This window comes from Planktothrix pseudagardhii, assembly GCF_904830925.1.
Lineage (GTDB): Bacteria > Cyanobacteriota > Cyanobacteriia > Cyanobacteriales > Microcoleaceae > Planktothrix > Planktothrix tepida.
This window is the reverse complement of record NZ_LR882967.1, coordinates 1,787,817-1,845,487: the sequence shown is the minus strand read 5'-3', so window position 1 is coordinate 1,845,487 and position 57,671 is coordinate 1,787,817. Positions and strand designations below refer to the sequence as shown.

Sequence of the window (57,671 nt, the reverse complement as noted above, 5' to 3'; positions counted from 1 at the left end):
AAGTCGCTAAAAATCGCTGTCGCAGTCGAGATACCCTTTGCCCCTCCCTCACCACTTGGGGGCCAACGCAACAAAACCCAAACCCCGTTGAAGGGGGGGTTCTAATTCCCACCACCTTAGAAAGTTATACCGCAGGGATTTGGGAAGCCAGTGGCAGTTCTCCGGCGGTGATTACCACCCAAAAATCAACTTATTTAGGCTGGCGTTGGGGAAATCAATCCTCGGCGGATATGGATATTGCGTGGTTACAAGCCGCCGTCAGTCGTCATGGTTTAGGGACAACAGCCACAACTCCCGTCGCGAGTTCTCCAGTTGTCCCGCCACCTGTACCCGTGACCCCTCTGGTTCCTACTTCACAGCCGCCTGTGGCAACCCGTCCTAATCCCACACCTCCGCCCCCAGTGGCAACTCGTCCTAACCCCACACCTCCTCCTGCTGTCCCGACCCGTTCCAATACCAACCTACCCCAACCGATAACACCAACGGTCAAGCCAACGGCTATTGCCCCTTCACCCCGCTCCGTTACTGCTCCGGTCGTTCCCCAGATACCGCCTTCTCCTCCTCGTGCAACGACACCGCCACCACCGACTGTCACCGCCACTCGGACGTTACCCAATACTCCGGCCGTTCCTAGTAGCTTTATTGACCCTTCCGAACAAACGGCACCTGCGGGGTTAGAAGTACAGCCCGGAAATGAACCCATTGAGGAATTAACGGCGATCGCAATGCGTCAGGAATTAGTCGATTTATTAGGACGATTTGAAAATGCGTTAATTGCCTCAAATTCGGGTAATGTTCCGATTAATTTACAAGTCGCTTCTACTCAATTAATGGCTGCTCAGGGAGGTAGTTTAGCCAGTGCTAATTTCCAGCAATCAGATGCAATTATTACCAAAGCTCGACAGGTGATCAAGGATTTTCCTGAATTAGTTGCTCATCAAAATTGGGGGGAAGCTCGTCGTCAATGGTTAGAAATTCGTCAACAATTATGGCAACATTATCCCACTGAAGGAGAACGCTTAGGAGCAGAAATTCGGGCGGTTTGGTTAGACCGAGGAACCATTGTTAAAGCGGGGGGTGAAGCGGGACTGGCGCAAGTCTTTGATCGGTTAGCGTCGGCGGGAATTAATACAGTTTATTTTGAAACCATTAATGCGGGTTATCCAATTTATCCCAGTCATATTGCTCCTCAACAAAACCCCTTAATTCGAGGATGGAACCCGTTAGAAGCCGCCGTGAAATTAGCCCATGAACGGGGAATGGAATTACACGCTTGGATCTGGGTATTTGCGGTAGGAAATGATCGCCATAATCAAATTTTAGGACAACCCAGTAGTTTTTTAAGTCCGGTAATTCAAGCCCATCCTGATTGGGTAAATATTAATAATTATGGAGAGTTAAGAAATAGCCGCGATCATAAAGTTTATCTTGATCCAGCAAACCGAGAAGCTAGAGCCTATCTCCTGCGTTTAATTAATGAAATTACAGCCTATAATGTTGATGGTTTACAGTTAGATTATATTCGTTATCCCTTCCAAGATCCAGGGGGAAATTACACCTATGGTTATGGCAAAGCCGGACGGGAACAATTTCGACAATTAACGGGAGTTGATCCGGTTAATATTACACCCAAAAATCCTCAATTATGGAATCAATGGACGCAATTTAAAACCAATCAAGTCACTTCTTTTGTAGCCGAAGTTTCACAATTTTTAAAACAGCAAAAACCCAATGTAATTTTATCCGTTGCGGTATTTCCCCATCCTGAACAGGAACGAATTCTAAAAATTCAACAACATTGGGAAGTGTGGGCAAAACAAGGTTATGTCGATTTAATTGTACCCATGACTTATGCGATGGATACAAACCGTTTAAAACGAATTACTCAGCCTTTAACTCAGGAACAACGGTTGGGATCGGCGTTAATTAGCCCAGCGATTAAGTTATTGAATCTTCCTGAAATTGTAGCGATTGATCAATTACAATCCTTACGGGATTTATCCACCGGAGGCTATTCAATTTTTGCCGTTGAAACTATTGGTAATAATTTACAAAACTATTTTCGCCGGACTCAAAATTCTTCTCAAACAACTCAACCTGCAATTCCCTATCGACAACCTTTTGCAGCAGCCCATGATCGGTATTTAGCATTAAAACGAGAATGGAGTTTTCTGTTATCTAATGATCAACTTTGGATTCGAGATGGGGAACTAAAAGCCTTGAGTACCCAAGCGGAAGATTTAGCCCAAACCTTAAAACAATTAGAGGATAATCCCTCTCCTCAAACTCTAGGAATTGCTCAACAAAAGTTAGCAACGTTTCAAAAACAATTCCAAACTTCTATGCGTTTACAAGCCTTAGAACGTCCCTATCAAGTCTCTAGTTGGGGAAATCGTTTGGCGAGTATTGAGATGTTGTTACGGTACGGAGAACGAAAAATTAAAAATTAAAATTGTAGGGTGCGTAAGGCGAAGCCTTACGCACCCTTTCTCTGATACAATATCGCTTAACTGTCAACCGGAATAAGCTTTTCAGCTAGGGATCGATATATATAGCAATCCTAAATAGGTTGTGGCAAAATCCCATACATAAAAATTTTGGGGAAATCAAAAATTTGACCCTGAGCGAAAAACTCGAATAGCCACTTAATTACTTTAAAAGATGGGCATAAATGATAAAATTTTCTCACGAAATTTTTGGTTTGTAACCAAATATCTTCTACAGGATTTTGTTCAGGTGCATTGGGGGCAAAATTTAGACAAGTAATCCGCCATTCTTCTTCCGATAAATTTTGATTAACTTCAGTTAAATAATCTCTAAACTTTTGAGAACAATGATAAGTGGCATTATCCCAGACTATAGCTAACCTTTTCCCCGGATTTTGCTGCTGTAAATACTGGATAAAGTCTACGGTATTTTCTGTATTTCCCGCCGCATAACCTTTGATAATAAATTCTTTCGTTTGGTAATCTAAAGCTCCATAATAAGTTTGCCTTTCTTTTTGATTTTTGATCGGAATTTCTATTCTTCTATCTGTTCTTCCCCACACATACCCTAAAATATCTCCCCAGAGAAGATGACATTCATCAATCATAAACACCGTCAGCTTTCCCGCCTCTATTTCTTCTTTCCAACTCGCTAACTTTTTTTCAATTTCTTCCTTTTTCTCTTGGACTAACTGCTCATTCTTAGCCGGATTCTTCTTTTGGCTTTTTTTCCAACTGATGCCAGCCTCTTCCAGCAAGCTATAATAACTTTGATGGGATTGAAACACGACTCCATACTCCCTTTCTAACAAAACTTGTAAATCAGACAATCTTAACCAATCTCTTTCCCTTAATTCTTCAATAACTTTCTGTTTATCTTCGGGACTTAGATAGCCTTTTCTTCCTTTATATTGGAGTTTTAAACTCTCTACTCCTTCCACAAGAACCCGATTTTTCCACTGGCTAATAAATCCTTTATAACTTGTAATAAGTCTTGAATTTCCCGGTAGGCTTTCCCTTGTAATTTGAGTTTGACAGCGATCGCTCTTTTAATTTCTCTAGGATCTTTTGTCTGATTGATAAAATTGTCTATTTCGTTGATTAGATTCATTTTCCGTTGCCAGCTTTGGAGGATTATTGCTAACCTTACATTTATTATAACTCATTTGGAAGTGCTATATTGGTTACTGTATTAACGGGACTTGAACAAAGTTCAAGCCCAAACAAGCCCCAAATTACTTAGGTGTAAAGCAAATACGTCATGATTCTCTTGGAGCCAAGCGACAAATCGATAAGATATAGCTGTTCTAAAAGCGGATAAAGCATCAGTAAATGTTTTTAAGGGTTTGTTAGCCCAACGCCGTCTTAATCCTCCAGTTAACTTTCGTTTCTTTCTGCCTACCTACTTAATCATCTAAATTCATGTGACCTTGAAATCCCGTAATAATTCTTCGTCCATCTTTAAGAATATGAATTTCAACTTGATCTGAAGCCCAAGTGAGTTGATCTTGTAATTCCAAATTAAAAACGTGAACCCGTTGATTTCGAGAAGAAACTAAAGAATTCGGAGAATGAATCGCTAAGGATTCTGTATAAGGGCCATCAATTAAAATATCCAATTCTGCTAATAAATCTTGAGCGTGGGGAGGCGCGTCTATAGATTTTAATTCTGCTAAAGTAAACCCTGTAAAGGACATAACATTAAATCCTTTCGCTTTAACGAGTTTCGCTAATTGAGTTAAAGCTTCAGCCTGCCAAAAGGGTTCGCCCCCTGAAAATGTTACCCCTTGATTTCGAGGATTTTGTAAAATTTGTTCCGCTAGAGCTTCAACCGCAATTAACTGATTGGGTTTAAATGACCAAGACTCAGGATTAAAACACCCCGGACATTCCCGTAAACACCCCTGAACCCAAACTACAGCCCGACATCCAGGGCCATTGACCTCGGATTCATCCACATAACCCATAATATTGAGATATCCCGATGGAATAAATAGGTCAGAGGGGGGTACGGACTTCACGGTTTTCATCAGGTTCTCCTTCCAATGATGTTTTAGAGACGGGTTCTGGGACGTTTCTACCAGGGGTGAAAATCTTGATCTCTACCTCTACCTTGGCTTGCTTTTTGACAACTCAAGCTAATATTAATGATTTTTACAGATCTTTAGGAGAAATCCTAAACCATTGATGAAGCAGTCGGAGTAATAATTTCTTGAAATTGAATCACATCCAAACGGGGATCAACATGACTGACTTTCACTTCAAACTGTTCTCCAACTTCCACAGAACGACTAAATCGCATCGGTAATTCTAAGGCTAACTCTTCTAAAAACACTAACCCTAAATTGGCATCTTCCCGCAACCATCGCAACATCGTAGCTTGCCAAATTTCATCGCTATTACGCCGTAAAAATTCTAAACTCCAATAACGATTCGTTTCCCGTTCGACTTTAGAGGCTTCCTTCACCGCAGGCCCTAAACTCATCACCATTTCCTGCATCTGTTCTACAGAAAAAGGTGGGGTTTCTCCTCGCAGATGGGCTTTAATTTGAAAATGAGCCAACAAATCACTATAACGGCGAATGGGTGATGTCACCTGGGTATAAGTCTCTAACGCCAAGCTTGCATGACGCGAAGGAGTCAAACTGACCTCGCTACGAGGCATATAACGCCGCATGGCACAAGCTCTAACTGCCCCTGGTGGCAATTGCATTAATTCTTCTTCCGGGGGTAATTCTGGCTGCGGTTGACTGCGATACGGTAAAGCTAAATTATGGGTTTGGCCATAACGGGCGGCGACTTCCCCGGTTAAAATCATCATTTCCGCCACCATTTGCCGGGACGGGGAATCTTCTAAAACCGTAATACTAATTTCCTCCCCATTCACCTTAATCAGCGACTCTGGCATATAAATACTAATCGCCCCATTCGCATTTCGCCATTCCTTGCGACGTTTAGCCCAGATCGATAAAGCATCAATTTCAGGTTCCCCTTGAATCCCAATTTGCAACATCTCATCCACATCGTCGTAGGTGAGGCGATAGGTTGGTTTAATGGTACTGACATGAATACTATACTCTTCTACCCCACCCGTTGCGTCCAAAACCACACCAAAACTCAAGGCACAACAAATTTGGCCCTGAACTAAACTCATCGGCCCCGTTGCCAATTCTGAGGGGAACATGGGAACCATTCCCGTCGGCAAATAAACCGTTGTGGTTCGCCGACGAGCTTCTAAGTCCAGTTCATCTCCAGGGCAAATTAAACGAGTCGGATCAGCAATATGAATCCAAATTCGTTGTCGTCCATCGTCCAAAATCTCTAAGCTTAAACCATCATCAATCTCACGGGTACTCTCATCATCAATGGTATACACCTTCAGATGAGTCAGATCTAAACGGTTAGCATCGGGATCTGGAGGAGGAGAATTTAAGCAACATCGAGCTACTTCAAGCACTTGAGTTGAAAATTGGGTGGGAATTTGACTCCGACGTAGAGATAGGTTTTCATGCAGACCCCATATCCCTAAGTCTACTAACAGTTGAAACGCAGCTTGGGGCGTTTGAGGTCGTTCCAAAGTTGCCAACGTTTCTAAAGCTGGTGAAATATTGGAAGCTTCTTCTCCATAAAGTGCAAAACGCTCTAACGCATCCAAGCGGGTACGATCACTATTTTGCCATTCTACCACTTCACCCGCTAGTCTCTTTTGTACCCGCAGCCAATATTCTTGAACTTCCCGTTGCTTTTGCTGTTCAACTTCCTGCTGATGTTTAATCTCTGCAACTTGATTAGGAGAGCGAGGTTCGTAGCGAGCGCCCTTCTGTTTGAAGTAGAGTTTATCATTAGACAACAGGACATAACTGGCATAACATTGAGGCGGACTCTGCTCTGAGAACAAAAGCAGAGCCATTTCTTTGGGGTCTACGGTATCTCCTTGCTCTACTAAAATTTCCCAAGCCACCTCTAAACTTGACGGATCAAGATAAGGCTGCAATTCTTTAGTAAACGCCCGAATATCCCCAGGTTTGTATGTAGCCCCCGTTACCTCATAAGCAATTTGCCGAGGGTGAACCGTATGAGCTAGGAGGTTTTCATCAATAACAACCCAGTGTTTTTTACCTTCAGGTCGGTCAGCAACGGCGAGGCGACGCTCCCCGTGTAATCTAAGCTCAATCAGAGTACCCTTTTCCACAGATAAAATTAGCCTTCCTTGTTCACAAAAGGCAACATAGCTAGAATTCTAGCCCGTTTAATGGCTTGTGTCAGATCTCGTTGCTGTTTGCAGGTCAGCCCGGTAATCCGACGTGGTAAGATTTTACCGCGTTCTGTAACAAATTTCCGCAACAGTTCGATATCTTTATAATCGATAGGAGTTCCAGGTTTAATGGGGGAAACTTGACGACGGAAGTAAGTCATGCTGAAATTAATCCTCTATGAATTGCTGAAATTGGTTTAAGAGTGGAAGTTAGTGTTTCAGGGATGAACACCAACCGGGTCATTACTTAATTTCTTTGTGAGCCGTGTGTTTGTTACAGTGGCGACAAAACTTTTTCAGTTCTAAGCGTCCTGTTGTATTCCGACGGTTTTTGGTTGTGGTATATCGAGACACCCCTTGGGAACGCTTATCCGAGTTTGTACGGCACTCCGTACATTCTAAAGTAATAACGAGGCGGACACCTTTAGCCATAATTGTAAACAGTTTTGATTATTTAAGCACAAATATTTATTATTTCATCTCTCGCTTCACTTTGTCAATAAAATAGCGAATTTTCACATCCAGGGAGTAGCCCCGTCTGCTACCAATCACAATCGTATGCCCAATACGGTCATGAACCGTCTGAGGGTGACGACTGGTATCGAATAAAACGGCTCCACAATCTATGATAATAGGCAGCATCAATAACAAAATTGCGGCATTTCCAGAGGCTAGATTCCCTAAACCGAGCAGAAACAGAAAAGCACCCAACCCTATCACCACTTCTCTTTTTGCTAGTTCTAAAAGGCGAGGGGTTCGGTAAAATTGGCTGTCAACTACTCGAATATCAAAAGCCCAGTGTCCCAAACTCTGTCCTTGATTTTTAGATACGACAACAACACGACAGACTAACCAACTAATCATAAATACAAATAAGAGAGTTAGGCCATTAGCACTTAAAGCAAAACAAAGTAACCCAACCAACAAGAAATCAATCCCTAAAGCCGCATAACGACGCCACATGGGTACTTTAGGATCAGGTACAGGGATTAAATCAGAACTCATGATCACAGCCAAATAACCAATATTCTTAAAAATAACAAAACCTCTTTCTAATTAATCAGAAAGAGGCTTGATTTTTTGATTGAATTGATTGAATTGATTGAAAAAATATAAACAAAACATTGAAGACTGCATAGAGAAACAGAAGAAAAGAGATGAGGTCAAGCCCTCGGTCTGTTAGTGTGTCTCGGCTGCATCCATCGCTGGACTTCGACCTAACACCTATAAACGGGTGTTCTGCCCGTGACCTTACTTGGTTAAGCCAATGAGAGTAATCATCTTGAGGTGGGCTTCCCACTTAGATGCTTTCAGCGGTTATCCACTCCGCACATGGCTACCCTGCGTCTACCGTTGGCACGATAACAGGTACACCAGAGGTGCGTTCCTCCCGGTCCTCTCGTACTAGGGAGGACTCCTCTCAATACTCTTACGCCTGCACCGGATATGGACCGAACTGTCTCACGACGTTCTGAACCCAGCTCACGTACCGCTTTAATGGGCGAACAGCCCAACCCTTGGGACGTACTTCCGCCCCAGGTTGCGATGAGCCGACATCGAGGTGCCAAACCTCCCCGTCGATGTGAACTCTTGGGGGAGATCAGCCTGTTATCCCTAGAGTAACTTTTATCCGTTGAGCGACGGCCTTTCCACACAGTACCGTCGGATCACTAAGGCCGTGTTTCCACTCTGTTCGACTTGTAAGTCTCACAGTCAAGCTCCCTTATGCCTTTACACTCTGCGAATGATTTCCAACCATTCTGAGGGAACCTTTGCGCGCCTCCGTTACATTTTAGGAGGCGACCGCCCCAGTCAAACTGCCCCCCTGAAACTGTCTTGTTCCCGGATTCACGGGAACCAGTTAGAATTCTAGCCTCTCTAGAGTGGTATCTCACCGATGGCTCCATCATCCCCACAAGGATGACTTCAACGCCTCCCACCTATACTGCGCAAGAGAAGCCCGAACCCAATTCCAGGCTACAGTAAAGCTTCATAGGGTCTTTCTGTCCAGGTGCAGGTAGTCCGTATCTTCACAGACAATTCTATTTCGCCGAGTCTCTCTCCGAGACAGCGCCCAGATCGTTACGCCTTTCGTGCGGGTCGGAACTTACCCGACAAGGAATTTCGCTACCTTAGGACCGTTATAGTTACGGCCGCCGTTCACCGGGGCTTCGGTCATCAGCTTTAGGTTTCCCCTGACCGACTTCCTTAACCTTCCGGCACTGGGCAGGCGTCAGCCCCCATACTTCCTCTTTCGAGTTGGCGGAGACCTGTGTTTTTGGTAAACAGTCGCCTGGGCCTCTTCACTGCGACTTACTTTCATAAGCACTCCTTCTCCCGAAGTTACGGAGCCATTTTGCCGAGTTCCTTAGAGAGAGTTATCTCGCGCCCCTGGGTTTTCTCAACCTTCCTACCTGTGTCAGTTTCGGGTACAGGCATTGATAAATTAACGGTTTTAGGGCTTTTCTAGGAAGCTTGATGCTCTCTACTTCCCCTCCTTAGAGGGTCGGACTCCCGCCTTAGCTCAGTCTGTTTTCTCCAGACCTCAACACCTTGAACGGTTGCACCGGTAACCATCGTCCGGCTAGCACACACCTTCTCCGTCCCCCTGACCAATCTACCAATGGTACGGGAATCTTCACCCGTTGTCCATCGACTACGCTCTTCAGCCTCGCCTTAGGCCCTGACTTACCCTCCGTGGACGAGCCGTGCGGAGGAACCCTTAGGATTTCGGGGTGTAGGATTCTCACCTACATTTTCGCTACTCAAGCCGACATTCTCACTTCTGGTTCGTCCACATCTGCTTTCGCTAATGCTTCTCCCTACGCCAGAACGCTCCCCTACCAATACAATACAATCATATTCCACAGCTTCGGTACATCACTTAGCCCCTTTCATTTTCGGCGCAGCAACGCTTGACCAGTGAGCTATTACGCACTCTTTTAAGGTTGGCTGCTTCTAGGCAAACCTCCTGGTTGTCTGAGCATTCCCACCTCCTTTCTCACTTAGTGATGATTTCGGGACCTTAGCTGGTGGTCTGGGCTGTTTCCCTCTTGACGATGGAGCTTATCCCCCACCGTCTGACTGGTTGCTTTCCTCTGGGTATTCAGAGTTTGACTCGATTTGGTACCGCTCTCGCAGCCCGCACCGAATCAGTGCTTTACCCCCCAGATTTTTCTGCAACCGCTGTGCCTCAACACATTTCGGGGAGAACCAGCTAGCTCCGGGTTCGATTGGCATTTCACCCCTAACCACACCTCATCCGCCGATTTTTCAACATCGGTCGGTTCGGACCTTCACTTGGTTTTACCCAAGCTTCATCCTGGACATGGTTAGATCACCCGGGTTCGGGTCTAAAAACGATGACGACTTCGCCCTGTTCAGACTCGCTTTCGCTTGGGCTTCGACCTCTTCGGTCTTAACCTGCCATCGCCTTTAACTCGCCGGCTCATGCTTCAACAGGCACGCGGTCATCCGTTTAATCGGACTCCCACTGCTTGTAAGCTGACGGTTTCAGGTTCTATTTCACTCCCCTCCCGGGGTTCTTTTCACCTTTCCCTCACGGTACTGTTTCTCTATCGGTCACACAGGAGTATTTAGCCTTACCTCGTGGTCGAGGCGGATTCACACGGACTTTCACGGGCTCCGTGCTACTCGGGATTCAGCTTGGCTCTTCAAACTTTCGACTACAGGACTTTCACCTTCTCTGGTGCAGGTTTCATCTGCTTCGTCTAATTCTCTAAGTCCAGTCTTGCTGTCCCACTACCCCAACTGGATACCCAGTTGGTTTAGGCTGTTTCCCTTTCGCTCACCACTACTGGGGAAATCGCTTTTGCTTTCTTTTCCTCGGGCTACTAAGATGTTTCAGTTCGCCCGGTTCGCTCATCTACATCTATGGATTCAATGTAGTGTTTCTAGGTTGCCCTATTCGGATACCTCCGGCTCATTGCTTGCTTCCCGCTCCCCGGAGCTTTTCGTCGGTCGCCACGTCCTTCTTCGCCTCTGTGTGCCAAGGTTTCCACCGTCAGCCCTTTCTATCTTGACCAATTCTCTTTTTGAATCACTGTTCGTTTCCGAACTCCTGAACACCAAAATTTTCCGGGTTTTTTCTTCCCGGTTTGGGTTTCATTTTTGATCCCTTCTGATTTTTCTATGCAGTTTTCAAGGTTCTGGCTGGAACATTTCCAGCATTTACTCTTTCTGGTGATGAAAGCTGTAGTGCTAGTTTGTTCTCGGTTTTGATGGGTTTAGTGGAGGTAAGCGGACTCGAACCGCTGACATCTGCCTTGCAAAGGCAGCGCTCTACCAACTGAGCTATACCCCCACATTGTTTAGGTGGGCCATCCTGGACTTGAACCAGGGACCTCACCCTTATCAGGGGTGCGCTCTAACCACCTGAGCTAATAGCCCTTTTACCCAACCTAGTTGACGTTTGAAAGTCTCTTTTTCTTTTTCCTAGTTCCGACCTGGGATGACTTCTGTGAGTGCTTTTTTTGTTGGGATTTGGCACTTCTCCAGAAGTAGGTCTCCCTGAAAAGGAGGTGATCCAGCCACACCTTCCGGTACGGCTACCTTGTTACGACTTCACCCCAGTCATCAGCCCTGCCTTCGGCACCCTCCCCCCTTGCGGGTTAGAGTAATGACTTCGGGCGTGGCGAACTTCCATGGTGTGACGGGCGGTGTGTACAAGGCCCGGGAACGGATTCACCGCAGTATGCTGACCTGCGATTACTAGCGATTCCTCCTTCATGCAGGCGAGTTGCAGCCTGCAATCTGAACTGTGCCAAGGTTTCTGAGATTCGCTCTCCCTCGCGGGTTGGCTGCTCTCTGTCCTTAGCATTGTAGTACGTGTGTCGCCCAGGACGTAAGGGCCATGCTGACTTGACGTCATCCTCACCTTCCTCCGGTTTGTCACCGGCAGTCTCGCTAGAGTTCCCAACTTAATGATGGCAACTAACGACGAGGGTTGCGCTCGTTGCGGGACTTAACCCAACATCTCACGACACGAGCTGACGACAGCCATGCAGCACCTGTCTTCTGGTTCCCTAAGGCACTCCCCCCTTTCAGAGAGATTCCAGAGATGTCAAGTCCTGGTAAGGTTCTTCGCGTTGCATCGAATTAAACCACATACTCCACCGCTTGTGCGGGCCCCCGTCAATTCCTTTGAGTTTCACACTTGCGTGCGTACTCCCCAGGCGGGAAACTTAACGCGTTTGCTCCGGCACGGCCCGGGTCGATACAGGCCACACCTAGTTTCCATCGTTTACCGCTAGGACTACTGGGGTATCTAATCCCATTCGCTCCCCTAGCTTTCGTCCCTCAGTGTCAGTTGTAGCCCAGCAGAGCGCTTTCGCCACCGGTGTTCTTCCTGATCTCTACGCATTTCACCGCTACACCAGGAATTCCCTCTGCCCCTACTACACTCTAGCTCTCCAGTTTCCACTGCTTTTACGAAGTTAAGCCTCGCTCTTTAACAGCAGACTTGAAGGGCCACCTACGGACTCTTTACGCCCAATCATTCCGGATAACGCTTGCATCCTCCGTATTACCGCGGCTGCTGGCACGGAGTTAGCCGATGCTTCTTCCTCAGGTACCGTCACTTTCTTCTTCCCTGAGAAAAGGGGTTGACAATCCAAGAACCTTCCTCCCCCACGCGGTCTTGCTCCGTCAGGCTTTCGCCCATTGCGGAAAATTCCCCACTGCTGCCTCCCGTAGGAGTCTGGGCCGTGTCTCAGTCCCAGTGTGGCTGATCATCCTCTCAGACCAGCTACTGATCGTCGCCTTGGTGCGCTCTTACCACACCAACTAGCTAATCAGACGCAAGCCCCTCTGTTGGCGATTAATCTTTTACCTCTCGGCTCATCCGGGATTAGCAGTCGTTTCCAACTGTTGTCCCCGTCCAACAGGCAGGTTCTTACGTGTTACTCACCCGTCCGCCACTAGAATCCTAAGATTCCCGTTCGACTTGCATGTGTTAAGCAGACCGCCAGCGTTCATCCTGAGCCAGGATCAAACTCTCCATTTTGAAGAATTTGTAGCTCTTCTGTTGACTAGACTTGCTAGTCATGTTATCTTTTGGGAGTCCTCAGTCTTTATAACTGATTCCTCTCCTGATTTTTTGACTAGGAGTTCGTTAATTCGACTTTCAAACGTATTATTTTTTCTAGGTTCGGTGCGCTTTCGGTTCTTTCGTCTCTCAAGCGCATTTACCAATGTATCTAATCTCTTCAGGTTTGTCAACCCCTTTCCTTGACTTTTTTTTGCTATAGGGGAAATCGTTGTCTGGTAATGGTTTTGGCTTCTCCAAATCTTGGAGAGCTTGGAAATTTAACTGGCGACATAACGAAAATCCAGGGAAAATTCCTTGAACGTAGGCTTAGGGCTAGAATCTTTCATAACTTCAAGGCAGCTTGGTGTCCATTTGTAAAGGTTACTTAGGGCATCGTATAGACCCTAAGCACCGATAGCAGCAGGATAAGTATTGATGGGAGTGTGTTCTGCCTGCGAGAATTTAGAACAATAATATATAGTCATCAGCGACGGGATAACGAACCGAACCTGGCAATAAACTCCTTCTGAGCTTGACCAATTCCTGATATTCGTTATTATTGAGTCGGTTTATGATCATAGCCATAATATTAGATTCAAACTTTTGCCCACAGCGCAACACCACCACCTCTTCCCCTCGCAGCAATCAAGTTAGGGGTGATTACAAAAAAGGCAAAAAAAGCTTGTTTTTTGATAGAATCTTGATAAAATTGTTGAGCATTACTTGGAGTTCCAGGCATTTTTCCATTGTAGAGGTTTAATCCTAAGAATTTAGCCGTAAGACAGGTAAAGTCAAAAGCTAGAATATTGTTTTTCCCTACAAATTTAGCAGGGCCAGTTAGGATTAAATTCAACCCATCCAACTGAACAGAATTTTGAATAATTCCTGCATCTATTTCCGAGGGTGGATTGAAGGGTAACAGGGGATGGGGATATTGAGAATAGATAATTTGTAGACTCAAAAATCGAGGAATATAAAACCCGCTTCCGATAAAAACTCCGGCTTTTTTACGGAGTTTATGGGTTCCACTTACCCAACACAGTTGCCAAGTTCCAACTAAGGATTCAAAACTATAGTGTTCTTTGTTTTTTTTCGCCCAATGTTCACATCGAATTAAACTTTCAGCAACAATATGAGAGTCAATTTTTTGTTCTTGACCCGTTAACACAAATTTAGCTACTTTATCTAACAACAGAATATCATTTTGCATAAAATTTGGTACTATCGACTATTGGTTGTGAATTGCTATAGAAATTTATATTAAATTTATCCTATCATAAACGTCAAGAGTTAAGAAACTGTTTAGGAATTTTACTTGGTCATTTACTGAAGTGGCAGTTTCAACCCAGTAAACGCTCTAAAAGTTAGTTTGTGGCTCTTCGGGGACAACGCCGAGAGATTGGATATTTATTAACAGGAAATCCGAGTTTAAAACCCTATCTTCCTGAAGCTTTACACAAAGGTTATCAAAGTGGAATTGACTTAGCTGTACGCGAAACATCCCTAACTGATCAGGATTTTCCCACAGAATGTCCCTATACCCTAGAGGAAGTTTTAGACACTGAATTTTTCCCCGGAGAACCTTCTGATACCTTCCACAACAAGAAAAGGAACCAGAAGTGACTCAGGGGACTTGCACTACTTTTTGATAAACTATCTATCCCTCTTCTGTCAGTCTCCGAGGAGTAAAATTAGAAAATAAACCAGATGGGTAGCTAGAAGGGGGATAGGGTAATGGATGTAGAATTACAGATGATCAAACATTTAGCCCGAGATGCACAACCAACAGTTTCAGTGATTGATGAATATTGTCAAGGTTATAAAGACCTATTCCCAGAAGTGAGAAGTTACGAATGTTTTAAATACTTACATCTAGGAATTATCTCACCAATTCCGAGAAAATCTTTACCGGAAATTGCTAAAATAGTAGGAATTAGGTCGCCACAATCACTGCATCATTTCTTAGCCAATTCGCCTTGGTCAGCAAGGGAATTAAAGGAAAGAAGATTAGCCCGAACTCTAAAAGCATTGAAAGGAGAGAAGATTATAGTAATAATTGATGAGACAGGAGATAGGAGAAAGGGAAAAAAAACCGACTATATAGCTAGACAATACTTGGGAAGTGTGGGCAAAACAGATCGGGGAATAGTATCAGTTAATGCTTACGGTGTTTATAAAAATATAACCTTTCCTTTAGTGTTTAGAGTATTTAAACCCAAAGGAACATTAAAAGAAGGAGATGTCTACAAAACTAAGATTGAAATCGCATCAGAAATTCTAACAGAATTGGTTGATTGGGGATTTCAGATTGAATTGGTATTAGCAGATAGCCTTTATGGTGAAAGTAGTTCGTTTATCAGTACATTAGATCAATTTCAAATTCCTTGGGTACTAGCAATAAGAAGTAATCATGGAGTCTGGATGTCAAGCGAGCAGAAAGTTAGAGCCAACAAATGGTGTAAATTTGAGAGGATTTTTAGCAATCAAGAATCAGAAACCAGATATATTAGAGAAATCATATTTGGGAAAAGAAGTACAAGAACCTATTGGGAAATTACCACAGATCCAGAAACGATGCCAGAAACATCAACTTCGTTTGTCATGACAAATTTAACAGAGAAGAGAAGCCAGATGAAAAAGACATTAGGTAATTTATACGGGTTAAGAACATGGGTGGAATATGGATTTCGACAATGTAAGGAATGAAAAAGTAATAACTTGATGGGCTTCAGGTATAATGAAGTATAGGCACTGATGGCAGATTTTACAAAAATTGAGAGAACCGGGCAACGGATTTTTCGATTAAACTACACAACTTAACTTAAAACCTATGTTTTATTCTAGTTCAATTGAGGAAGAAATGAAAAAGTTTTATAACTCTTTATCAGAAAAGGATAAAAGAAGATATGCAGCGATAGAGGCTCAAAAACTGGGATGGGGAGGAATTAGTTATATCATCAAACTGTTGGGTTGTACTCGAAACACAATCGTCCGAGGAATAAAAGAGTTAAAAGAACTGGATGAACAGACTATTAATGATGTAAGAATTAGAAAAAAAGGAGGAGGAAGAAAAAGTATTTTTTCCACCCAAATTGGAATAGATGAAGCCTTTTTAGAAGTGTTAAAGTCCCGCACAGCCGGAGATCCTATGAACGAGTCAATTAAATGGACTAATTTAACCCACAAAGAAATTGCTTTGGGACTTAAGGAAGCCGGATTTAATATCAGTCCTCCCACCGTAAAGAAACTCTTAAAAAAGCATGGGTATGTCAAGCGAAAAGCACAAAAAAAGCAAACTACAGGAATTAATAAAGACCGAAATGCTCAATTTGAAAATATTGCTAGACTCGATACCCTGTATAGAGAAGCCGGTAATCCTATTATTAGTTTTGACACTAAAAAGAAAGAAGTTTTAGGGAATTTATATCGTCCAGGTACTCTGTATACAACTGAGCCTGTTACTACTTGGGATCATGATTTTTGGAGCTTAGGTCATGGAAAAGTCATTCCCCATGGCATTTACGATACTCAAAAAAACCGAGGATATGTAACATTAGGTAACAGTAAAGATACCAGTGAATTTGCTTGTAATGCTCTTAAACATTGGTGGAATCATTATGGAAAAGCTCTCTATCCTCATGCCAATTCGATTTTAGCTAAGTGTGATGGGGGTGGCAGTAATAATGCTAATCATTATATTTTTAAACAAGATTTACAAAAGTTAGTGGATGAAATTGGAATTGAGATCAGAATTGCTCATTACCCTCCCTATACATCTAAATATAATCCCATTGAACATCGACTTTTTCCTCATCTAACTCGAGCTTGTCAAGGAGTGATTTTTACCAGTCTTGGTTTGGTCAAAACTCTCATGGAAAAAACTCGTACTAATACAGGGCTATCTGTCGTTGTTAATGTCGTTGATCAGGTCTATCAAACGGGTCGGAAGGTAACTGATCATTTCAAAAAAACTCTGAAAATTGTTTTTGATGAATATTTACCCAAATGGAACTATCGAGCCGTACCTCAACTCACTCATTAATCCATTTATTGATTTTTCATTCCTTATTAGTGGGTTTTCATAAATTAATTGAGAATATTAATCAATTTCAATCTTATTTTCCCAATGGATAACTCTACTTTTTATTACTTGTTGATTTCGGAGAGTGACAGAAGAGGGATATGATAATTTACAACCTGGAGAAAGATAACGATTTCGTATATCTCGTCTCTTACGGTAAGGAAAACCATCTACCATTTCATAAATAATCGCTCCTGAACTAAGATTCATAATTCGTCGAAGTTCTTCAGCATCCTCAAGAGGAATACATAATTTACGAGCCATCCGATCATGTAATTTAACTTCTTCAGGAACAATAACTCCATCAGAGATCGCTAATTCCCAAGCCGTTTTTAGTAACAAACGATGCTTTAATTGTTCTTTAGGGCTTTGTTTACAATATTCCTGACGGTGAGGTTCGTCAAAAAGTAAAGTTGTTTCAAAAACCTCGTCAAAAGTTGCTCTCTTTTTCATAGATTCTAAAACTCGATTTTTATCTTTATCTTGCATTCCAGAACATACAATTAATCGCTGAAGTGTATCTTTTTCCTGTTCATCAAGATGTCCGTCTGCCCATGCCATAGGTAAGCTACAAATTAAGATATCACCTAGAAAAGCACTCATTTTAGCACTTTCTTCTTTATTCTTAAGGGTAGCTAATCCACTTAAAATACCAACAGTCGCTAATGCACCAATTCCTATCGGTGCTGCAACTGTCAAAAGTCCATAGGTTGTGGCACTAACAACAATTCCTCCTGTTGATAATCCAAAGAAACTTTGAATCCCTGTCCAAATACCAGCTTGAACAAATACCGATGATGCAGCAGAAGCAGCACCTACACCAGCCAAGCTACCAATTCCTAATCCAGCAGAAACGTTAGCAATATCCTTAATCCAAGAATCAAAACTATCTGTTACAATTTGTCTTAATTTGTCAGGATCAACTTGTTGCTTTTCAGGTAGAGATTGTTTATCTAAAAAGAGTGTTAATCCCTGAACCTGATAATTAACTGCCTCCTCAAAATTGCTAAAGTTTTGAGGATTATTTTTTCTTTCTTGTTGAAGTTTTTCTGAAAAATCTTTAATGCTATTTTGTACTTTATTCCATGAGTTACCTAAAATTTTATGCAAGTCATTAATATCATTGAATAGATCCTCAACTCCTGCATAATGTGCTTCGGCTTGCAATTTTTTTCGATAGTATTCTCCATTTAAGTTAAAAATGAAGTCTAATGATGTTAGTGCAATCACAATTGATAACATAGATGCTACAGGTACAGTAACCACGCTAATGATAGGTATTGCTGTTCCTGGCACAAGAGAATAAGCCATGAAAGATAGAATGCTTCCTAAAAGCAAGAAACAGGCATTTAAGTAGCGCCACCCTAGTGCATCAGGACTGCTATCTTTCCAAAGTATAGTTAACAATTTGATGTAACTTGGTATTTTAGGAATTCTTGAAATTGTGAAGGCTAAAATATTAGTTGCAAGTGGGATAATTATACTAAAAATACTACCTAATATGGGAACTGAAAGATTAAGGACTAATGGTAGAAAAAGTGGCATTTTTATTCTCCTGTTAACGCTTTTTTTGAATATAGGGTAAGATCGACTACCCAAGTACCAAACCCACTGACTATTATTGGTCACTAAACCTGTAGAAACATCAGTTATTGATTCTGATAGATGGTTGAGCTTTGTATTTTGACGATTAGTGATGTTTAATCATTGGGCTTGCTGATACTTTTGATAAGGTTTATTTTATTAGAAAGATCGGCTAGATCTCGTTGTTTCCAAAACTCATCTCGTGCTGCTTGTTCCGCTTCTAATTTCGCTTTTTTCGCAGTTTCTAAATTTTCATTGAGTTTATTTGCGATCGCATTTCCTAACTGTTCTTGTTCTAAATTTCCTAGATGATCATCGACTAACTTTTTAATCCCATACCCTGCTAACCCCACAACCGCACCTGCTGCCACAACAGGGGCCATTCCAATTCCAACGGCTGTTCCCGCCACCGCTAAACCCATACCACCCACAACCGCAGAAACCCCAGCACCTCCAGCCGCACCTACCGCTATTGCACCTAACGCCGTTGCATCTCCTTCTTCTAAGGCTTTTTTCGCACCATAAGCTGCTGTTCCCACCACTGCACCTGCGGCTACAACGGGTGCTGCACCGACCGCTACACCCCCAAAACCACCGACTAACCCCATCCCGCCAACGGTTGCAGCTACTCCGCTTCCAACGGCTGCCCCTGTCGCTGCGTAACCTGTCGCTTCTTTTAAATTGTCTTCAGATTGTTGCTGACTCATAACTTTAATCTTCCGTAAAAGAGGGGTTTTAATTAACCTGCTCTAATCTTAATAGAACTCAACAGTCAAAAACATCAGTAAAATTACGGTTTTTTTTAGAGTATTAACTTAAGGATACTGAGATTTGATTGCACTTAGTTTTGTGTTTAAATTAATACATTGCCAGAGTTCTGCTTAAGGATGATTGTAAAAATGGTAAAATCTCCACTTCAGCGATTTTAGCCATAAATGTAATACAATACAGTAAGGACTATTAGTAAAAATTCTTGCTCATGGCGAGTACAACCGTAACCAGTAAAGGACAAGTCACAATTCCTAAAGTCATTCGAGACTACTTGAAACTCGATACAGGTAGTAAAGTGGAATTTGTCATTGATGAAAATGGACAGGTAAAAATTCTTCCTGTGAATGTTTCGGTTGAAAGTTTATCGGGGATTTTGCATCGTCCTGGGATGAAAAAAGCAAGTTTAGAAGACATGGAAGCTGCTATTTATAAGAATGCAAATGATTGGACTGGATACTAATATTTTAGTTCGGTATTAAAAATATCAGACAGGAGGATTGAGTGGCATCGGGTGAGGGAGAAACTATCGAAATTATTGAAGCAGATATTATTGATTCAACAGTTGAGGTAGGAAGTGGTTGTATTTGGCGAGGGAAGGGTCAAGAGCCTCAATGGGATAATGCTAAATCAAGTAAAGCTTACGATCATATTATCCGCCATCATGGTTCCAAGCTCAAATCCAGTAACTTACAAGGAAGATCAACAAGTACAAATCAGGATCAAGGACAATGGTTAAATGTTCAAGATTGGGTAATAGCAGAAAAGTTAATCCCTAAATATTATGGGCAGTACATTATTAAGTTTAATCGTCCGATTGGTAGAGTTTATCATTCTGATAGCAGGATTACTGAAAACGTTTATTATGTTGAAATTGGGAGAAAGTATGACGGAACAATTAAATATGCTTATCCAGTTGTTCAGCCTAAATCAAAATAAGTCAAAGCTAGGTAAATTAGCATGAAAGAAATAACGAATTTTAGTTTTAAAATTGATGATCAAAATGTAGAAAATTACGCCTTACCTCCAGAAGATCCATTAGGAGAATTATCTGATTTTGAATTAGGGTTACGACGTTTTTGTTATGAGCATAATCAACGAGTTATCTGGGAAATTGGTGAGATCCAGTTTACTGTATTTTTTGACCCTGATATTTGTATGTTATTTGAAGATCGCTTTCCCGAACAAATTGGTCAATTAGAACAGGGTCAAAATATTCGGATAGATTTTGTTGAAAGTTGCCATATTACGGTTATTTTAACCCATGAGGGTGAGCAGCTTAATTGTCAATTAAGGGAGTTTAATGATCAGTACAATCAGTATAATTATAAGTTGGATAAACAGCAAGTTTTAGTAGAGTTAAGAGCAATTCTGGGGGGGTTAATGTTATTGGCTTCGCAACTAGGTTATGTCACGGTAGAAGATATGGCAGAGTTTATTAAACCAGCTTTTTCTTTCCCCATGAGAGTCTAACACGCGAAACTTTTGAGTAGGTTTTAAAGCATTTCAAATTGGTTCGCCCTGCGGTAAAATATGGGCTAGAACAATCTGGAAAATAACAAAACCTAACTATCAATGACTTCACTACAAGAACCAGCCAAACATCTCAAAGCTAAAGGTATGAAACCAGGGGGTCGTCGCCCTGCGAAAGAACTCTGTAGCGAGTGCGGTCTGTGCGACACCTATTATATTCATTATGTGAAAGAAGCCTGTGCGTTTTTGAATCAACAAATTGCCGAATTAGAAGCAGAAGCTCACGGACGTCGCCGTAATTTAGACAACTGGGATGATGTTTATTTTGGAGTGCATCAAGATATGATGCAAGCTAAGAAAAAACAACCCATTGAAGGCGCACAATGGACGGGAATTGTGAGTACCATTGCCATTGAAATGCTGAACCGAGGGTTAGTTGAAGGGGTGGTTTGTGTTCAAAATTCAAAAGAAGACCGTTTTCAACCTCAACCTGTAATTGCCAGAACCCCGGAAGAAATTTTAGCTGCTAAAGTTAATAAACCTACCTTATCCCCCAATTTATCAATTTTAGAACAAATCCAACAGTCAAATTTAAAAAAACTGTTAGTGATTGGGGTGGGCTGTCAAATTCAAGCTTTGCGGGCGGTTGAGAAAGAATTAGGGTTAGAAAAACTCTATGTTTTGGGAACGCCCTGCGTTGATAATGTCACCCGTGCGGGATTGCAAAAATTCTTAGAAACGACAAGTAAATCCCCAGATACTGTTGTTTATTATGAATTTATGCAGGATTTCCGAGTTCATTTTAAACATGAGGATGGTTCTGTAGAAACGGTTCCATTTTTCGGGTTAAATACAAAAGAATTAAAGAATATTTTTGCCCCCTCCTGTTTGAGTTGTTTTGATTATGTCAATTCTTTGGCGGATTTAGTTGTAGGATATATGGGGGCAACGTTTGGGTGGCAATGGATTGTAGTTCGCAATGAAACCGGACAATTCATGTTAGATTTAGTTCGAGATCAACTCGATACTCAACCTGTTATCGCTCAAGGCAATCGCAAACAAGCGGTGCAACAAAGTATTCCCGCCTATGATAAAGAAGTTACATTACCGATGTGGGCTGCTAAATTAATGGGGGTAGTGATTGATAAAATTGGCCCCAGAGGGTTAGAATATGCTCGGTTTTCGATTGATTCTCACTTTACTCGCAATTATCTGTATGTCAAACGGAATCATCCTGAAAAGTTAGACGCTCACGTTCCTGATTTTGCTAAAAAAATTGTAGAACAATATCATCTACCGAATTCCTAAACCCAAAAAACCACGCATAAGTTTGAAAATACTTGTGTGTGGTAGAATACAATTAATGAAATTGACGAAGATACCCATCAATTCTCTCAGGTAAACCTATAGCCTTGATTTGGAGTGTTTATTGGGGATTTTGAGCTAGTTTAAGGCCCATGAGGGGGACTGCTAAAATTAGCAACACCAACCAAGGTGCTAGAACTAAACTCGCTAACAAACCAACCAAAGCAATTCCCCTTGCAATAACCTGAACGATTTCTTCGTTGGTGCTTACACTCAGTAAAGCTGCAAAAATGGAAATTGCAAGGGATAACAAAGAAGGTACTAACATCACTACCAACCTTTCATTTGAGGTAAAACAGTGTTGTGCGTTCCTTCGGGAAAATTCCCTACTTCCGTCTTCTCCAAACAACTAAAATATCACCCTCCTGTTTAGTGCTTGGGGGAGATGAACGATTTACTATTGATTTTTATTATTAAAATTATACCACGTTTAAGAAAAAAATATATAGCGGAACAGGGAACAGGGAACAGGGAACAGGGAAAGACGGAAAAAAATATTAGGAAAAACAATAAACCCCTGTAGAGACGCGCCATGGCACGTCTCTACAGGGGTTTAAGGGAAGTTTAACGTTTTACTAACTTCTTGCTGAGTTTGCGTAGACGAATAGATTCGGGTGTAACCTCCACTAATTCATCAGAGCTAATGTATTCTAAGGCTCGTTCTAAACTCATATCCACAGGGGTTTGTAACTGAACAAGTTCATCTCCGGTGGCGGAACGATGGTTGGTCAATTGTTTGGTTTTGCAGACATTGAGTTCTAAATCTTGAGGACGGTTGTGTTCACCCACAATCATGCCTTTATACACCTTAGTACCGGGCTTAATAAAGAACACCCCTCGGTCTTCGGCATTTTTCATGGCGTAGAAGGTACTGACTCCTTCTTCAAAGGAAATCAATACGCCGTTACGACGGGCTTCAATATCTCCCGATAAAGCCCGATATTCGAGGAAACTGTGGTTCATAATGCCTTCCCCACGAGTCATCCGCATAAACTCCCCTCGGAAGCCAATTAAACCCCGTGCGGGAACAACAAACTCTAACTGAGTCCGTCCATTACCGCCAACGTGCATATCCTGCATTTCCGCCCGTCGTTGACCTAAGCGTTCAATACAGCTACCCACGCCTTCTTCGGGTACGTCTAAGACCAAATATTCAAAGGGTTCAAAGGGTTGACCGTTGACTTCCCGATAAATCACCTGGGGTTGGGAAACCTGGAACTCGTACCCTTCCCGACGCATAGTTTCAATTAAAATACCGAGGTGTAGTTCTCCCCGTCCTGAGACTAAGAATTTATCCGGGGAGTCGGTTTCGTCCACACGCAAAGCAACGTTTGTTTCTAATTCTCGCATTAAGCGATCGCGTACTTGCCGCGATGTCACGAAAGTTCCCTCTTGTCCCGCAAACGGTGAGTCATTCACCGAGAAGGTCATTTGTAAGGTCGGTTCATCGACTTTAATTAAGGGTAACGCTAGAGGTTCATTGGGACAGGTAATCGTTTCCCCAATATTAGCATCGGCAAATCCAGCCACCGCTACAATATTTCCAGCAGATGCCTCTTGCAGTTCAATTCGTTTTAAGCCTTCAAATCCCATTAATTTGGTAATTTTGCTCTTAACAATACTACCGTCTTCTTTCATTAAGGCAGCTTGTTGTCCGGCTTTAATCACGCCATTATGAATTTTACCAATCACAATGCGCCCGACATATTCAGAATAATCGAGGGTGGTGACTTGCATTTGTAGGGATTTTTCCACATCTCCCACTGGGGGTGGAACATATTCGAGGATATACTCAAACATCGGCTGCATATCTGAGCTTTCTTCCTCTAGGGTGCGTTTGGCAAACCCCCCTAAACCGGACGCAAATAGATAGGGGAACTCGCATTGGTCATCATCAGCACCGAGTTCGAGGAATAAATCTAAGACTTTATCAACGGCGGTGTGGGGGTTGGCGCGAGGACGGTCAATTTTGTTAATCACAACAATAGGCCGTAAACCCTTTTCTAAGGCTTTTTTGAGGACGAAGCGGGTTTGAGGCATGGGCCCTTCGTTGGCATCAACGATTAAAATACAACCGTCCACCATGCCTAACACCCGTTCTACTTCGCCCCCAAAGTCGGCGTGACCCGGAGTATCGATAATATTAATAATGGTGTCTTTATAGCGAACTGCGGTATTTTTGGAGAGAATGGTAATACCCCGTTCCCGTTCAATATCATTAGAGTCCATGACACAATCTGGAACCTCTTCCCCTTCACGGAAAATGCCAGATTGCTTGAGAAGTGCGTCCACTAAGGTCGTTTTGCCGTGATCGACGTGGGCAATAATTGCAACGTTGCGAATGGGAAGAGACATAAGATTGGGTCTTGTAACCGAGTTTTGCAAGAAATTGAAAAAATTTCAAATATCTTAATAATTATAGCAGGAAACCGGGAACACTAGACAGCTTAACGGGAAGAAAAACCTATTGAGGATCTCAGGAGTGATGTTTCTCGGCTACAAGCTCAGGACTTCCGCAAAAGCCGGGTTTCTGGAAGCGATCGCAAATATCCCTAGAAACCGGGTTTCTCATTGAGATTAATTACCACAAATCAAGATATCTACAGAAACCCGGTTTCTGATGGCGATCGCAAATATCCCTAGAAACCGGGTTTCTCACTAAGATTAATTACCACAAATCAAGATATCTACAGAAACCGGGTTTCTGGAGGCGATCGCAAATATCCCTAGAAACCGGGTTTCTCATTGAGATTAATTACCACAAATTCAAGATATCTACAGAAACCGGGTTTCTGGAGGCGATCGCAAATATCCCTAGAAACCGGGTTTCTCATTGAGATTAATTACCACAAATCAAGATATCTACAGAAACCGGGTTTCTGGAGGCGATCGCAAATATCCCTAGAAACCGGGTTTCTCATTGAGATTAATTACCACAAATCAAGATATCTATAGAAACCCGGTTTCTGATGGCGATCGCAAATATCCCTAGAAACCGGGTTTCTCACTAAGATTAATTGCCACAAATTAAGATTTCTACAGAAACCCGGTTTCTGGAAGCGATCGCAAATATCCCTAGAAACCGGGTTTCTAATTAAGATTAATTGCAACCAATCAAGATATCTTGAGAAACCCGGTTTCTGCTACCCGAACCCGCCCCTACCGTGCTCGCCACAATTTAATCGTGCTGTCCCAACTCCCACTAGCTAACATCCGACCATCTGGACTGAAGACTACAGAGTAGACATAATCTGAATGTCCGGTGAGAGTGAGAGTAGCAATTTGCTGTTGACCCTGCACATCCCATAATTTAATCGTCTTGTCACAACTCCCACTAGCCAACGTCCGACCATCGGGACTGAATGCTACAGACCAGACAGGATTTGAATGTCCGGTGAGAGTGGCAATTTGCCGTCGGTTCTGCACATCCCACAATTTTATCGTGTTGTCATCACTCCCACTGGCCAACATCCAACCATCGGGCCTAAAGGCTACAGAGTAGACATAATCTGAATGTTCGGTTAGCGTGGCAATTTCCTGTCGGTTCTGCACATCCCACAATTTTATCGTGTTGTCAAAACTCCCACTAGCTAACATCCAACCATCGGGCCTGAAGGCTACAGACCTGACCCAACCTGAATGTCTGGTGAGAGTGGCAATTTGTCGTTTCCTCGAAACATCCCACAATTTAATCGTCTTGTCCCAACTCCCACTAGCTAACGTCCGACCATCGGGACTGAACGCTACAGACCAGACATAATCTGAATGTCCGGTGAGAGTGGCAATTTCCCGTTGATTCTGCACATCCCACAATTTTATCGTCTTGTAACTCCCACTAGCTAACGTCCGACCATCGGGACTGAAGGCTACAGACAAGACAGGACTTGAATGTCCGGTGAGAGTGGCAATTTGCCGTCGGTTCTGCACATCCCACAATTTAATCGTGTTGTCATCACTCCCACTAGCTAAGGTGCGACCATCGGGACTGAACGCTACAGACTCGACATAATTTGAATGTCCGGTGAGAGTCGCAACCAAAGCAGCATTTTGCGAGGATACTTGGGGTGAGGGTGTCGGTTGTGGGGTTGACGGTGGCGGTGGTGGCGTTGATGACTTTTGCGCTGGTTGTGGTCGTATTATCTGTAAATTCTGTAACACCTGATCAGCAGAGGAATAACGATCGCCCATATCTTTTTTTAATAGCTGATCAAGAACTTTCTTGAATTCTGGACTAAGATTTTGCTTGACATATTTTTGCCAATTTTTCGTCCAACTGTAACCGTCATCTAACCATAATTCCAGAGGTGAAATTTTAGTTAATAGATAAAAACAAGTTGCTCCTAAACTATATAAATCACTAGCGGGGTAGGCTTCTCCCCCTTGCATTTGTTCCCGACTTGCATATCCATCAGACCCAACACGGGTTCCCACTTGGGTATATACCACCGTTGCGGATAAATCTTTCGCTACCCCAAAATCAATTAACACATATTCCCCATTCCGACGACGCATAATATTATCGGGTTTGAGGTCACGGTGAATCACCTTTTGCTGGTGAATAAATTCGAGAACAGGTAACAAACTGGTTAATAATTCCTTAACTTGCTGTTCTGTCCAAACCCCTTGTTTTTGTAAAATTTTATCTAAAGTTTCCCCTTCAATATATTGCTGAATTAAATAGAGTTGATTGTTTTCGGAAAAATAAGCCGATAACGCCGGAATTTGGGAATGGTGTCCCAGTTGTTGCAGTTGTTTTGCTTCTCGTTCAAATAATTCTAAAGCTTTTTGTAGTCCTGCTGTTCCTTGGATCATCGGAACAAACTGTTTAACTACACATTTCTCATTCAATTTGTCGATATCTTCGGCTAAATAAGTCCGACCAAACCCCCCTTGTCCTAACAATTTGATCATCCGAAACCGTCCCCGCAGCAAGTCGGGTATTTTGACACCGCAGCTTTGACAATAAACCGTATTATCGGGGTTGTCTGGGTTCGGACATTGGGGGTTAATGCAACATTTCATTATCGTAGAGGGTTGAGAATTTTATTAGGATTTTGTTTAATTTTATACAAGCCCTACAATTAATTTTACTGCATTTCTGACAAGCGGTTACAAGAGAGTTAGGAAAATTAATAATAGTTTAGGGATTTTGGGGAGAAATTTTGAGGTAAAATGCGATCGCTATAACTCTGATATCAATTATAGGTGTTAGGGCGAGGAGACCCATCAGTGTCAACAATCGCGCTAAAAGTAGGCTTATTAGCGAAAGTTATTTGATTTTTTTAAGCGTCAATGATCCCCCCTAACCCCCCTTAGAAAGGGGGGGACAGGAGATCAAAGTCTCCCTTTTTAAGGGGGATTTAGGGGGATCTAATCTGGGCTATAATCACCAGTTTTTGGCTGAAGTTGATACTAATGGAGGAGACCTAGCCCCTACAATTTGTTAATCTAATTTTTATATGCAATATTTCTGTCATTCTGAGCGTAGCGAAGAATCTATACTATTAAACAAACAGATTCCGGCCATTCTCGACACCAGGATTTCATTTCACTAACAATAGGAAGATGAATTTGATTCCAACTAAATAAACCGGGGTTAATTTCAGGATAGGAACCGAGATGAAATTGAACCTCCCCAGGGAAAAAACCGCTTTCTACAAATTTAAAGGTTAATGCAGAAGGATGAACTGGTTTTTTAAGTTGATTTCTTAACAAATTTCTATGGATAATTCCTGTGTAGGTACTGCTAAAACTCCCGGCAAATTTTTGACAATTCCACATGACTAAATTACAAATTAATCCAAGAGTTTGTTCATCGGTAAAGGGTAATTCTTTAAACTCTTGTAAAAAGTTTCCTATAATAAACTGATCAATAAAAATGCTATTCTGATAAGATTTAAGAATTGGATTAAAAAAATCCATATTTTCAGATTCATCCGTACAAATTAATAGCATTTCTTCAGAAGGGAAAATTTCTTTTAAGGTTTTTAAAACTAAATAGGGATGATCTTCTTCTCGATGGGGAATACAGTTCCGATAATCTGTTAGACGAATATGAATACCATTATATTGTCCCAGGGTTTGAGAAATTTTATCGGCTAAATTACGATAAATCGGTTTAAATTGAATCGCTTCCATCAACGAATAGAGGGAAGGTGAGGGAAGATAAAAAAATCGGGAATAATACGCTAAATTACAAGTGCTAAATTGTAAAATATCCTGTTCTACATCCTGTACAATTATTCGATTTTCAGCAAAATTCGATAAAACTTTAGGGTTAATAGTAATATTATTGGGAACAAAAACCGCATTAACTAATCTGACATCACTATGATAATGGCTGAGATTTTTCCCTTGAGTTTCTTGTAAAAATTCTGAATAAGTTAAAATGGGAATAGGGAGTTGATCAACTAAATCTAAAATTGTAGGTAATTTGTCAATATTAATAATATGTTTTCGACTTTCGGGAACCGATAAAAAATATCCTCCCCGCACAGGTAAGATATTCTTTTCTTCTCCCACTGAACCGTAAAAGACTAATTTCCGTTGGGTTAAATACGCTAATCCTAGGGCTATTTCTAATCCCATTAAGTTATTATTTAAACCGGATTCATAATCTTTATATAACAAATAACGTGAGGTCATATTTGAAAATCAAGAAACTTTATTTAATAAAATGCGATCGCAAAAAAACATGGTTCCCGCCGCCACACAAACCGGAATTGATAATAAATTTAAAAACGGAATCACCACTAATCCAAAACAGACTAAAGCAAAACTCACGCTAGAGGGAAACGTGCGAACAATCATGTTTAATTTATCTCTAAACCTAAACCGTCTTCTTTCCATCGGTGAGTCTAAAAAGTCTAAACAAACAATCGTTGAAGCTAAAGCAATACCGCCTATTGTAAACAATAATGTTCCAAAACCAGGGATAAAATTCAATAAAAGTAAAGGGACTCCGATGAGAATTTGTAACCCTAGTTTTTTTAATTCATATAAAATGGCTCGTCCAATATCCTGCACTGAACTGGTGAGGGTTTGGGGAGGTAATACTGCGGGTTTTCCCGTTTGCAGTTCTTCCACTTTTTCTGAAAGTTGACCATACCAAGGCGCGCCTAAAATTCCTCCAAACTGTAATAGCAGAAACCCAATAATTAATAAGAGTCCTGTAACTAAACCTACCCGTAATAACCATCCTAAAACACTGGCTAAAATATCTAAATAGTGTAACCATTGGGGTAAATTAGCGACCCAGTGATCAATTTGAGTTCCCAAGTTTAGGACGATTTTATCAATTTCATTTAATCCAGGTAATACTAATCCAAAATAGAGGAAAATCCCAACGATAATATTAACAATAACTGGAAAAATTACATATCCTCTTAAGGGCGGATTGTTATAAAATAACTTCAATGCTTTTAAGGGATAGGTTGCACCTGTAATTAAACTTAGGGGGGTTTCCAACAAAGGATTAGGAGGTTGTAAAGGATTAGAATTCATATAATATTAATTGAGATGCTGTCTATGCTATTCTTGCAAACTCAACTGAGGTGGGTAAAAACCCACCTTTTGCGGTTAAATTTTCCAAATCCAATGATAGGGATCGGGTTCTTTTCCAGTTTTAATCGCTTCTAATTGTTCTAAAATAGATTGAGCATATTTGCGTTCAGAAATCGGAGGTAAAATTAAATCTCGTCCTTGATATCCAATTTTAGAAATATGAGCAATAGTCGCAGCAGTTCCCATTCCAAAGGCTTCTTGTAAAATCCCTTTGTCATAAGCTTCTGCTACTTCTTCAATAGGAATTAATCGTTCTTCAACTTTAACACCTTGATCTCGGAATAACGTTAACACGCTATCCCGTGTAATTCCTTCTAAAATTGTTCCGGTTAATTGCGGTGTTACCACGACATTATCAATCACAAAAGCTAAATTCATCGTGCCGCATTCTTCGACATATTTCTTATGAATGCCATCCAGCCAAATGACGTTATCATACCCTAAAGCTTTAGCTTCTTTATCCGCTAATAAACTCGCTGCATAATTTCCTGCACATTTTGCCGCCCCTGTTCCCCCTTCACAAGCTCGAATATATTTGTCAGTAACGATTAATTTAACGGGTTCGGAATAATAAGCTCCCACCGGACAACTCATAATAATAAAAGTATAGTGAGTTGAAGGTTTTAACCCAATAAATTCATCGGTAGCAAAATACAACGGACGAATATATAAACTCCCTTCTGATTCAGGAATCCAAGCTGAATCTAACTGAATTAATTCCCTTAATCCTTCCATAAAAATTTCTTCAGGAATGGGGGGCATACACAGTCGATGAGCCGATTTATTAATCCGTCTAAAATTAGCATCGGGTCTAAAAATTAACGTTTCTCCCGTTACACTTTTATAGGCTTTCATCCCCTCAAAAACAGCCTGACCATAGTGTAAAACTGCCATTGCTGGAGTCATGGTCAAGTTACTATAGGGCATAATTTTTAGATCTTCCCAAGTTCCATTATCATAAGTAGCCACAAAAATATGATCACTAAAAATTCGACCAAAGGGAATATGATGTAAGGGTTCTGAAGGAAGTCGGGAATGTTCTGTTTTTTGAATGTTGAGTTGGTGATTCACTGTTTCCATTGTCGTTTGAGTTGTTAGAATTATTGTTTTTTAGAGGATAACGCTTTTCGAGTCTTAGGAAACCCCAACACCCCCTATTCTTATGCTTTAATAATCAGGATAGGAATAGAGGGGTGGAATCTCATCTGAATTAATCACGATCATTTTTAGCAATCACCCAAACAGCATGAATGATTCCGGGAATAAATCCAAGTAGAGTCAGCAGGATGTTCAGCCAAAATGCGCCCCCAAAACCAACGGTTAAAAACACGCCCAAGGGGGGTAAGAAAATAGCAGCAATCAAACGGATAAGGCTCATATCACTTGATTATGATTTTTATTGATATTTTAGCAATTTTTTCATTTAGAATAGGTAAACTTCTATAAACTCTTAAACCTTATCCCCATGCTACTTGATCTTTTTCCCTTTGAATTTCATTTTGACCCTACCCTGATTGCAGGCGCAACCCTATGGTCTTTAGCGTTGTATTGGGGCTTCTCTCCCGTGAGTGAATGGGTGATACACCAATTAAATCGTTGGTTTAATTATGCCGAACGAATGTTATATACTTCGGAAGCCGAATATGAGCGCACCCGTAAAGGTCGAGAGTCACAAAATGCGTTTTATGCGTCTTTGTTTAGCATTGTTCCCTTTTTAATGGTAGGAGCGTTATTGAATTGGGGGACTGAAATTGCTTTAGATAAAAGTTGGTCAATTAGTGTCGGAATTATTGCTTGTCTGAGTGGGGGAATTTATGAGTTAGGCAGACAAGATGGAAAAAAAGGAATTAATTCTTAATCCTTAACGTTTAATCATGAACTTCACCATTAGGCATAATAGCTCCATGTAAAATAGCCCCAGCCGTATTAGAACTGCTCAACTCTACGCGAGTTAAATAGGTATAACTTAGATTGGCATTTCTTAAGTTGGTTCGAGCAATAGAAGCATCAGTTAAATCCGCTTGGGTAAGATTAGCAGAATTTAGGTTAGTTCGAGTTAAATCGGCACGAACTAAATTAGCCCGGCTCAAATCGGCATTGCTTAAATTAGCATTACTGAGTTGAGCATCGGGAAGAATTGCATCACATAAAGAAACCCCTGGTAATTGGGCATCATTTAAGATCGCTCGTTCAAATTTGACTTTCCTTAAATTGGCTCCAATTAAGTTGGCTTCTGTGAGAACGGCTTCTGTTAAAAAGGCTGATTGTAAGTTCGATTGACTTAAGTTAGCTTGGGTTAAAATTGCACCGCGTAAGACCGTTTCGGTTAAATTAGCCCCACTTAAATTGGCTCTGGTTAAATCCGCCCCGGTTAAGTTGACCCCTTGTAAATCTGTACCTCTTAAATCTGCACCTCGTAAATTCACACTTTCATAAATTCTCGGTTCATAGCGCAAATTTGCCCCCCTTAAACAAGCGCCTCTTAAATCGGCTCCTTGTAAATTAGCACCTCTTAAATCGGCTTGAATCAGGTTAACATCCAGTAAGGTTGCTAACGCTAAATTGGCTTTTTTAAAATCTGCCCCTTGTAAAATGGTTCCATGAAATTCTGCATCGCTGAGGTTAGCTCCGCTTAAGTTGGCTTTATTTAAAATCGCACCATTAAATCGGACACCTCTAAGATTAGCGCGGGAAAAATTAACTCCATTCAAATAAGCTAAAACAAAGTTTGCTCCTTGCAAATCTGAACCACTTAAGTTAGCACCAATCAAGTCTGCACGACTAAGTTCAGCACCCCTTAAATTAATTCCTTTAAAGTTTTTGTGTCCCGCTCGATACTGTTCGAGTAGTGTTTCCTCATCCATAATTAATTATCAGAAAAATGGGTTTTAAACCCCTAACTTCTAGTTAGGCTTTATATGGGGTTGTCTATTAACATCTGATTGTGGTACGATTTCCAGTAACAGGAAAGGTAAATAACCTGTCTAAAAACCTAGTCGCCTAACTGCAAAACGCGCTCACCTTGACAACTGAATCTATCGGGTTCTACTGCACAGTTCTAGTTTCCCCCAGCAGTGGGTAAAAGATTCGTGGGTACTAGACAGCCAGTTTTTTGAAACAAATTAGTTTCAAGTTAAAAAAGAACTCGCAGCAATGCGAATAGGGTAGGGCATATCCGAATTTACGCCGGGGGAGAAATCCCACCTCTGATTAAAGCACTGCAAGGTACTTTGATTAAGTGGTTTACGTTGAACCCAGAATCCCCACGCCTTTAGGCACAGAGAGTGTCAATTATGAGTCCCCGTATAGGTAAATTCTTGCACCCAAGCCATTGACTTATTGCCAGGAGTTCGAGCATAAACTTTGATCTTCTGAATTGATATGATTTTCAAATCCAGAAGTTTTTGATGAACAAATTGACTCATAGTCGCTTGATTTGGCACTTGATCTGACTCTAGTATAATGTGCAAGCAAGCGTCTTTTGACTTAGCGAGAGTGTTAATCCCCTTCGGTTTCAGGAATTGACTGATTACTGTTGCGATCGCTTTTGCGTGGCCCTGTCTGGCGAGTTCCAGCAATTGGGGTTGAGTCAGTCGGTGTTGCAGGTTCTCTGGGTCTTCACCTCCATCCATCATCAGGGTCTTATTCAACAATAATCGTTGTTGATCTTCGACTTCCGATTGATTAACGACCATCCCTAAATCTGCAATTCTATCGTGAAGCAGATGAATAAACTTTCTTAAAGATTTATATTTGATTTCTAATTGAACTTCAGGGGTCTGATTTTTTAATTCTTGGTTAAGAGATAACTCCAAATGCTTTAAAATTGTTGTTAATGGTACTAAAGAATCAGCTACACTATGATCAATTTTTTCCTCAACGTTTAACTCCAATTTTAGCCTTTTTTGAATAATATCACTGTTGTCTTTTACATCAGGTTCTGAAATCTCAATATTACTAATGGATGTTGCTAAGGTGAAATCAGAAAGACTACTCTCATTGATGGACGAGGGAGCCTGAACAGTCTCTCCCTTGTCTAAGGCAAATTCAAAGTCTTGGGGATTAGGATTTAATAAATGCAGGGTTTCACTTTCGTTAATATCAATAGCCTGACTCGTTAAAAAATGTTGCTGTAAAATCGAAGGCGGGGAAGATTCGGCAATTTCTGCATAAGATTTTTGTTTAGGTTCATAATAAGGATTTAAAGCTTCTAAAATGACCGTGACAACTTGTATATTTTCATCCACATCTTCTAAATATTCCGCCATCTTATAAAGATGAGATTTAAGCCGTTCTAAATTAGGAAAAGTTTGTAAGAGTTGGCGCAGTAAATTATCTAAACTTTGATTTTTAAGTTGTGACCAATCTTCATCTCGATAATTAAACTCTCTTTCTAAACTCGAAAAAATCACCAATTTTGCCCGTAAGGGATTAGTATGCTGCATAATTTTAAATCGCACATCAAATAAATCCGATATATTGTTTCTGGCATCCGGCGAAGTTACTTGACTTAAATAGACAGAAGACAGAGAATTTAACTCTTCAGGACTAATTTTTACGGTTTCTGATGCTGTAATTGACGGTTGATTAACTTCGGAATTTTCTTCCGAAAGAGAGGGAAGGTAAAGTTGAGTTATCTGTTCTTCAATGCTGTGAATAACACGACCATATTCATTCTTTTTATTAAGACGAGATAAAATATTATTGAGACTAATTTTAAGGGGTTCAAATTGAGGATATTTTTGATAAATATTTTGGAGTATATGAGTTAAATTAATTGCATTTAAAATTTGAGCATCATTTTCCCATTTGCCATTATAAGCACATAACAGAACTTTCTTAATCCGCGTTGAATTCGGATCAGCTTCTAAACTTTGAGCAACTTCATTTAGACGGGACGGGGTTGGCATTTTAGTCTCCAATACAGAAAGTCAACAATTTATGAAGTGACTTAAGCGTATCCGGTACTAGGGTTTTGTTAATAATAGGTGGTACTGAGGAGAAAATAGAAACTTATCGCTCATAATCAGTTATTTAGAGGATCAGTTTTACCCAAATTGATTAGATTTTTTTGAGGGATTATGACTCCTCTTTTCTATTTTCAAAACCTTTAAGGGCTTGAATACACTCCGAATCTGCTTAAGTTTACATCCCGTTAAAGGACTATTCAGAAGAAATGCAGGCATCCCTGATGATCCGCTAAAACACATCTCAATTGTACAAACACAAATTTCTATTTTTCATTCCCCATTTTCCCTTCCTCATCCTAGAATATAATTTTAATGCGGAGTAGCCTAGTATATTTTACGCTATTTTTTATTAAAATAGCGGTAAAATCTTATTGCTTAACCTCCACAACCTGATCAATACGGATGCAAAATTTTGATGTAATTGTCATTGGCAGTGGTATCGGTGGCTTAGTAGCAGGTGCACTTTTGGCTCACTCTGGTAAACAGGTCATGATTTTAGAAAGTCATACCTTGCCGGGAGGAGCAGCACAGGGTTTTTCTCGTCAGGGCTTCCATTTTGATTCAGGGCCCTCGTTTTATTGTGGACTGAGTAATTCCCAGGGTCTAAATCCTTTACAGCAAGTTTTAACTCGTTTGGGGGAGTCCCTGACAACGGTAGTCTATGACCCTCTAGGACATTATCATTTTCCTGAAGGGTCTTTGGCTGTTTATGGGAATAGGGAACGTTATCGAAAGGCTATTGCTCAATTTACACCCGAAGGAGTGCTGGAATTTGCCCAATTTGAACATCGGTTACTGAAAGTTTATCAAGGTTTAAAAGAAATTCCCGCCATTGAGTTACGCGCTGATTGGAAAGTCATTCCTAAATTAATTACAAATTATGGCTTTTCTTTATTAAAATTACTGCCTGTCTTAGGTGATATTTCAAGTTCAGTGGGTGAAATCGTTGAGCAAACGGTTCATGATCCTTGGGTACGACGATTAATTGATTTAGAATGTTTTTTATTATCAGGATTAAAAGCAGAAGGAACGATGACTCCAGAAGTTGCTTTTATGATCGGCGAACGAAATTATTCTACAATTGAATATCCAATTGGAGGTAGTCAAGCTATTGTTCAAGCTCTGGTGCGAGGATTAACTCGATTTGGGGGAAAGATTCAGTTAGGAACTCACGTTGAAAAAATTTTAGTTAACGGGGGAAAAGTCTATGGGGTTAAAACTCGAAAGGGAGAAGAATTTCAGGCTCCAACTGTCATCTCTAACGCCACAATTTGGGATACCTATACCCATTTATTAAACTCTTCGGATTTACCTCCAGATTATCGCAAAACCGCCTTAAATACTCCGGCAGTGGATAGTTTTATGCACCTGCATTTAGGACTTAAATCTGAAGGATTAGAGGAACTGACGGGGCATCATGTTGTTGTTCATAATAGCAACCTTGATATTACTGTTCCTGGCAATACTTGTATGATTTCGATTCCTTCCGTTTGGGATAAAAATTTAGCTCCACCCGGTCATCATCTCATTCATGCCTATACTTTAGAACCCTTTTTTGGGTGGAAAAAAGATGGCTTTTATGCTCAAAATAAACAAGAAAAAGCCGAACATTTATATCGTGCTGTAGAAAAAATTATCCCCGATGTGCGCCAACGAACAACCTTAGAATTAATTGGAACTCCTTTAACCCATGCTCGCTATTTACGACGTTATCAAGGCACTTATGGCCCTGCTATTGTTGCAGGTCAAGGGAAATTTCCAGGGCCATTTACCCCCATTCAAGGCTTATATTTAGTGGGAGATAGTACCCAACCCGGTATTGGAGTTCCCGCCGTAGCAGCATCGGGGATTTTATGCGCGAATTGTTTGTAGATTAGGGAACAGGGAACAGGGAACAGGGAACAGATAGTTTATGTTCTAACAATTGCTTGGGTTGCTATAGATTAATTTAGATTAATCTTCTCCAAATAATTTCAATTGAATATAAACTAGAATTAAAGTGATCGCTAATAAAATGGTTGCCGCTGCGGCTGCATAACCAAAATCAAATTGAGCAAAGGCTTGATCATAAATATAATAGACTAAAACATTCGTCGAATTTAATGGGCCGCCTCCAGTAATAACATAAACTTGCTCAAAACTTCTTAAGGTAAAAATTGCCGTTGTTACCGTTGCAAAAACAATAGTGGGTTGTAAACCGGGTAAGGTTATATACCAAAATTGTTGCCAAGGATTTGCCCCATCTAATTCGGCTGCTTCATATCGAGTTTGAGGAATTGCTTGTAACCCCGCTAAAAATACTACTAAATTAAACCCTAATTGTTTCCAAATACTGAGTAAAATTAACACAGGCATTGCCCAGATTGTACTACTTAACCAAGGAATCGGATCAAGTCCAATGTGGGATAATAATCCATTGACGGGGCCATTAAATTGAAATAACCAACGCCATCCTAAACCAACGGCGACTAAGGAAGTAATGGAGGGGATAAAATAAGCTGTTCTGAGAATATCTCGTAAAGCAAAAGTTCGATTTAAAAGTACCGCTAATCCTACAGGAATTATCAAACTGGGAATTACTGTTGCGACGGTAAAATAAATTGTATTAAACAGCACTTGCCAAAAATCAGGACTCAGAAATAAACGCACATAATTGTTCAGTCCCACTCCATAAACCCCAGACCGTGTAAAACTCCCTTGGGTAAAACTCAGGTAAAATAAATACCCAATAGGCCATACAATAAAGATCCCCATGAGCAGCAAAGCTGGAGCCAGAAAAATCCAAGCCATGACCGCATCTTGATCCAGAAGCTGTTTCTGAGAAATAGGTGAAGAAGCCATAACCTGAATCAATTTTGATAAAGTTTTCTCAAAATATAGCAGGGAACAGGGAACAGGGAACAGGGAACAGGGGGAAAAAATTTTCACCATCCTTTGTTTCAATATCAGTCCATGTTCTAACTATGTTTCCATAACTGCTATATTTTACAAGAAGCTATTGAGCCTTTAAACTGTATTGAAGTTACTATATAAATGGGTGAAACTCTGAATGAATGCGACGCTAACGGGAATTGATTCAACCTCCTGTTTAATTTCTCCTCCTATTCCTTCTCCTTTATTTGTGGAAGGTAATCCTTTAAAAATTGGTGTTTTAGCCTCTGGAAGCGGAACCAACTTTGAGGCAATTGCTCAAGCTATTCAAGATCAACAACTCAATGCTCAAATTCAAGTTTTAATTTATAATAACCCCGATGCTAAAGTTATAGAACGGGCACAACGCTTTGGAGTCAAAACCATTCTTTTAAATCATCGTCACTATAAAAAACGGGAAGATTTAGATCGAGATATTGTTAAAACATTGAAAGAACATGATGTCGATTGGATTGTTTTTGCTGGATGGATGCGAATCGTAACTCAAGTTTTAGTCGATGCGTTCCCTCAAAAGATTATTAATTTACATCCCAGTTTATTGCCCAGTTTTCCCGGAATTCGAGGGGTAGAACAAGCCTTAGAAGCCCAAGTTAAAATTACAGGATGTAGCGTTCATTTAGTCGAATTAGAGGTCGATAGTGGCCCAATTTTAATGCAAGCGGCGGTTCCAATTTTACCCGATGATACCCCGGAAACCTTACACGCCCGAATTCAAGTTCAAGAGCATAAAATTTTGATTGGGGCTATTTCCCTAGTTACTCAGTGGCATAATCAAAAATAAGCTCAGGGATAAATTTCATTTCCGATTGGGGTACAACCTGGAATATCACACCTGGAAAACGGGTAACACCTTTTTTCTGTCTGTTCCCTGTTCCCTGTTCCCTGTTCCCTGTTCCCTGTTCCCTGTTCCCTTTTAAGCTACAATCTCACAACGTGTTGAATGAACTGAAACCATTATGGATCTAAATTCATTACCAACGGAGGTGATTTTGACCCATCCCCGTCAAACCCTGGGAAGTGTTTGTTTAGATTGGACACCACAACCCGGTCATTATCTCAACTGGAATGGGCAAACTTATACAGTTTTAGAGCGTCGCCATCGCTATCAACTCAAGTCCGGTCGCTACCGACTACATAAAATTTCCTTATATGTACAATCGGTAGAACGACCTGAAGATAAAACGTTAATTGATGGACATTGGGTGATTGGGGATGCCAGTTGTCAGTTTAACGCCCATTCAGAACTCATGCGTTGTGCGGTGAATCCCTCTGGCCCTTGTAATACCTGTCGGTTTTATGAACCTATTTAAAGCTATCCCCAAGCCTGTACCTGCCCCCTAAAAACCCTTTCATTGAGTCAATAAACTCATTTCAGCTTGATAATCCTTCGTTGAAACTAAGCGCCATTTTTGATCGCCCATGAGTTCTAAAACGTACTGATGGTAGCGTAATAAACTCATCCGATGCCCAACACTAATATAGGTTGTTTCGGTTTCATCCAATTTCTTGTAAAGGAGTTCTTCATTTTTTAAATCTAAGGCACTCGTCGCTTCATCTAAAATGGCGTAGCGAGGTTTACTGATTAATAATCGGGCAAAAGCTAACCGTTGTTGTTCCCCTAAAGACAGAATATTTGCCCAATCTAATTCAGCATCAAATCCATTGACTCGTTCTGGCAGATCTTCTAAATTGACTAATTTCAAGACTTGACGTAATTCGGTTTCATTGACTTCTCGATTAATATTGGGATAAAGTAATTGTTGCCGTAATGTTCCTAAAATCATATAGGGACGTTGGGGTAAAAATAACATCGACGATAATTCAGGACGAACTAATCGGCCTGTTCCTGATGTCCATAACCCAGCAATTGCCCGTAATAGAGAACTTTTTCCGACTCCACTTTGACCCATAATCACTAATCCTTCGCCCGAAGCGAGAGTCAGAGATAAGTCTTTAACTAATATTTTTTGATAATTAGGAGTATTCAGGGTAATGTGTTCTAAAGCCAGGGGAGAATCAATCGTTAAATCAATCTGTCTATCTCCTTGATGAACCGTTTTTGGATATTTTAAAAATTCAGAAAACGTTGCTAAACGATTAATTCCCGCCGCAAACGCACTCAGAATTTCAATCTCACTGACGACAATAGAAAAAGCACCTAGAACTTGAGCAAAAGCAAAATTAGCTTGAGTAATATCCCCGTATTTAATCGTTCCCGCGAAATAAATAGGAGCCAAAATTAACGACGGTAAAATAATGACTGCATATTCATAGCTCTTAGTAAAATAATTAACATTTCGTTGCCAACCCACTAATAAATTAAAGTTTTCAAAGGCTTTAAAAAACCGTTGTTTAACTTGGTTAAGTTCTTGGTCTTCCCCTTGATAAAAAGCAATAGATTCTGCATTATCGCGGACATGAACTAATCCATAACGAAAATCGGCTTCTCGTCTTAATTGATTAAAGTTTAGGGGAATTAAACGCCGTCCAATTACAACCGTAATTAAAGTCCCAATGAAAGCATAAATCAACAGAAAAACCGAAAGAGATTTGGAAATAGAAAAGAGAATTCCCGTAAAAGAAATCACATCAATAATTGAACCTAGGATAATCAGTAAAAATCTTAAACTGGTAATCGTAAAAGATTTAATATCTTCGGTTATCCGTTGATCCGGGTTATCAATCTTTCCGTCGGATTCGATTTGATAAAAGGCGCGTTGACTTAAATACCGATCTAAAAATTCATCCGTTAACCACTTTCGCCAATAGTTTCCTAAGCGATCGCGGGTATATCCATACAAGACAACGATGGGGGTTCCCACAACAAAAACACCCGCATAAACATAAAGAAATCGCCAAAATTCATCCTGACTTTTTTCAGCTAAAGCCGTTGTAAAAAAGTTACCCACATAGCTAATAATGACATTTAATCCACTCACAGATAGGGATAACAATAAGAGAACGCTTAAAAATGCCCAAGGTTGCCAACGAGTTTTTATTTGATTTCGATACAGGAAAAACGCCCCCATCGGAACTAAAAGCATTAAAAGGACAATAATAATAGAGGGAGAGTAAATAATACTAGCAACAGATTTATATAAACCGGGAGCAATACTATTAAAGAAATCAGGAAAAATATACTGACTTACAATCGAAACTCCACTCACTAAAACAAAAACAGCAGCAAACAAAAAGATTAATAATAAAAACAATAAACTCAAAAAAACTTTCCCACTTCCTGCTTCTAAAGGATAAAAGAAGGGTTGAGCAATCTTTAAAAATCGATGCCAAAGTAAAGGATCAAGTTGATTCATATTTTTCATTGTTTTGAACACAGACGTCCTATCCTATCAAAGTTCCGTATTCCCTGCTAGTTTCTACAAACTTAGCGTGTGAAATCGGCTAGATTTTTGATTAATTAGTTACAAAAATTGGCACAAGAGGGTGAGGCGATAAACCATCTTAACTCTAACATTTCCCCATAATCTATCCACATCCGATGATCAGAAAGGCTAAAATCACTACAAAATCCGCCAATAAGACTACAAAATACTCGATCAGGCAATTTACGAGACGCGCGGAAAATGAAGCAAATCCCCATAACTGTATTGTGAAAGTTGATCTCTAGTTATAGCAATAACACAAAGACCCTGTAGAATGCACTCTTTTGATCAAATTCGCTTTTTGCTCAAGGGTTCTCTTTTTACTCTTGATCGGAGTGAATTAACAATAGCACAATGCTTTCAACTCTTAGACACCCGATTAAAAAACTCAACTGTAAACTTGAATCTCCTCCAACTGCGTTCATCATTTTGCCAAATATTCATCTTAAGATAGATGACAAGAGTTTATGCAAACTGTCTCAGTAACTTGACGTAACCCTCAACTTTCAGGGAAGGTCATTACTGGAATCGGTGGCACTCAGCGATACAATGGTTCAGGGTTTAAAAAGAACACGATGTCTAAAACCTATACAGTTGAATTTCATTACCAAGGGAACGTCCAAACCGTCGAAGTTCCAGAGGATAAACAAATCCTCAAAGTCGCATTGGATGCCGGGATCACATTACCCAATTCTTGCAATGCAGGAGTTTGTACTACCTGTGCTGCCCAAATTATCGAAGGTGAAGTCGAGCAAAGTCAGGGTATGGGATTAAGTCCTGACCTACAAGCAGAAGGTTATGTCCTGCTTTGTATCGCCTATCCCCGTTCTAATCTAAAACTGGTTCCTGGAAAAGAAGAAGAAGTCTATGATCGCCAATTTGGTCAAGGTTCTTAATTAAAATGACGGTGGATGGTTAACTGTTGCTTGTTATATGAAATCCTCAAATTTATACTACAGATGATCCCTAAATTCCCTGTAGAGACGCGCCATGGCACGTCTCTACACGATACGGATGCGTAGCAAATATTTCAAGATTTCATATTAGCTGTAGCGAGGATATTGCGGTGTTCAGGTGTTGCTGTACCCGTTATCACTCATCAGTTGACCGTCTACTGCCTCTGATTTGTTGAGTTTTTGAAGAGACAATATTGAGGATTAAACAAAACCATGACAACTCATTTTATTACAGCTGAAATTGATTTACAGGAATCTCCAGTCGAGTTAAATCAAGCTATTGAAGCAGAATTACAAAAACGCGGTGAACCCATACGATGGGCAATTACCAGTATTGATTCTGAACAACAAAAAGCTAAAGTTGAAGCTGTTGTCACGGTTCAGAAAACAATTGACAGTTGACTATTAACGGTTGACTGATGACTGATGACTGTTAATTTTTCGTGGGTACTATCATAATCGCACCTGACCTTTACCCTCGCCCGTTTCCAGTCAACTGTCAACGGTTAAGACTCTACGGTATGACCAACGGATACGACCGCTTCTTTAACGGCGGTTTCCGAAGGTTTACCCTGAATATTCACCGTTTTCGTATCTAAATTAATCTGCACATCAGCCTCAGCATCCAAAGATTTAATGGCTTTGGTAATAGTATTGGCGCAGGCTTGACACACCATCGAAGGAACTTTGATTTCAACAGTCATAAGTTTTGGTATTGATTAACAATTCTGCTATTTATTATTACAGTAGAGACGTTCCCTGAAACGTCCCTACAATTGTAAAATTAAACCAATGCCAGTGCTGGAGATTGTACTTGAAGAATCTCTCGTCCAACAGCCACCGCAACAGGACGCAGATGATTAACCAACTCCGCCATATCTTCCAAAGATAACGCTTGTCTAGCATCAGAAACGGATTTTTCCGGTTCAGGATGACATTCAATAATCAGTCCATCCGCCCCACAAGCAATGGCGGCTTTTGCTAAAGGTTCAACTAATTCTCGTTTTCCAACCGCATGAGATGGATCAACAATAACAGGTAAATGGGTTAACTGTTTGAGCGCGACAACAGCCCCTAAATCTAACACATTGCGGGTGAAATTATCGAAACTGCGAATACCCCGTTCACATAAAATAACGTTAGGGTTGCCATGACTTAAAATATATTCAGCCGCCATTACAAATTCTTCTATTGTTGCTGCTAAACCCCGTTTTAATAAAATGGGTTTACCCGCTTTTCCTAACGCTTTTAATAATTCAAAATTCTGCATATTGCGACTACCAATTTGTAACATATCCGCATAAGTTACAACAGATTCAATTTGTTCAATAGACATTACCTCGGTCACAACAGGAATATGATGGCGTTGACTAATACCCTTTAAAATATGAAGTCCTTCCAAAGCGAGACCTTGGAAGGAGTAGGGAGAGGTTCTGGGTTTGAAGACTCCGCCTCGCAGCATTTGTACCGAAGTATGGGCGAGATGGCGGGCGACTTGTTCCATTTGTTCTAAACTTTCCACCGCACAGGGGCCACCAATGATTAATAAATCTTGACCCCCGACAGTTACGGTATCGGAAATATTAATAACGGTTTGATGTTCAGGATGGGTTTTAGAAACGAGTTTAGCATCTAACATGGGAATTCTCCTTTTGTGTTCATAGAAACGGTAAGCATTTAAAAAGCCCGAAACCTTTTTGAGGTTCCGGGCTTGGCGTTTGTGAAAACAGCAGCAAACTTTACCCAGAACCTATTCGGGGCCAAAAATAAAAGCCATAAAAGTAAGATTGGATAAAGTTTGTCATTGCTGTTTTGCTGTAAAGCCGAGAAGGTTGACCATTAAAAAACCGCAGCTTTTGTTCTGCGGTTCACTAGGGAGTTTCCATACACCAATGGATTCACTCTCTGTGAACCGTGCTACACCAAAAATAAAAGTAATAGCAATTCCGAATTGGCATGGGTGTTTTGATCAAACTTATATGTTCGTTTCTACGACCCTAGCACAGCGATCGCTCAATGTCAAGCTATCACTGTAGGGTGTGTAAGCGCAGCGCACGCACCAACCCTCTTTTAATTGTTAAAATCCATTAAGATAAAAGAAGAACAATATTGTTTCAGAAGTTAAGAGTAAGCCTTCCATGACATCACAAGTTTTAGTTGAAAAGAAAAAATTAGAAAAACCGCCCTTTGAAATCCATTATTTAGGCGATCGCGCCTTGAGAACGCCTGCAAAACGAGTGTCCCGCGTTGATGATGAGATTCGCAAACTCGTGCGGGAAATGTTACAAACCATGTACAGTGCGGATGGTATTGGTTTAGCCGCCCCTCAAGTCGCCGTTAATAAACAAGTGATTGTAATTGACTGCGAACCCGATAATGCTGCTAACCCGCCTTTAGTATTAATTAATCCCACGATTATTAAAAGTAGTGCTGAAATTTCACCTTTTCAAGAAGGATGTTTAAGTATTCCGGGGGTGTATATGGATGTGACTCGCCCGGAAGTGGTGGAAGTGTCCTTTAAAGATGAAAATGGCAGACCTCGAACCCTGCGGGCGACGGAATTATTATGTCGTGCTATTCAACATGAAATGGATCATTTGAATGGGGTTTTATTTGTTGATCGAGTTGAGAATCAATTGGCATTAAATGAAGAGTTAGCCAAACATAAATTCTCTCCCAAAGCTGTTAAACCCGTTAAATAATATAGGATAATTCGACATGGTTGGCACTCCAAAAAGCATGGTTTTGTTATTAGGGTCTTGTATCGCTGCGATCGCCGCAGTCGGTTCGGTTTTTGAACTTTCTTCGGGAGTTCCACAACTGGGAAGTTTAACCACCAGTATTATTTTAGCCTTGAGTATTCCGTTAGGTGTGTTTCTATTTTTTGCCGCCGTCAAAGATGCTCAAATGAATCAAGAATAAACCCCTCGTAGTAAGCCCTTCAGGGCTTAATCCCCTAAACCTAACACTAATAAATTTAATTTATTGTTATTGGTGTTAGGTTTTGCTACTAAGTCTAGGGAAGAAAGCCCTTCAGGGCTTACTACTTTTATATCCTATGAGAGCGATCGCTAATTTTAAGACAGCATCCAATCTAATAAAATAGGATTAACTAATTCGGGGGCTTCATCTTGGGGACAATGACCGACTCCTTCTAATCGAATAAACTGTTTAACTGTTGAATACTGTTTAAATTCTTCTCCCAATTCTATCGGTTCCCAAGGATCATCTGTTCCCCATAATATTATTGCTTTACAGGGTAATTCAGGTAATAAATCCTCCGGTAATGGCCCCTGAGAATAGCGAGTAAAGGCTGCAAAAACATCGACTGCGCCTTGATCTTGGGCAGGTTTTAATAACATTTCGACTAATTCATCCGTAACGGCTTCATCCCGTTGATAAGCTTGTAATAATACTTTTTTAACGGTTTGAGGCGTTGCTAATTGTTTAAAAAAGAATCGATTAAACCAGGAATATTTTAATAACTCTTGGGCGACACTCGCTCCATAATTGCGATACCAAGGAAGTTGTTCCCGTTTGCGTTCATGTAATAATCTTAAAGAACAGTTTAATAAAGCAACTTCTTGAACAATATTAGGGTGATCAATTGCAGCTTGCATCACCACAATACAACCAATAGAATTTCCCACTAAAAAAGCAGGTTCTTGAACAACTTCTCGACAAAAATCAGCGATTTGTTGTCCCCAAGTTTCAAAAGTATAACTGATTTCTTCCGTCGGTTTGGGTTTAGCTGACCCTCCAAAGCCAATTAAATCTAATGCAAAGACGCGACAATGTTTTGCTAAGTCAGGGATATTTTTTCGCCAATGTCCCCAAGATGCACCAAACCCATGCACTAGAATCACCGCAGGGCCATTATTACCCTCCCTCACATAACAAATGGGGAAGCCTTTCCAAATCCAAGTTTGCGAAACAGATGAAGCAATCAACATAACTCTTAAGGTAGAAGCAGTAAAAAGTAAATAGTCTGTAAAATTCTAGCCAAAACTCATGTATTCCGTAATTGCACGGTTAACGATCGTCCCCGTTTTGTGTCAAAATTAAGAGGTGTTAATCCCTTAGTGCAGCGTAGCAAAAATAATTGATTCCTGATCAGTTAATCGTTAAGAGTTCTCGATCAGGGATGACTGCTGATTGTAAAATCCTCTGCTTTCGTGCACTAGCCCACTGAAATTGCTTCGGACTAAATTGAAGATGAGATCAACTTTCCCTTCGACTGCTGTTGTAGACTTTCTAGGTTCTGAAATTGTCCCTGACTACGAAACGGCTAAAGTCGTAATTTTACCTATTCCCTATGAAGCCACAACCAGCTATCGCAAGGGATGTGAAAATGGCCCTGCTAGTTTATTAGAAGCTTCTCATCAATTAGAATGTTATGATGAAGAACTTGATCGAGAAGTCTGTTTTGATGCGGGAATTTTTACCCATACTCCGATTGCAGATACTCGCAATGGTAAGAGTGTTTCCGCCGAAGAAATGTTGAGTGTGACTCAACAAACTCTGAAGTCTTTAATTGAAGACCAAAAATTTGTGATTTCCATTGGTGGAGAACATAGTATTACCGCCGGGGTCGTACAGGGATATTGTCAAGGATATCAAGAACCGTTTACGGTGGTTCAAATTGATGCTCATGGCGATTTAAGACATGAATATGAAGACACAATTCATAGTCATGCTTGTGTGATGCGTCGCATTGTTAATATGGGATTACCCACTGTGCAAGTGGGAATTCGAGCCATTTGTCAAGAGGAAGCTGATTTAATTAAAGAGAAAAATTTAACGGTTTTTCGGGCTAGAGAAATGGCGTTTAATCTAGATTGGATTGAACAAGCGATCGCTAGTATTCCTACAGAAAAAGTGTTTTTAACCATTGATGTTGATGGGATTGATCCAAGTTTAATTCCTGGGGTAGGAACCCCGGAACCCGGTGGATTAAATTGGTATTCTACCCTCACATTTTTGAGGCGATTATTTGAGTCTAAAGATGTGATTGGCTGTGATGTTATGGAATTAGCTCCGGTGGTTGATTCCGTTGTTTCTGAATTTACCGTTGCTAAATTAACCTATAAATTAATCGGGTATCAAGCCCTATCAAAGGGATGGATTAAGCAATAACCAGGGACAAGGGAGGGATGGGATATTCCTTTTTCCTCCCAGTAAAAATCTAATCGACTCACATCCGATCAGGTTTAGAATAAGAAAGGGTGCAGCTAGATCATCGGTTAAACCTTTGAGCCAGAAAGATTACATCTACTCAATACAATTGCACTGTTTTAAGAAGGTGAGAAGACTAACTATGCAGGGTACTTTAATTCATAGCTACGCTCCAGATTTTGAATTACCAGGAGTTGATGATGAAGTGCATCATTTAGCTCGTTATTTAGAAGAATATCGAGCCGTTGTTGTTATATTTATGTGTAACCATTGCCCTTATGTTCGTTTTTATTTAAACCGTCTGAAACAGTTGCAACAAGAATATCAGGAACAAGGGGTAATTTTAGTGGGTATTAATGCGAATGATTCCAGTCAATATCCTGATGATAGTTTTGAAAATATGAAAATTTTTGCGGAAGAACAAAAGCTAAATTTTCCGTATATTCGAGATATCACTCAAGAGGTTGCTCACTGTTTTGGAGCCTCTCATACCCCAGAAATTTTTTTATTAGATCATCAAGGAATTATTCGCTATCGGGGATTAATTGATGATAATCCGACATCGGCTGAAGCCGTGACAACCCCTTATTTAAAAAATGCGATCGCCCAACTCCTGAATAACCAACCTATTACTCCAGAACATACAGATTCTATCGGATGTTCGATTAAGTGGAGACATTGAAGTTGTCGGCTGTGTAGAGACGTACCTGGACACGTCTTACTGGTTGTTGGCTGTTGAGTGTCAGCACTCCCAACAAGAGTTAACCTTCAACTTGAACTATAAATATCCTGATATGATAACGCCAATGTCTAGGCTAATAGTAACGATAAACCCACTTCGTTTACGAAAATTGGCGATGTTGATTACTACAGAGGCTATGGGAGTATAAATGGGAACAGCGTACAAACGCATTTTACTAAAATTAAGTGGCGAAGCCTTAATGGGAGATTTGGGCTATGGTATTGATCCAGCCGTCGTTCAAGACATTGCCCAAGAAGTCGCCGAAGTTGTCAATATGGGCGTACAAGTCGCCATTGTAGTCGGAGGCGGTAACATTTTTAGAGGGGTGAAAGCCGCCGCTGGGGGAATGGATCGCGCAACCGCCGATTATGTCGGGATGATTGCAACAGTAATGAATTCCATTACCTTGCAAGATGCTTTAGAACAAATTGGAGTTCCGACCCGGGTACAAACGGCGATCGCCATGCAGGAAATTGCAGAACCCTATATCAGACGCAAAGCCATACGCCACCTAGAACTCAATCGGGTGGTTATTTTTGGGGCGGGTTCAGGGAATCCTTTTTTCACAACGGATACAACCGCAGCATTACGAGCGGCGGAAATTGATGCCGAAGTGATTTTTAAAGCCACCAAGGTAGATGGTATTTATGATAGTGATCCCAAAAAGAACCCAGACGCAAAACGTTATCAAACCTTGACCTATGGCTACGTTCTCACCCATGATTTACGGGTAATGGACAGTACAGCCATTGCGCTGTGCAAAGAAAATAATATCCCTATTATTGTATTTGACCTGACTGTCCGGGGAAATATTAGCCGTGCGGTGAGTGGTGAACCTGTTGGAACCTTAGTAGGAGGTTTGTGTGAAGTTACCTGAAGTTGAAGATCACATGATCAAAGCGCTGGAAGCAACTCAGCGCTCCTTTAATACGATTCGGACTGGCCGAGCCAATACCAGTTTATTGGATCGAATTACAGTGGAATATTATGGCAGTCCCATGCCTTTAAAAGCCGTGGCAAATATTAGCACCCCCGATGCCACCACCATTGCGATTCAGCCTTTTGAACGCAATATGCTTAATATCGTTGAAAAAGCGATTTTAGTCTCTGATATTGGGTTAACACCCAATAACGATGGTTCTATTATTCGTCTGAATATCCCCTCCTTAACCACTGAACGACGGAAAGAATTAGTCAAACAAGTGGCTAAATTAGCTGAAGAAGGGAAAGTCGCGGTGAGAAATATTCGTCGGGATGCCATTGACTCTGTGCGGAAACAAGAAAAAAGTAGCGAACTCTCTAAAGACGAAGCGGCTGATTTACAAGATTCCGTCCAGAAACTCACAGACAAATACATTGCTAAAATCGACGAAGCCTTAGCAGCCAAAGAAAAGGACATCACGACTGTTTAATCGCCGTTGACAGTTGATAGTTGAGTGTTGACAGGTCTGACTTAACCGTTAACTGTCAACGTTCAACCGACAACATAATCCCTAAAATACCCATGACAACGATGTTTGACTGTATTATTGTTGGTGCTGGCCCAGCAGGGGGAGCAGCAGCCTATCATTTAGCAAAACGGGGACGTTCCGTGTTAATTTTGGAACGATCTGCCTTTCCTCGCTTAAAACCTTGTGGTGGGGGTGTTTCTCCCGCCATCGCCCAATGGTTTGATTTTGATTTTAGTCCGGCTATTTCCACAACCGTTGAGCGAATTCGCTATACCTGGCAATTAGATGATGCGGTGGAATCAGAAATTCCCACTCCGATGTGGATGGTGCGGCGAGACGTTTTCGATCAGTTTTTAGTGGATCAAGCTAAAGGTCAGGGGGCGCAACTACAGGATAATACGGAAGTCACAGGGATTCAATTTAAAAGCGATCATTGGCAAGTGAACACCGCCACTGAACCCTTAACGGCGCGATATTTAATTGGGGCTGATGGGGCGAAAGGTTCCATGGCAAAATGGTTAGGCTTGAAACAGTCTAAACTGCGTCAAAGCCAATTTATGGAAGTTTCAACGGATCAATCGTTGCTACCGAGTTTTGAGTTTGGCCTGGTGAAAAATGGCAGTATTTGGGGGTTCCCGAAAGCTGATGGTTATTCCCTAAGTATTGCCACCTTTATCGGGGGAGAACCTAAAGATCTCAGCAAGGACTTACTAAATTATTCAGCTAAAGCAGGTTTAGGGAATTCTACAATTTATCAGCATCCCCTGTGTCTCTGGGATGGAGATAAAACCCTTCATACCCAAAATGCCCTAATTGCAGGGGAAGCCGCCAGTTTAGTTGACCCATTATCGGCGGAGGGAATTCGTCCTTCTATTCTCAGTGGAGTTAAAGCCGCAGAAGCGATTGATCAAGCCTTAGGGGGTCTGGGTAATGCCTTAGAACGCTATACCCAAACGATGAAGGAAGAATGGGGTTCCGATATGGTTTGGGCTGGACGTTTAGCGGGTGCATTTTATCGGTTCCCAAAAGTAGCTTATAAAGCTGGGGTGAAAATGCCCGCCGCCACGAAAGTGATGAGTAAAATTTTCTGTGGTCAACTGCGGTATGGAGATATTGCTAATAAAGCCATTAAACAATTAATGCCATTCTAAAGCCATCAAAACAACTGCCAATTCCTGAGAAAACCGGGTTTCTGATCACCAGGAACCCGATTTTTATATCCAGCCGTATTGGTCAGTACGCCACGTTATAGTCCCTATTCATAATTCGTAATTCGTAATTCATAATTCCCTATTCCCTGTTTCCTAGCCAACAAAAAACCGTTGATTCGGTATAAAATAGAACTGTTTTCAAGGACGCATCATCCTACCCCAAGAAAGATAATTTGAGATCAAGGTTAGGGGAAAAATTTAAATAGTCTGTTTCGCTGTGAACACTCAAGATACTTGAGTGCTGTTTTTTTCATTATCTCAGTGAAGCTTAAAAAAGCTTGCTATAGGACAAGATTATGAATGGGCTGGAAAATACACAACAACTTCAATCTCAATTAGATCAACAGGTTTTACTGCATCGGATTACGAACCGGATTCGACAATCCCTAGACTTACCCGGTATTTTAACAGCCACCGTTGCCGAAATCCGTTCATTTCTAGGAACGGATCGGATTATGATTTATGAATTTAGTCCCGATGGCAGTGGGGAGGTGGTAGCAGAATCTCGGTTTGGAGATCGCCTCCCGTCCTTATTGGGATTACATTTTCCCGCCGATGATATTCCTGCTTATACTCGTGAAATGTATTGTTCCCTCCGTCAACGCACCATTGTGAATGTTGCAGGGGGAACTATTGGTATCAGTCACCATTTAGAAGAGACTGGAACCTCATCGGGGATTGATTATCGCACCCTTGATCCCTGTCATCAAGCTTATTTAACCGCTATGGGGGTAGAGGCTTCTCTGGTGGTTCCGATTTTACTCCATCCCCTCAATCCGGTTAGTTCTGAGAAACCTAAGCTTTGGGGATTATTAGTTTCCCATCACGCCGAACCTCAACCTATTTCTGAATCCGATATCCACCTTGTCCAATTATTAGTCGATCAACTGGCGATTGCTATTGCTCAGGCAAATTTACTCAGTGAGACGCAACAACAAGCCCAACAGGAAGCCACGATTAACACTGTTGTGTCTCTCCTCCATGAACGCCCCACCATTGAACTGTTAGCAGCCTTAGAAGCAACGGTGAAAGCGTTGCAAGGAGTGGGAGGACGGCTTTATATTCAACCCAATGCGCCCCATTCCCCGGAAGTCTTTACCTGGGGGAAACAGCCCCATCCTCCTGCTGGAATTCCTTCAGGGATTTTAGAAGAACATCCGTTGTGGCAACATTGGTTAATCAATGGTTATGGAGCCTCCTCTCAAGCTAACCCCACCCCGAATCCAGCCTTATCTCCTTGGGTAATTACGGATGTTTATAAAGAACCTCAATGGCGAGTCTTGCTCCGCAATTTTCAATCAACACCGATTCGAGGAATATTAGTTTTACCGATTCAATATCGTCAACAATTATTAGGGGTTTTGACAATTTTTCGGGACGAAATTGATACCGAAACCCTTTGGGCGGGAGAATTTGACCCTAGTGTCAAACAAATGATGCCTCGACAGTCCTTTGAAATTTGGCGAGAATCTAAACAAGGTCAAGCCCAACCTTGGACAGAAGCAGAATTAACCTTAGCCAAAGCATTAATTCATCAATTTGCAATGGCAATTCAACAATATCGATTATATCAAGAAGTTCAGTGTTTAAACCTGAATTTAGAGGAGCAAATTGATGAACGAACCAATCAACTTAAACGAGCTTTAGATTTTGCTAAAACTTTAGAACGAATTACGGATCAAATTCGTCGAACGTTAGATTTAAAAACTACATTGTCGTGTTTAGTCCGAGAAGTTAGAGCGTTATTAGATACGGATCGGGTCGTTATTTATCAGCTGATCAATCAACAAGCTGGAGAAGTCGTATTTGAAGATCGGCGAGACTCCATTCGTTCCATTGTCGGGATGCAAACACCGGAGGATTGTTTTCCTGAAGACATGGTGATGCTTTATCGACAAGGACGAATGAGAGCAATTTGTGATGTTTATAATGAAAATTTAGCACTGTGTCATCAGGAATTTTTAGAAAGTTTGGGGGTGCGGGCTAATTTAATTGTTCCCATTAACCAAGAATTGAAGATCTGGGGATTATTAATTGCCCATGAATGTACCCATCCTCGCAATTGGGAAACTGAGGAATTGGATATTTTAAAACAATTAGCGGATCAAGCTGCGATCGCCATTGCTCAAGCTGAATTGTATGAACAAAGTCGCAGAGCCGCCCAAAATGAACAAGCTAAAGCTGAACAACTGACTCATACCCTCAATGAACTCCAAAAAACTCAAAGTCAACTAATTCAAACGGAAAAAATGCTCAGTTTGGGGCGATTAGTTGCGGGGATGGCTCATGAAATCAATAATCCAATTAATTTTATCTTTGGTAATTTGCTATATGCCAGTGAATATACCCAGAATTTATTAAATCTAATTCAACTTTATCAACGCTATTATCCCTATCCGACCTCAGAAATTGTTAACTATATTAGTACCATCGAGTTAGATTTTATTGCTAAAGATCTGCCTAAAATTTTGGAATCTATGCAAAGTGGAGCCGACCGCATTCGTCAATTAGTGTTATCCCTTCGCAATTTTGCCCGACTCGATCAAGCGGATTTAAAATTTGTTGATCTCCATGAAGGAATTGAAAGTACATTATTGCTGTTACAACATCGTCTCAACATTAATTCCGACGCTCCCGAAATTCAAGTTAAGCGACACTATGGCAACCTTCCTCCGGTGGAATGTTATGCCAGTCTCTTAAATCAAGTGTTTATGAATATTCTCAGTAATGCCATTGATGCGTTAGCATTTAAAACACAAGGATCGAATCAGACTTTTTCCACCTCTGAACAGACACAACCCTGCTTAGAGATTCGTACCGCTTTGAGGGATGAAATTACAGCTTTACCGAAAATTGTGATCTCGATCATTGACAATGGTACAGGGATTCCTAACGCATTACTTCCCCATATCTTTGATCCGTTTTTTACCACAAAACCTGTGGGCCAAGGAACAGGGTTAGGATTATCAATTAGTTATCAAATTATTGTTGAAAAACATAAAGGATCGCTAAAATGTCTTTCTCACTGGGGGCTGGGAACCGAATTTAAAATTGAAATTCCCTTGCGGCAATCTCTTTCGGATGTTACCCTCAATTCCTAAATTACCCAATTGAGATCCGCTAGGATAAGCATTTTTTAACTCATATACGGAGGTCAAATCAATGATTTAAAACTAAATTTTTGTATTAGAAAAGCAGGGATCAACTTTCTTGAATATCATCAATGTGATCCCATCTCAGGTTGGTTAAATTTCGGAGAACTTCAATTTTTTAGGATAACTTAACATCATTTTAGGCGCGAGTGTATGATCGTAAATCAGCATCAATGGGAGCAGTTACGAGAATGCTGTCGAAATGACGTTGCATTTGCTCAATTACAGGAAATTTTAAATCTGAAACTGTTACCGTCTGAACTAGAAATAGCGGGTTTGACGGGTTGGGTAGACTTAGAAGATCTTGCCAATAACAGTGAAGATATTTTTATTGAATATGATCTGAATTTACGTTATGTTCAGATTAATCTAGCGGGAGCGATCGCGTTAGGGATTCATCCATCTGACATTGTAGGAAAAAGAAATCAAGACTTTTTTAATCAGCAAGCCAGAGAACTTGATCAATCTGTACAGTATGTCTTAAAAACGGGTGAAAACTTACGGGTGAATCACGAAATTTCTTTACCCACGGGCGGGAAAGTTTATAATAGTTTATATACCCCGATTAAAGATCCCGATGGAACAGTGACAGGTGTGATTGGAGTGTGTCGAGATATTAGCCATTTACGGCAACTTCAAGAACTATCAAATCCTCCCTTAATTCAAGCCCAATTAAAATATCAACGCTATCAATCTTTATCCACAATCATTGAACGCATTAATCAATGCCTGGAATTAGAAACCCTTTTACAAACTGCTACCCGCGAACTTCAAAACGATCTGAATGTAGATCGGGTTGCCATTCTACAATGGTATCCCCAAGCAGAAGAAATTAAAGGGAAATATATTGCAGAAACCGTTTTAACTGCGTTTCCATCTTTGTTGAATTTTGAGATTACCACTGAGGAATTATTAGGGTTTAATCTTAACCATCCATCGCAGCAAGCGATTATCATTCCAGATATTTATTATGGAGGATTTAATCAATTACTGTTACAATGGAGTATTGATTACCAAATCAGAGCCAACTTAGGGGTTCCTTTATATACAACCCAACAGTTGTGGGGATTTTTATGGGTGCAAGATTGCCACCAACGCCGAGATTGGCAACCTAATGAAATTGAATTTATCCAAGAAATTGCTAAACATTTAGAAACCGCGATTCAGCAACGAGAATTATGGCAAGCAACCTCTCGACAATTAGACCAACGAAAAACCTTAACACGGGTGATTTCTCGAATTCGGAACACGTTAAATTTAGATCAGATTTTTCAAGCCACAGTCACAGAAGTTCGACAACTTTTAAATGCAGATCGGGTTGGTATTTTCTATTTTAACCCTAATTCAGGATATGGAGAAGGGGAATTTATCTCAGAAGCGGTGGTAGCTGAATTTGATTCAGCTTTAGAGAAAAAAGTCAATGATCATTGTTTTTCTGAACGATTTTATCATCTGTATCAGCAAGGAAAAATCAACGCCATTTCTGATATTAATCAAGCCAATTTACAAGACTGCCATTTTCAGATTTTGGCAGAATTTAAAATTCGAGCTAATTTAGTCGTTCCTCTATTAAAAGCTGAAAAATTATGGGGTTTACTCTGCATCCATCAGTGTAACAGCCCTCGCCATTGGCAATCAGAAGAAATAGAATTTGTGAGTCAAATTGCTCAAAATTTAGAAGTTGCTTTACAACAAATTGATTATATTGAACAAGTTCAAGAACAAGCTAAAAAACTGGTGCAGTTAACGGAACGAGAAAAAGCAGCAGAACAGCAAAAATTATTATATCAAGTTGTTGAAAAAATTAGAAACTCCTTAGATATTGCCACTATTTTTAATACCACTGCTGCCGAAGTCCGAACCTTTTTAAATGTAGATCGAGTGGTGGTTTATCGGTTTAATTCCGATTGGTCAGGTTATTTTGTAGCAGAATCTGTGATTGAGGGATGGAATTCTTTATTTGATACCGTTCCCATGATTCAAGACACCTATTTACAAGAAACTTTAGGAGGACGTTATCGAGATAATAAAACCTATGCCGTTGATGATATTTACACCGCCGGACATCAAGAATGCCATGTGAGATTATTGGAACAATTACAGGCGAGATCCTATATTATTGTTCCGATTTTGCAAGGACAATTTCTCTGGGGTTTACTCGCTGTTTATCAAAATTCCTATCCCCGTCATTGGCAAGATGAAGAAATTAAATTATTAGCTCAAATTGGCACTCAATTTGGAATTGCTTTATTACAAGCTGAACTTTATGCTCAAACCCAAAAAAGAGCAGAAGAACTCGCGCAAGATTTACGACAAACCCAAACTCAATTAGTTCAAAGTGAAAAGATGTCAAGTTTGGGACAGTTAGTGGCTGGAGTTGCTCATGAAATTAATAACCCTGTTAACTTTATTTATGGAAACTTGAGTTATGTCACGGACTACACGAGAGATTTATTAGATTTAGTTCAATTATATCAAGAAAAATCCCTAAATGCTGAACCCGAAATAGAAGAAAAAATTGAGGAAATTGAATTTGATTTTATTCGGGAAGATTTACCGAAAATATTATCTTCAATGAAAGTTGGAGCCGACCGGATTCGTCAATTAGTATTATCCTTAAGAAACTTCTCCCGCTTAGATGAATCTGAGGTTAAACCCGTTGATATTCATGAAGGTATTGATAGCACCCTGTTAATTCTTCAACATCGCTTAAAATCCAAACCGGAGCGTCCTCCGATTGAAATTATTAAAAAATACGGGAAATTACCTAAAGTGGAATGCTATGCGGCTCAACTCAATCAAGTTTTTATGAATATTATTAGTAATGCCATTGATGAATTAGAATCACTGAGTAAGGAATGTTCAGAAACCCAATATTTAATGATCCAAATTCAAACTGAGTGGCTTTCGAGTACCAAAGAACATCCCCTAGAACGAGTCAGAATTGCGATTCAGGATAATGGTCATGGCATCCCTGAGCACATCAGAAAACATATTTTTGATCCGTTTTTTACAACCAAACCTGTGGGGAAAGGAACGGGTTTAGGATTATCCATTAGTTATCAAATTGTTGTGGAAAAACATAAAGGGATGATTGAATGTCAAGCCTTACCAGAACAAGGAACAGAATTTATCGTGGAGATTCCGGTTCATCAAGGGAGATAAAACGTTTCCCAGTTAAAGTATAAAAGCGTTCTGTTCTTGGGTCTTCCATCGACTTTTAAATCGTTCTGTAATTAAGGGTTTGACCCTAAATTTCGGTGATTTTCCCCCTAAAACATCAATGCGTAAACCCGAATAGGGGCGACGTTTTTCTCGACCCTGACCTGTACGACCTACAAATAATAACGATTCCGCAATTGAGCGCGATTTTACTCCGGTTTCGGTTTCAAAAAACTCCATTAGTTGATTCCCTTCGGGGCGTTGTCGGCGTAAACTATAGCCACTTCCGCCACAAATTAACCAATGAATATAGGAATCTGCAAAGCCTGTATTTGCTGTATATAAATGTTCTAAACAATGAGCATGACCATTCAAAACCAAATCTACAATCGGGCGATTTTCTGTAAGGTTGCCAATGGTATTAGACACTTCATTTAAAACATAACGCAAGTTATTTCGCACAGCAATAGTTTGAGCTTGATTCCATTTTGTGGCTTCTGTAACATAAGGAGGATGATGGAAATACAGCACTCGTCCTCGCACTTCTGAAGTATGCCAAGATTCAATTAAACGTTGTTTTAACCAGTTCAGTTGTTCAAAATCAATGGTAATATCTTGAGGAGCATTCAGTTGTTTCTGAATATCCATTTTTTGTTCTTCTAATTGTTCTATTTTTTCTAGGTAATCATGAACAGTTTCATCGCTTTTTCCCGGCTGACCCTGAAGGATATCTAATTCTTTCATTAATTGTTGCTTTTCCAGTTCAATTGTATTAGCTCGTTGCTGCAATTGTGATCGCAAATCTTCCCCCTGAAGCGTATTCGGTAAGGGTTCAGGAGCATTAAAGGTATTAGAATCTAAGGCAAAAAAATCAATTCCACCATAACGAAAGGTATAGTAACGATTAGGTAAAC

At 40.7% G+C, this 57,671-nt stretch carries 45 protein-coding genes, 2 tRNA genes, 2 rRNA genes, 4 pseudogenes and 1 riboswitch (2 of these 54 cut by a window edge); of the genes and pseudogenes, 24 read left to right on the top strand and 29 right to left on the bottom strand.

Features of this window, described 5'->3' with window-relative positions; translation table 11 throughout:
• Positions 1 to 2,450, top strand: the 3' portion of a protein-coding gene (locus NMK36_RS07855) for a glycoside hydrolase family 10 protein (RefSeq protein ID WP_254173470.1). Its footprint begins 442 nt before the window's first position; 2,450 of the gene's 2,892 nt are visible here — the last part of the coding sequence; the start codon falls outside the window, past its left edge; the stop codon is at positions 2,448 to 2,450.
• 110 nt (positions 2,451 to 2,560) lie between these two features.
• On the opposite strand, the gene NMK36_RS07850 is transcribed toward NMK36_RS07855, so the two are convergent.
• The 12 genes and pseudogenes from NMK36_RS07850 to NMK36_RS07795 all read right to left on the bottom strand — a co-directional run bounded on the left by NMK36_RS07850 (position 2,561) and on the right by NMK36_RS07795 (position 14,000).
• A protein-coding gene (locus tag NMK36_RS07850; RefSeq protein WP_139294985.1) for an IS630 family transposase occupies positions 2,561 to 3,597 on the bottom strand; the annotation gives its coding sequence in 2 pieces (ribosomal slippage) (positions 2,561 to 3,465 and positions 3,465 to 3,597; 1,038 coding nt in all).
• A 102-nt stretch (positions 3,598 to 3,699) separates the two neighbouring features.
• A pseudogene (locus tag NMK36_RS07845) lies at positions 3,700 to 3,870 on the bottom strand (IS701 family transposase); the annotation flags it as partial.
• A 22-nt stretch (positions 3,871 to 3,892) separates the two neighbouring features.
• A complete protein-coding gene (locus tag NMK36_RS07840) occupies positions 3,893 to 4,516 on the bottom strand; it encodes a 4Fe-4S single cluster domain-containing protein (RefSeq protein ID WP_072720785.1) in 624 nt (207 codons plus the stop codon).
• Positions 4,517 to 4,662: 146 nt separating this feature from the next.
• Positions 4,663 to 6,678: a ribonuclease catalytic domain-containing protein gene (locus tag NMK36_RS07835; RefSeq protein ID WP_254173469.1), complete on the bottom strand. Its 2,016-nt coding sequence runs from the start codon at positions 6,676 to 6,678 to the stop codon at positions 4,663 to 4,665.
• An 8-nt stretch (positions 6,679 to 6,686) separates the two neighbouring features.
• The gene (gene rpsR / locus NMK36_RS07830) at positions 6,687 to 6,902 is read right to left on the bottom strand and encodes a 30S ribosomal protein S18 (protein WP_026788747.1); all 216 of its coding nucleotides are present in this window, start codon (positions 6,900 to 6,902) and stop codon (positions 6,687 to 6,689) included.
• A gap of 82 nt (positions 6,903 to 6,984) precedes the next feature.
• Positions 6,985 to 7,173 carry a 50S ribosomal protein L33 gene (gene rpmG / locus NMK36_RS07825; protein WP_072720783.1) on the bottom strand — a complete coding sequence of 63 codons (189 nt, stop codon included), beginning with the start codon at positions 7,171 to 7,173 and terminating at the stop codon, positions 6,985 to 6,987.
• A 39-nt stretch (positions 7,174 to 7,212) separates the two neighbouring features.
• Positions 7,213 to 7,746 (bottom strand): RDD family protein, encoded by a 534-nt coding sequence (locus tag NMK36_RS07820; RefSeq protein WP_072720782.1) that lies wholly within the window; start codon positions 7,744 to 7,746, stop codon positions 7,213 to 7,215.
• A gap of 154 nt (positions 7,747 to 7,900) precedes the next feature.
• Positions 7,901 to 10,786, bottom strand: a 23S ribosomal RNA gene (locus NMK36_RS07815).
• Between the two features lie 206 nt (positions 10,787 to 10,992).
• A tRNA-Ala gene (locus NMK36_RS07810) sits at positions 10,993 to 11,065 on the bottom strand.
• 12 nt (positions 11,066 to 11,077) lie between these two features.
• Positions 11,078 to 11,151, bottom strand: a tRNA-Ile gene (locus NMK36_RS07805).
• A gap of 124 nt (positions 11,152 to 11,275) precedes the next feature.
• A 16S ribosomal RNA gene (locus NMK36_RS07800) occupies positions 11,276 to 12,766 on the bottom strand.
• Together the 16S and 23S rRNA genes with 2 tRNA genes alongside form the textbook arrangement of a ribosomal RNA operon.
• A gap of 619 nt (positions 12,767 to 13,385) precedes the next feature.
• Complete coding sequence (locus NMK36_RS07795) at positions 13,386 to 14,000, bottom strand: hypothetical protein (protein WP_254173468.1); 615 nt, start codon at positions 13,998 to 14,000, stop codon at positions 13,386 to 13,388.
• Between the two features lie 47 nt (positions 14,001 to 14,047).
• Between NMK36_RS07795 and NMK36_RS07790 the strand changes: the two are divergent.
• From NMK36_RS07790 to NMK36_RS07780, 3 genes and pseudogenes are all read left to right on the top strand, one after another.
• Positions 14,048 to 14,413 (top strand): annotated as a pseudogene (locus NMK36_RS07790) (DUF29 domain-containing protein).
• A gap of 111 nt (positions 14,414 to 14,524) precedes the next feature.
• Positions 14,525 to 15,493: pseudogene (locus NMK36_RS07785) on the top strand (IS701 family transposase); the annotation flags it as partial.
• Positions 15,494 to 15,620: 127 nt separating this feature from the next.
• Positions 15,621 to 16,832, top strand: a complete 1,212-nt coding sequence (locus tag NMK36_RS07780; protein ID WP_072721577.1) for an ISAzo13 family transposase — start codon at positions 15,621 to 15,623, stop codon at positions 16,830 to 16,832.
• 267 nt (positions 16,833 to 17,099) lie between these two features.
• Here NMK36_RS07780 and NMK36_RS29085 read toward each other — a convergent pair.
• Positions 17,100 to 17,432 (bottom strand): annotated as a pseudogene (locus tag NMK36_RS29085) (TerB family tellurite resistance protein); the annotation flags it as partial.
• 1,139 nt (positions 17,433 to 18,571) lie between these two features.
• Positions 18,572 to 19,162, bottom strand: coding sequence for a hypothetical protein (locus NMK36_RS07770; RefSeq protein WP_254173466.1), 591 nt, complete (start codon positions 19,160 to 19,162; stop codon positions 18,572 to 18,574).
• 272 nt (positions 19,163 to 19,434) lie between these two features.
• On the opposite strand from NMK36_RS07770, the gene NMK36_RS07765 reads away from it, so the two are divergent.
• The 4 genes from NMK36_RS07765 (at position 19,435) to NMK36_RS07750 (ending at position 22,004) form a co-directional block, all read left to right on the top strand.
• A complete protein-coding gene (locus tag NMK36_RS07765; RefSeq protein ID WP_072720779.1) occupies positions 19,435 to 19,686 on the top strand; it encodes an AbrB/MazE/SpoVT family DNA-binding domain-containing protein in 252 nt (83 codons plus the stop codon).
• Between the two features lie 41 nt (positions 19,687 to 19,727).
• Positions 19,728 to 20,162, top strand: a complete 435-nt coding sequence (locus NMK36_RS07760; protein WP_254173465.1) for a hypothetical protein — start codon at positions 19,728 to 19,730, stop codon at positions 20,160 to 20,162.
• A 21-nt stretch (positions 20,163 to 20,183) separates the two neighbouring features.
• The gene (locus tag NMK36_RS07755) at positions 20,184 to 20,696 is read left to right on the top strand and encodes a hypothetical protein (RefSeq protein WP_254173464.1); all 513 of its coding nucleotides are present in this window, start codon (positions 20,184 to 20,186) and stop codon (positions 20,694 to 20,696) included.
• 102 nt (positions 20,697 to 20,798) lie between these two features.
• A complete protein-coding gene (locus NMK36_RS07750) occupies positions 20,799 to 22,004 on the top strand; it encodes a Coenzyme F420 hydrogenase/dehydrogenase, beta subunit C-terminal domain (protein ID WP_254173463.1) in 1,206 nt (401 codons plus the stop codon).
• 118 nt (positions 22,005 to 22,122) lie between these two features.
• Here NMK36_RS07750 and NMK36_RS07745 read toward each other — a convergent pair whose 3' ends face one another.
• From NMK36_RS07745 to NMK36_RS07715, 7 genes are all read right to left on the bottom strand, one after another.
• Positions 22,123 to 22,329, bottom strand: a complete 207-nt coding sequence (locus NMK36_RS07745; protein WP_072720775.1) for a hypothetical protein — start codon at positions 22,327 to 22,329, stop codon at positions 22,123 to 22,125.
• 34 nt (positions 22,330 to 22,363) lie between these two features.
• Positions 22,364 to 22,455: riboswitch (Glutamine riboswitch) on the bottom strand.
• 170 nt (positions 22,456 to 22,625) lie between these two features.
• Positions 22,626 to 24,416 carry a translational GTPase TypA gene (typA, locus tag NMK36_RS07740; protein ID WP_254173462.1) on the bottom strand — a complete coding sequence of 597 codons (1,791 nt, stop codon included), beginning with the start codon at positions 24,414 to 24,416 and terminating at the stop codon, positions 22,626 to 22,628.
• An 804-nt stretch (positions 24,417 to 25,220) separates the two neighbouring features.
• Positions 25,221 to 27,083, bottom strand: coding sequence for a serine/threonine-protein kinase (locus NMK36_RS07735; RefSeq protein WP_254173461.1), 1,863 nt, complete (start codon positions 27,081 to 27,083; stop codon positions 25,221 to 25,223).
• Positions 27,084 to 27,557: 474 nt separating this feature from the next.
• Positions 27,558 to 28,706: a hypothetical protein gene (locus NMK36_RS07730; protein ID WP_254173460.1), complete on the bottom strand. Its 1,149-nt coding sequence runs from the start codon at positions 28,704 to 28,706 to the stop codon at positions 27,558 to 27,560.
• Positions 28,707 to 28,715: 9 nt separating this feature from the next.
• A complete protein-coding gene (locus NMK36_RS07725) occupies positions 28,716 to 29,564 on the bottom strand; it encodes an EI24 domain-containing protein (protein WP_254173459.1) in 849 nt (282 codons plus the stop codon).
• Positions 29,565 to 29,639: 75 nt separating this feature from the next.
• The gene (locus tag NMK36_RS07720; RefSeq protein WP_254173458.1) at positions 29,640 to 30,704 is read right to left on the bottom strand and encodes a branched-chain amino acid aminotransferase; all 1,065 of its coding nucleotides are present in this window, start codon (positions 30,702 to 30,704) and stop codon (positions 29,640 to 29,642) included.
• Positions 30,705 to 30,834: 130 nt separating this feature from the next.
• Positions 30,835 to 31,002 carry a YqaE/Pmp3 family membrane protein gene (locus NMK36_RS07715; RefSeq protein WP_072720766.1) on the bottom strand — a complete coding sequence of 56 codons (168 nt, stop codon included), beginning with the start codon at positions 31,000 to 31,002 and terminating at the stop codon, positions 30,835 to 30,837.
• Positions 31,003 to 31,089: 87 nt separating this feature from the next.
• Between NMK36_RS07715 and NMK36_RS07710 the strand changes: the two genes are divergently transcribed.
• A complete protein-coding gene (locus NMK36_RS07710; RefSeq protein WP_072720765.1) occupies positions 31,090 to 31,482 on the top strand; it encodes a hypothetical protein in 393 nt (130 codons plus the stop codon).
• A gap of 10 nt (positions 31,483 to 31,492) precedes the next feature.
• Here NMK36_RS07710 and NMK36_RS07705 read toward each other — a convergent pair whose 3' ends face one another.
• Positions 31,493 to 32,488 (bottom strand): pentapeptide repeat-containing protein, encoded by a 996-nt coding sequence (locus NMK36_RS07705; protein ID WP_072720764.1) that lies wholly within the window; start codon positions 32,486 to 32,488, stop codon positions 31,493 to 31,495.
• A gap of 423 nt (positions 32,489 to 32,911) precedes the next feature.
• Positions 32,912 to 34,534 (bottom strand): hypothetical protein, encoded by a 1,623-nt coding sequence (locus tag NMK36_RS07700; RefSeq protein WP_072720763.1) that lies wholly within the window; start codon positions 34,532 to 34,534, stop codon positions 32,912 to 32,914.
• A gap of 462 nt (positions 34,535 to 34,996) precedes the next feature.
• On the opposite strand from NMK36_RS07700, the gene NMK36_RS07695 reads away from it, so the two are divergent.
• Positions 34,997 to 36,466, top strand: coding sequence for a phytoene desaturase family protein (locus NMK36_RS07695; RefSeq protein ID WP_254173457.1), 1,470 nt, complete (start codon positions 34,997 to 34,999; stop codon positions 36,464 to 36,466).
• 81 nt (positions 36,467 to 36,547) lie between these two features.
• Here the strand turns inward: NMK36_RS07695 and NMK36_RS07690 are convergent, their stop codons facing one another.
• Positions 36,548 to 37,435, bottom strand: coding sequence for a carbohydrate ABC transporter permease (locus NMK36_RS07690; RefSeq protein ID WP_254173456.1), 888 nt, complete (start codon positions 37,433 to 37,435; stop codon positions 36,548 to 36,550).
• A gap of 208 nt (positions 37,436 to 37,643) precedes the next feature.
• On the opposite strand from NMK36_RS07690, the gene purN reads away from it, so the two are divergent.
• Positions 37,644 to 38,306: a phosphoribosylglycinamide formyltransferase gene (purN, locus tag NMK36_RS07685; RefSeq protein ID WP_072720760.1), complete on the top strand. Its 663-nt coding sequence runs from the start codon at positions 37,644 to 37,646 to the stop codon at positions 38,304 to 38,306.
• A gap of 175 nt (positions 38,307 to 38,481) precedes the next feature.
• Positions 38,482 to 38,835, top strand: coding sequence for a DUF6464 family protein (locus NMK36_RS07680; RefSeq protein ID WP_072720759.1), 354 nt, complete (start codon positions 38,482 to 38,484; stop codon positions 38,833 to 38,835).
• 39 nt (positions 38,836 to 38,874) lie between these two features.
• Here NMK36_RS07680 and NMK36_RS07675 read toward each other — a convergent pair whose 3' ends face one another.
• Entirely contained in the window at positions 38,875 to 40,839 is a 1,965-nt protein-coding gene (locus NMK36_RS07675; protein ID WP_072721190.1) for an ABC transporter ATP-binding protein/permease, read from the bottom strand.
• 644 nt (positions 40,840 to 41,483) lie between these two features.
• On the opposite strand from NMK36_RS07675, the gene NMK36_RS07670 reads away from it, so the two are divergent.
• Both NMK36_RS07670 and NMK36_RS07665 read left to right on the top strand, forming a co-directional pair.
• Positions 41,484 to 41,804, top strand: a complete 321-nt coding sequence (locus NMK36_RS07670; RefSeq protein WP_072720758.1) for a 2Fe-2S iron-sulfur cluster-binding protein — start codon at positions 41,484 to 41,486, stop codon at positions 41,802 to 41,804.
• 273 nt (positions 41,805 to 42,077) lie between these two features.
• On the top strand, positions 42,078 to 42,266 hold the full coding sequence (locus NMK36_RS07665) for a hypothetical protein (RefSeq protein ID WP_072720757.1): 189 nt from the start codon (positions 42,078 to 42,080) through the stop codon (positions 42,264 to 42,266).
• Between the two features lie 104 nt (positions 42,267 to 42,370).
• Here the strand turns inward: NMK36_RS07665 and NMK36_RS07660 are convergent, their stop codons facing one another.
• Positions 42,371 to 42,568, bottom strand: coding sequence for a heavy-metal-associated domain-containing protein (locus tag NMK36_RS07660; protein WP_254173455.1), 198 nt, complete (start codon positions 42,566 to 42,568; stop codon positions 42,371 to 42,373).
• An 80-nt stretch (positions 42,569 to 42,648) separates the two neighbouring features.
• The gene (gene aroF / locus NMK36_RS07655) at positions 42,649 to 43,503 is read right to left on the bottom strand and encodes a 3-deoxy-7-phosphoheptulonate synthase (protein WP_254173454.1); all 855 of its coding nucleotides are present in this window, start codon (positions 43,501 to 43,503) and stop codon (positions 42,649 to 42,651) included.
• 253 nt (positions 43,504 to 43,756) lie between these two features.
• Between aroF and NMK36_RS07650 the strand changes: the two genes are divergently transcribed.
• The 3 genes from NMK36_RS07650 to NMK36_RS07640 all read left to right on the top strand — a co-directional run bounded on the left by NMK36_RS07650 (position 43,757) and on the right by NMK36_RS07640 (position 44,786).
• A complete protein-coding gene (locus NMK36_RS07650) occupies positions 43,757 to 43,900 on the top strand; it encodes a hypothetical protein (RefSeq protein ID WP_254173453.1) in 144 nt (47 codons plus the stop codon).
• 102 nt (positions 43,901 to 44,002) lie between these two features.
• A complete protein-coding gene (gene def, locus NMK36_RS07645) occupies positions 44,003 to 44,566 on the top strand; it encodes a peptide deformylase (protein WP_254173452.1) in 564 nt (187 codons plus the stop codon).
• Between the two features lie 16 nt (positions 44,567 to 44,582).
• Positions 44,583 to 44,786: a hypothetical protein gene (locus tag NMK36_RS07640; RefSeq protein ID WP_193867600.1), complete on the top strand. Its 204-nt coding sequence runs from the start codon at positions 44,583 to 44,585 to the stop codon at positions 44,784 to 44,786.
• Positions 44,787 to 44,941: 155 nt separating this feature from the next.
• On the opposite strand, the gene NMK36_RS07635 is transcribed toward NMK36_RS07640, so the two are convergent.
• Positions 44,942 to 45,817 (bottom strand): alpha/beta fold hydrolase, encoded by an 876-nt coding sequence (locus NMK36_RS07635; protein ID WP_254173451.1) that lies wholly within the window; start codon positions 45,815 to 45,817, stop codon positions 44,942 to 44,944.
• A gap of 262 nt (positions 45,818 to 46,079) precedes the next feature.
• Between NMK36_RS07635 and speB the strand changes: the two genes are divergently transcribed.
• The 7 genes from speB (at position 46,080) to NMK36_RS07600 (ending at position 56,760) form a co-directional block, all read left to right on the top strand.
• Positions 46,080 to 47,000 (top strand): agmatinase, encoded by a 921-nt coding sequence (gene speB, locus NMK36_RS07630; protein WP_254173450.1) that lies wholly within the window; start codon positions 46,080 to 46,082, stop codon positions 46,998 to 47,000.
• 181 nt (positions 47,001 to 47,181) lie between these two features.
• A complete protein-coding gene (locus NMK36_RS07625; protein ID WP_072720749.1) occupies positions 47,182 to 47,721 on the top strand; it encodes a thioredoxin family protein in 540 nt (179 codons plus the stop codon).
• Between the two features lie 208 nt (positions 47,722 to 47,929).
• Positions 47,930 to 48,658 carry a UMP kinase gene (pyrH, locus tag NMK36_RS07620; protein ID WP_072720748.1) on the top strand — a complete coding sequence of 243 codons (729 nt, stop codon included), beginning with the start codon at positions 47,930 to 47,932 and terminating at the stop codon, positions 48,656 to 48,658.
• Positions 48,645 to 49,193 carry a ribosome recycling factor gene (gene frr / locus NMK36_RS07615; protein ID WP_072720747.1) on the top strand — a complete coding sequence of 183 codons (549 nt, stop codon included), beginning with the start codon at positions 48,645 to 48,647 and terminating at the stop codon, positions 49,191 to 49,193. The genes pyrH and frr overlap by 14 nt, the downstream gene beginning before the upstream one ends.
• A gap of 101 nt (positions 49,194 to 49,294) precedes the next feature.
• Complete coding sequence (locus tag NMK36_RS07610) at positions 49,295 to 50,383, top strand: geranylgeranyl reductase family protein (RefSeq protein WP_072720746.1); 1,089 nt, start codon at positions 49,295 to 49,297, stop codon at positions 50,381 to 50,383.
• Between the two features lie 356 nt (positions 50,384 to 50,739).
• Positions 50,740 to 53,544, top strand: a complete 2,805-nt coding sequence (locus tag NMK36_RS07605) for a GAF domain-containing sensor histidine kinase (protein ID WP_072720745.1) — start codon at positions 50,740 to 50,742, stop codon at positions 53,542 to 53,544.
• A 204-nt stretch (positions 53,545 to 53,748) separates the two neighbouring features.
• Complete coding sequence (locus NMK36_RS07600; protein WP_083580120.1) at positions 53,749 to 56,760, top strand: GAF domain-containing protein; 3,012 nt, start codon at positions 53,749 to 53,751, stop codon at positions 56,758 to 56,760.
• A gap of 12 nt (positions 56,761 to 56,772) precedes the next feature.
• Here NMK36_RS07600 and NMK36_RS07595 read toward each other — a convergent pair whose 3' ends face one another.
• Positions 56,773 to 57,671 carry the 3' portion of a metallophosphoesterase family protein gene (locus NMK36_RS07595; protein ID WP_254173449.1) on the bottom strand. 673 nt of this gene lie beyond the right edge of the window, so only the last 899 of its 1,572 coding nucleotides appear in the window; its start codon lies off the right edge, out of view; the stop codon is at positions 56,773 to 56,775.

Excerpts from the sequence above, each read along its gene's own strand:
- NMK36_RS07840 (WP_072720785.1), bottom strand. The coding sequence starts at position 4,516 with ATGAAAACCGTGAAGTCCGTACCCCCCTCTGACCTATTTATTCCATCG.
- NMK36_RS07795 (WP_254173468.1), bottom strand. The coding sequence starts at position 14,000 with ATGCAAAATGATATTCTGTTGTTAGATAAAGTAGCTAAATTTGTGTTA.
- def (WP_254173452.1), top strand. The coding sequence starts at position 44,003 with ATGACATCACAAGTTTTAGTTGAAAAGAAAAAATTAGAAAAACCGCCC.
- NMK36_RS07690 (WP_254173456.1), bottom strand. The coding sequence starts at position 37,435 with ATGGCTTCTTCACCTATTTCTCAGAAACAGCTTCTGGATCAAGATGCG.
- NMK36_RS07610 (WP_072720746.1), top strand. The coding sequence starts at position 49,295 with ATGTTTGACTGTATTATTGTTGGTGCTGGCCCAGCAGGGGGAGCAGCA.
- NMK36_RS07640 (WP_193867600.1), top strand. The coding sequence starts at position 44,583 with ATGGTTGGCACTCCAAAAAGCATGGTTTTGTTATTAGGGTCTTGTATC.
- NMK36_RS07735 (WP_254173461.1), bottom strand. The coding sequence starts at position 27,083 with ATGAAATGTTGCATTAACCCCCAATGTCCGAACCCAGACAACCCCGAT.
- NMK36_RS07650 (WP_254173453.1), top strand. The coding sequence starts at position 43,757 with ATGGATTCACTCTCTGTGAACCGTGCTACACCAAAAATAAAAGTAATA.
- speB (WP_254173450.1), top strand. The coding sequence starts at position 46,080 with ATGAGATCAACTTTCCCTTCGACTGCTGTTGTAGACTTTCTAGGTTCT.
- NMK36_RS07765 (WP_072720779.1), top strand. The coding sequence starts at position 19,435 with ATGGCGAGTACAACCGTAACCAGTAAAGGACAAGTCACAATTCCTAAA.
- aroF (WP_254173454.1), bottom strand. The coding sequence starts at position 43,503 with ATGTTAGATGCTAAACTCGTTTCTAAAACCCATCCTGAACATCAAACC.
- NMK36_RS07705 (WP_072720764.1), bottom strand. The coding sequence starts at position 32,488 with ATGGATGAGGAAACACTACTCGAACAGTATCGAGCGGGACACAAAAAC.
- NMK36_RS07675 (WP_072721190.1), bottom strand. The coding sequence starts at position 40,839 with ATGAATCAACTTGATCCTTTACTTTGGCATCGATTTTTAAAGATTGCT.
- pyrH (WP_072720748.1), top strand. The coding sequence starts at position 47,930 with ATGGGAACAGCGTACAAACGCATTTTACTAAAATTAAGTGGCGAAGCC.
- rpsR (WP_026788747.1), bottom strand. The coding sequence starts at position 6,902 with ATGACTTACTTCCGTCGTCAAGTTTCCCCCATTAAACCTGGAACTCCT.
- NMK36_RS07665 (WP_072720757.1), top strand. The coding sequence starts at position 42,078 with ATGACAACTCATTTTATTACAGCTGAAATTGATTTACAGGAATCTCCA.
- NMK36_RS07680 (WP_072720759.1), top strand. The coding sequence starts at position 38,482 with ATGGATCTAAATTCATTACCAACGGAGGTGATTTTGACCCATCCCCGT.
- NMK36_RS07635 (WP_254173451.1), bottom strand. The coding sequence starts at position 45,817 with ATGTTGATTGCTTCATCTGTTTCGCAAACTTGGATTTGGAAAGGCTTC.
- NMK36_RS07780 (WP_072721577.1), top strand. The coding sequence starts at position 15,621 with ATGTTTTATTCTAGTTCAATTGAGGAAGAAATGAAAAAGTTTTATAAC.
- NMK36_RS07725 (WP_254173459.1), bottom strand. The coding sequence starts at position 29,564 with ATGAATTCTAATCCTTTACAACCTCCTAATCCTTTGTTGGAAACCCCC.
- NMK36_RS07715 (WP_072720766.1), bottom strand. The coding sequence starts at position 31,002 with ATGAGCCTTATCCGTTTGATTGCTGCTATTTTCTTACCCCCCTTGGGC.
- NMK36_RS07750 (WP_254173463.1), top strand. The coding sequence starts at position 20,799 with ATGACTTCACTACAAGAACCAGCCAAACATCTCAAAGCTAAAGGTATG.
- NMK36_RS07720 (WP_254173458.1), bottom strand. The coding sequence starts at position 30,704 with ATGGAAACAGTGAATCACCAACTCAACATTCAAAAAACAGAACATTCC.
- NMK36_RS07820 (WP_072720782.1), bottom strand. The coding sequence starts at position 7,746 with ATGAGTTCTGATTTAATCCCTGTACCTGATCCTAAAGTACCCATGTGG.
- NMK36_RS07730 (WP_254173460.1), bottom strand. The coding sequence starts at position 28,706 with ATGACCTCACGTTATTTGTTATATAAAGATTATGAATCCGGTTTAAAT.
- NMK36_RS07755 (WP_254173464.1), top strand. The coding sequence starts at position 20,184 with ATGAAAGAAATAACGAATTTTAGTTTTAAAATTGATGATCAAAATGTA.
- typA (WP_254173462.1), bottom strand. The coding sequence starts at position 24,416 with ATGTCTCTTCCCATTCGCAACGTTGCAATTATTGCCCACGTCGATCAC.
- rpmG (WP_072720783.1), bottom strand. The coding sequence starts at position 7,173 with ATGGCTAAAGGTGTCCGCCTCGTTATTACTTTAGAATGTACGGAGTGC.
- NMK36_RS07745 (WP_072720775.1), bottom strand. The coding sequence starts at position 22,329 with ATGTTAGTACCTTCTTTGTTATCCCTTGCAATTTCCATTTTTGCAGCT.
- NMK36_RS07710 (WP_072720765.1), top strand. The coding sequence starts at position 31,090 with ATGCTACTTGATCTTTTTCCCTTTGAATTTCATTTTGACCCTACCCTG.
- NMK36_RS07600 (WP_083580120.1), top strand. The coding sequence starts at position 53,749 with ATGATCGTAAATCAGCATCAATGGGAGCAGTTACGAGAATGCTGTCGA.
- NMK36_RS07695 (WP_254173457.1), top strand. The coding sequence starts at position 34,997 with ATGCAAAATTTTGATGTAATTGTCATTGGCAGTGGTATCGGTGGCTTA.
- NMK36_RS07605 (WP_072720745.1), top strand. The coding sequence starts at position 50,740 with ATGAATGGGCTGGAAAATACACAACAACTTCAATCTCAATTAGATCAA.
- NMK36_RS07670 (WP_072720758.1), top strand. The coding sequence starts at position 41,484 with ATGTCTAAAACCTATACAGTTGAATTTCATTACCAAGGGAACGTCCAA.
- purN (WP_072720760.1), top strand. The coding sequence starts at position 37,644 with ATGAATGCGACGCTAACGGGAATTGATTCAACCTCCTGTTTAATTTCT.
- NMK36_RS07660 (WP_254173455.1), bottom strand. The coding sequence starts at position 42,568 with ATGACTGTTGAAATCAAAGTTCCTTCGATGGTGTGTCAAGCCTGCGCC.
- NMK36_RS07625 (WP_072720749.1), top strand. The coding sequence starts at position 47,182 with ATGCAGGGTACTTTAATTCATAGCTACGCTCCAGATTTTGAATTACCA.
- NMK36_RS07700 (WP_072720763.1), bottom strand. The coding sequence starts at position 34,534 with ATGCCAACCCCGTCCCGTCTAAATGAAGTTGCTCAAAGTTTAGAAGCT.
- NMK36_RS07770 (WP_254173466.1), bottom strand. The coding sequence starts at position 19,162 with ATGAGTCAGCAACAATCTGAAGACAATTTAAAAGAAGCGACAGGTTAC.